The following is a 57,671-nucleotide window of genomic DNA, read 5'->3' as shown; positions in this document are numbered from 1 at the left end:
TTGACCGAGTACGAGATCTTGCGATTGGGGCGGTCGGGATACGTCGATCGGTCGTTCCCGGGACTCCAGGAGGCCGCGGCCCGGCCGAGGGCGTCGAAGTCCTGCTCGCTGATCCGGCCGTTCTCGTCCTTGATCTTGAGCGGTGAGCCGCGGCCCACGTCGAGGGTGCTGACGGTCTGCCAGCCCATCGGGTTGGTGTGGGTGATCTGCGTGGGCAGTTGCCCGGTGGCCGGGGAGTACTCGGTCCTGGTCTCGGCGCCGGTCGGGTGGGTGGCGTCGGTGCGGGTCGGGTCGACGGTGCTGACGACGCGGCCGTACGCGTCGAAGCTCGCGCGGGCGGTGGTCCGGTAGACCGGCTTGCCCGCGGTGTCGTAGCGCTCCAGGACCTCGGTGGAGGTCTGCTCGGACTTGGCGCCGGCCTGGCCGAGGGGCAGTCCGTCGAAGTACGCCCGGGTGTCGGCGACGGTGTTGTCCTGGGTCGCGGTCCGGCCGCAGGCGCCCTTGAGGACGAGGGTGCGCGAGGCCAGCTGCGTGGGCGCGCCGCCGGGGCCGGTGGCGTACTCGAAGGAGGTGCAGAGCAGTTGCTCGGGGTGGGTCGGGTCGCCGGTGTCGTAGACGGTCAGCGGACGGGCGAACGGTGTCGAGTCGTACGACGTGGAGCGTTCGCGGGTGCGCCAGCCGTCGGCCAGCTTGTCGTGGTTGGTCACCTTGAGGACGTTGACGGCCCGCGCGGTGATGGCCGGCATGCCGCCGGACTGGGCACGGGTGGCGGTGACCGGGCCGATCCACGGGTCGGAGACCACCGTGGAGAGGACCTCGCCGTTCTCTCCGTTGTAGGTGGCCGAGTCGCGGATGAAGCCGACCAGGGCGTTCTCGTCCTTGATCGTGCCGCCGTGGACGTCGGTCACGGACACCTGACGGGTGCTTCCGTTCCTGAGGACGTCACCGTCCATGCCGCGCAGGAACGTGGCGACCGACTTGGTGCGCGGCGACTCGACGTCGCTGCCGCTGCCGGTGAGGGTCGTGACCGTCGCGTACCCGCGGAACTGGTCCCAGGTGCGGGTCTTCGCGTCGGCCATCTCGGAGTCGTTGCGGTGCCAGGCCGCTCCGCCACCGTAGACGTAGTTCGTCACGACCGCGGGCTGGCCGCCGGCGACCGAGTCCTCCTGGGTGACGGACTGCACGACGATCTTGTTGAACCAGTCGTTCACCGGGTCCGGCGCGCTCTGCCCGGGCAGGTACCACTTGACCGGCATGCACGCCATCGTGTTGCCGTCCTCGGAGGCCGGCATCGTCCCGCCGGCCTCGCGCGAGCACTCCGCGGGCCGGTAGACCACGTCGATCAGACCACCGGTCTCGGTGGTGATCTTCTGGATGCGCGGGCGGTTGTACGGCTCGACCGAGGACGACGTGCCGTCCGGAGCGACGATCTGCCCCTTGACGCGGTTGGCGATCTGCAGCGGCTGGAAGGACACCGCCGGCAGGGTGATCGGCGTCCGGTTGTTGACGCCGGTGTGCTGGACCGAGTCCAGCCAGAGCGACGGGGAGGTGCCGTCGCCCGGGTCCTGGAAGGACTGGTTGAGGGCGAAGGAGTCGACCGGGCGGTACTTGGAGCCGTCCCAGACCTCGGTGTCGATCTTCGTGAGGCGCTTGGTGGTCCAGAAGGTGGGCGAGTAAACGGTGCAGTCACCGGTCGCGTCGCAGTTCTGGTCGACCGGGGTGTCCGGCCACCGCTTGGCGTTGTCCTTCGTCCGCTGGGACGGGTCGCAGCCGAAGTCCTTGTCCGGCAGGCAGCGCTCGGCGGTGCGGAACCACACCTGGGCGGCCGGGTTGGCCTTGCCCTTGGCGGCGATCTGGTCGGGCAGGCGCTGGCCGTAGCCCACCCAGGTCGGGTAGGAGGCCCGCTGGTACTGGGTGCGGGGGCCGTTGCCGTTGTTCTGGCCTCCGCCCTTGACGTAGTAGTTCTGCTCCTGCCCGTACCGGTAGGTGATCAGGTTCTGGTGCGGGTCGACGACGTAGTCCAGCGACCACTGCCAGCCCATCTGGTTCCAGGAGCCGGTGGCCGGCGAGCCGGTCTTCAGGCACGGGTCCTGACCGCCGGGCCAGTAGACCGGCAGGGTGGAGACCGAGTTGGCGGCCTGGTCGGTGCCGTCACCCCCGGGAAGGTGGTTGGCGCCGAAGTAGTACTGGGTGCCGTCGACGGTGGTGATCCGCCAGGCCTCGCCGTTCCAGGCCCCGTTGTTCTGCCCGGTCAGCCGCTCGACCTTGGTGCCGTCCTCGCCCTGCAGGTGCCAGTCGCAGGACTTGTCGTCCTTGACCAGCTGGCCCGCGTGGCCCGCGAGCGAGAGCTGGAGCAGGTCGCCGCCCCAGCACTGGTCGCCCGACTTGTCGATGCCGGCGTCCTTGCAGCCCTTGTAGCCGCGGACGATGGAGCCGGGCTGCCAGTCCCAACCCTCGCCGACCCAGGACGGCTGGGCGTTGGTGGAGGCGGTCCTGCCGTCCACGGCCGAGGAGTCGTAGCCGAGCGAGACGTCGGGGGCCGGTCCGGCCAGGGCGGAGGGCAGCTCGACGGTGTAGCCGTAGGTGAAGTTGCCCGCGTTGGAGCCGGCCTGCCAGGAGGCGGACGGGGTGATCGGGGACGCGGTGAAGTCACCGCTGCTGCCCTTGGCTTCCGCCTCGACGGCGAGTGCCACCGCGGGGGCAGCCGCCGCCGCACCCTCGAAGGCGCCCGAGGCGAAGGACTTGGCGGCCTCGGTGGACGCCTGCGGGACGTCGACCTCGGCCACCAGTCGGCCGGTGGCCTCGTCCCGATGGGTCGGCACCGGGGTGCGCGCCTTGCAACCCGCAGCACCCGGGGTCGTCAGCGCGCATCCGGGCAACTGGACGATCCTGGCCCGCGAGGCCCAGTTGGCACCGGCGTTCTTCGCCCAGGGCTGGACGTCGATCCCGACCTGGACCCGTCCCGCCCGCGCGCCGCCGCCGGTGTCGGTGAGGGCGACCAGCGCACCGGCCACGCCGGCCGCCTTGGCCCGGCCCTGATCGGCCAGGTCGACCTGGAGCGCCGGGGAGCCGTCCTCGGCCGGGGCGGCCGACGCGGTCCGGGCGGACTTCGCGCCGGGGGCCGGGGTGATCCAGACCGGCAGGGAGCCGGCCTGGACCGGCTTCGGGGCCGCGGCCGTCGGCGCCGCGTCGGATGCGGCCGGTGCCGACGACGCCTTGGCGCCGGAACCGTCGAGGACGGCGGTGGCCCTACCGGCCGGCGGACTGGAATCAGCCGGTGGCGCCCACTTCTTTCCCGGGTCGGGCTGGTGACCGGCGACCTTGCCGTTCGTGCCCTTCACGGGGTGGGTCTGCGGCACGGGCGTGTTCGGTGGCACCCAGACCTTGGGTGGATCGGGCGCGTGGGTGACCGCCTCGACCGAGGGGATCGTCACCACCGACATGCAGACGGCTAGGGCGGCCGCGACGGCCACTCTCAGGCTGCGCGGGCGCGTGAACACGCGGACGCGACGAGACAATTGATCCCCCCACAGATCACCGGAGCTCGAATCGGGCCGACCTCTCCGGCCCGGACCTCCGGCACCCTAGGGGCATACGACCTATCCGGAACAGGAAGAGTGCATGATCACGCAGTGTGAGGATCATCACCCGGAGAGCAATGCGTGACCCGCCGTGACAACTCGGACACCCTGTCGACAAAACGCTTTGACAGCGAAGCAAATGTGAAGGCAGCGTGCGGCTGACTTCTGCTCACCTCACCTTCGACGACGGGGTCTTCATGTCGAGGCCAAAACCTCCATCTCGTTCAACTCCCGCACGGAGCAAGAGAATTCGGACATTCGGCGCGGCTCTGCTGCCGCTCTCCTGCACAGCGGTCCTCGCCCTCGGTGCGGGTCTGCTCGCGGTGCCCGGTGTCGCCGCAGCGGCGCCCGCCGACCGCAACCACGGTCCTGCCGACACCTCCTGGCCCACACCTCCGCCGCCTCCGGCCAAGGGACAGTCCGACACCCGCGCGACGCAGACCGCAGCGATCCGCACCGCACAGGCGAAGGCGAAGAGCACCGGGAAGCCGGTCGTCGTCGACGCGTTGACCACGGGGAGCAGCCGGACCACGGCCAACCCCGACGGCACGCTGACCAGCGACTCCTCACCGGTGGCGGAACGGGTCAAGAACGCCGACGGCACCTGGCGCGCCGTGGACGCGACCCTCCGGGCCAACGCCGACGGCACGGTCACGCCGATCGCCGTCCCGTCCGCGCTCACCTTCTCCGGCGGGGGGAGCAGTGTGCTGGCCACCATGACGACCGCGGACGGCAGGAAGCTGTCGGTCAAGGCGCCGTTCGCCCTGCCGAAGCCCGAACTCAGCGGGAGCGACGCGCTCTACCGATCCGTCCTGCCGGACGTCGACCTGGAGCTGAGCGCCACCCCCGTGGGTGGATGGCGGCAGGTGCTGATCGTCCGCACCGCACAGGCTGCCGCCGACCCGAAGATCAAGAAGTTGCACCTCGACACCGTCTCCGAGGGGCTGACCGTCAAGGCGGACGGCAACGGCAACCTCACGGCCGAGGACACCGCCGGCAAGGTGCGTTTCACCGCTCCGGCGCCGGTGATGTGGGACTCCGGCACGGCGGGCACCCCCGTCTCCGCGGCTCAGCCCGGCGCCCCGGCCAAGTCCGCCGGGCAGGCCGGACCAGCGGCGGCACCGGCGGCGGACGGCGGCACGACCGCGGCCGGGTCCGACAGCAAGGCTCCCGGCCCCGGCGCCCGGACCGCACCGATCACCACGACCGTCAGCGGCAGCGGCATCGACCTGGTGCCGGACGCCTCGGTCCTCGGGCAGGGCACCGGTCCCTGGTACCTCGACCCGGGCTGGAACCCCAGCGCCGACAACGGCACCCAGGCCTGGGCGCAGGTGCAGTCGGCCTACCCCAAGACGCCGGAGTACAACGGCACCCAGTACGGCCAGGACAGGCCCGGGTCCGGCTACTGCGGGTACATCGACACCGCCCACCGCTGCGAGAAGGAGGGGAAGGAACGCGCCTACTTCCAGGTCGGCCTGAACCCCGTGTTCTGGGACTCGACCGTGCTGAGCGCCAAGCTCTACGCCACCGTCGCCGAGTCGTCCAGTCCCTCGACGTCCACGCCGATGGGCCTCTACTCGACCGGCTCGGGCAACAACAACCCGATCAACCAGTGGACGCGCTGGGAGGCACAGCCCTGCCCGGAGCCCTCCAGCTGCGCCAAGGTCGGCCTGAACTGGATCCAGGGGGCCGGCGGCAAGGAGTTCGACGTCCTCGCCCAGATGACCCAGGCGGCGCGCGAGCACTGGGGCGGGTGGACCTTCATGTTCACCCCCGACGACGAGACCAACAAGTACTACCACCAGCGGTTCTTGAACAGTCCGCACATCGTCGTCACCTACGACTTCGCGCCCGCCGTCGGCAGCCCCGCCACCAGCCCGACGCCCGGCTTCGCCCGTGACGGCGCCTACAGCCAGTGCCAGACCCCCGGTTCGGGCAACCCGTGGGACAACCCGGGCTGGGTCGGGATCAACACCGACATCAACCTGAGCGTCGACACCTGGTCTCCGACCGGCGAACAGCTCTGGACCACGTTCAAGATCTGGGACGACGACGACAACGGCTCCACCCAGCTCCGCGACACCAACTGGGCGGCGAGCTCCGGTCGCAAGAACGTGAGCGTCGGTTCGCTGACCGACGGGCACCAGTACGGCTGGTACGCCGTCACCGAGGACGGCACGCTCGCCAGCGGGAACTCCCCGATGTGCTTCCTGCGCATCGACCGCACCCCGCCGACCGCCCGGATCACCTCCACGGACTTCCCCGAGTCGGGCACCCTGGGTGGGCACCCCAAGCTCGTCGGCCAGGAAGGCGTCTTCACCCTCACCGGCACCGACCCGGCCCCGGCCGGCGGCGGCCGCTCCTCCGGCCTGGCCTGCGCCCGCTGGACCACGGACCCCGTCCAGGCCGCGGCCACCGGATGGAACTGCACCGACGGCGGCAACGTCGTCAAGATGGACGGCGACGGCAGCGTCCAGCTGAACTACACGCCCTGGCACTGGGGGACCAACTTCCTCTACCTGCAGACCCAGGACAACGCCGGCAACATGTCGCAGCCGGTCGCCTACACCTACTTCGTGCCGGGCAACCCCGCCGCCGGCGACCCGGTGATGGGCGACATCGACGGCGACCGCAAGGGTGACGTCCTGCTGCCGGACGGCACCGGCTCCCTGCGCCTGGTGGGAGCGAACACCGACCCGTACGCGGCCCCGAACACCAAGCCCGCCTCGGCCCCCGGCGCGGCGGGCAACCAGGACTGGAGCACCGTCCAGATCACCCACCGGGGTTCGTTCAGCGGTAGGAATGTCGACGACCTGATCGCACACGCCCCGGGATCCCCCAAGCTCTTCCTCTACACCAACGACGACAGGGCCGGGCACCTCGACGGTCAGGCCGCGAACGAGCTGGGCAAGAGCCGCGCGTGCGCGCTGCCCGATGCCACACCGATCGACTGTGCGACCTACGGCAACAGCGCCGACTGGTCCGCGGTCACCCAGATCGCGGCGTTCGGATCGCCCACGGGAGACACGCCCAGGAACCCCGGGACCGTCAGCGCGGGCCTGCCGCGCTCCTCGTTGCTCTTCGTCGAGCACGGTCGGCTGTGGCTCAACCAGCAGGACACGGTGAAGCACCTCGACGGGCCCGCCGTCCTCCTGTCGGACAGTCAGGACTGGGACCACTACGACCTGATCACCCCCGGCCCGTCCAAGGGCACGAACGTCCCCACGGTCTGGGGCCGGTCGAAGAACGACGGCACCGTCCACACCTACCAGTTGGCCAACGGAAGCGCGCCGGGGACCTTCGACGCTTCCGGCTTCGCCGACCCCACGAAGGGCTGGCTGACCAACGGCGTCGACGCCACGTTGTACCCGAAGGTCGGCTCCAACGGTGACGTCACCGGTGACGGTGTCCCGGACCTCTGGGCCGTCGACACCGACAACCAGCTGGTCGCCTGGGCCGGTGTCGGCGCCAAGGCCGCCGACGTCAACAGCGGTCCGACCGTGACCGGGCTGGAGACGAACCCGGTCGTGCTCGGCAACCTCGACCACCCGGTCGGCAACTGGCTGGCCGCACCCGACGGCGGGAACACCGTCAAGGACGGGCAGAAGCGCACGGACGGGACGGCCTCCGGCGTCGGCTGGGTCGGGGACACCGTGGACGGCCGGGCGGTCACCGTGGGCGCCTTCAGCCCCGGCGAGGGCTCGAACATCACCATGTCGGGCCCGGTGGTCGACACCCGCAAGAGCTTCACCGTCTCCACCTGGGCCAAGGCGGGCCCGGCCGGTGGGGTCGTCGCCAGTCAGGAGATGGTCCACGGCAGCAACTTCATGCTGTACACCGACGGCCCCGGGCAGAACTGGAGCTTCGCCCTGGCGTACGCGGACGACGACAACTGGTCGTACGACTTCACCCGCGTGGTGAACTCCAGTGCCCAGACCCGTCCCGGTGTCTGGACCCGGCTGACCGCTTCCTACGACGCGAACACCGGCATGATGGCGCTTTACGTCGACGGCGTGCTCGCCGGCACCGCCGTCCACAGGGCGAGCGCCGGCCCGCCGCCCTCGGGGCCGTTCACACTCGGCCGTTACCGGTACCAGTCGAAGCCGAGCCCGAGCTTCGACGGCAGCATCAGCAGCACCGCCGTCTACCCGTTCGCGGTGGCACCCACCGCGCCGGGCGTCACCGGCACCGTCCGCTCGGCCGTCAACGGCGGCATGTGCATCGACGACACCGGCGCCGGCACCGCCGACGGCACCGCGATCCAGCTCTACGGCTGCCACGGTGGCCCCTCGCAGCAGCTCTCGCTCGGCAACGACGGCACCCTGCGCGTCATGGGTGGGTGCATCGCCCCGCTGAACGCAGGAACCGGCAACGGCACGCCGCTGGAGTTCCACACCTGCGACGGTACGGCGGCGCAGAAGTGGGTGCCGCTGGCGAACAACGCGCTGTACCACCCGGCCTCGGGCCGTTGCCTCGACCTGCCGCAGTGGCTGGCGACCGACGGCGCCCGGCTCGACCTGTGGGACTGCAGCTACGAGGCGAACGAGCAGTGGAGCGTCCCGATGCTGCGGACGGCTGTGCTGCCCGCTCCGCCGCGTTCCTGACACCGTGTCCTGAGTGGCGAGGCAGGGCCCGCTCCGCCGATCGGCGGGGCGGGCCCCGGGGGGCTTCCGGGGCGGGCTTCGGACAGGATTGGAGGAGGGTTCGAGGAGAGTTCGGGGAGGGGCCCTGGAGGGCCCCGCGAGGGGATGAATCGGGGCAAGCTCGGCATAGCCGTCGACGGCGTTGACACCGGGTTGGGTACCTGGTGGGGTTGCTCGCGTTGTGGTCCTGGCCTGGCGAGGAGGCTCCTGTGCAAGCCCGAGTGTCCGTCGCAGCCGGGCGGCGTCTGAGGTCGCAGTTGGAGCAGAGTCCTGCGTTGCGCGAGGTGCTGCAGCACCCGGCGGCGCTGGCCGCGCGGCGGGCGACGGCGCGGACGTGCCGTCAGCTGGCGCCCAGGACGGCGGACCGGCTGATCGCCGACCTCAAGGGGACGGAGCCGCTGCTGGCCTCGGTGCGGGCGGAGCGCGCGGCCGGGCGTCCCGGGCGGCGGGCGATGCAGATCGCGGCCGGGGTGGCGACCGCCGCGGTGGTCGGCGGGCTGTTGGCCGGGCCGCTGCCGTCGGCGGCGTACGCGGCCACGCCGGGGCCGGACGTGGTGTCCACCGCGCCGCAGACGCCGCTGGGGAGCGTGACCGACCCTCAGGTGTTCCCGCGGCCGCAGGAGAAGACGGTGGCGGGCAAGGCGGTCGTGGTGCCGGGCGCCGTGACGCTGGTGGCCTCGCCGAAGGCGGACATCGGCGCGGTCCTGGCCGTCCGTGAGGTGCTGAACGTCGCCGGGGCGACCGAGGTGACGCCGCAGGCGGACGGCGGGACGCCGGCCGCCGGCTCGCTGGTGGTGTACGTCGGCGGGCCCTCGGAGGGCGCCGACGGCGAGGTGGACCGCGTGCTGCGGCAGCTGAGCGCCGCGGCCGGCGGCAAGGAGGGCACCGCGCCCTCGACCGCGAACCTGCCGGCCGGCGGGTACGTGCTGTCGGCCGGTCAGCTGCCCGCCCAGGGCGGCGGGACGTACGGCGCCGTGGTGCTGGCGGGCACGGACTCCACCGGGACCTTCTACGCCGCGCAGAGCCTGCGCCAGCTGCTCGCCGCCGTGCCGGCCGGGCAGGGGCAGGCGGCGGGCGCGAACGGGCTCGGCCTGCCCGGGATCACGCTGCGGGACTGGCCGAGCGGCGCGCCGGTGCGCGGCACCGCCGAGGCGTTCTACGGCACCCCGTGGACGGCGCAGCAGCGGCTGGACCAGGTCGACTTCCTCGGCCGCTCCAAGCAGAACTTCTACCTCTACGCCCCCGGTGACGACCCGTACCGGCTCTCCCGCTGGCGCAACGCCTACCCGGCCGCGCAGGCGGACGAGCTGCGCGAGCTGGCCGACCGGGCGCGGCGCAACCACGTCACGCTCGGCTACGCGATCGACCCGGGGCAGTCCCTCTGCTTCAGCTCCGGCAAGGACGTGGACGCGCTGGTGGCCAAGCTGGACGGGCTGCGCAAGCTCGGCTTCAGCGCCTTCCAGCTGCAGTTCCTGGACGTCAGCTACGACGAGTGGCACTGCGGCGACGACCGCGACGAGTACGGCACCGGGCCCGCCGCGGCCGCCAAGGCGCAGGCCGAGCTGGTGAAGAAGGTGCAGGACCGGCTGATCGCCCGGAACCCGGGGCTGGCGCCGCTGTCCGTCGTCCCGACCGAGTACCACCAGCAGGGGGCCACGCCGTACCGCAAGGCGCTGGCCGCGGCGCTGCCGGCGAACGTGCAGGTCGCCTGGAGCGGGGTCGGGGTGATCCCGGAGAAGATCACCACCGCTCAGGCCTCCGACACCGCGGACCTGTACGGGCACCCGCTGGTCACCATGGACAACTACCCGGTCAACGACGCCAGCCCGGACCGGCTCTTCCTCGGCGCCTACACCGGGCGCGACCCGGGGGTGGCCACCCGCTCGGCGGTGATGCTGACCGGTGCGATGCAGCAGCCGATCGCCTCGCGGATAGCCATCGCCACGGCCGGCGACTTCGCCTGGAACCCCGTCGGCTACAAGTCGGACGAGTCCTGGCAGGCGGCCGTGCGCACGCTGGCCGGGCCGACCGGCGCCGCCGCGACGCCCGCCGGGACGGCGCTGCCCGCCGTCACCGCGCTGGCCGGCAACAGCATCTCCTCCCCGCTGTCCAAGCAGGAGTCCGGCTACCTGACGCCGCTGCTCGACCGCTTCTGGGCGGCCGCCGAGCCCACCTCCGGCGCGGCACCCGACCTCGCCAGGCTGATAGAGGCCGCCGCCCCGCTGCGGGACGCCTTCGCCGCGATGGCCACCGCCCAGCAGACGCTGGCCGGCACCCCGGCCACCGCCCAGCTGGCCGGCGAGGCCGCGCCGTGGCTGGGCCCGCTGCGCGACTACGGGCTGGCCGGGCAGGCCGCCCTGAACATGCTGCTCGCCCAGCACGGCGGCGACGGCGCGGCCGCCTGGAAGGCCCGGGTGGAGCTCAACCGGCTGCGCGAGCAGCTGGACCGGTCCCCGGCCACCATCGGCGCCGGGGTGCTCGCCCCGTTCCTGGACCGCGCCGTCCGCGCCGCCGACAACTGGGCCGGCGTGGTCAGCGGTGGGGTCACCGCGACCACCACCCTGGGCACCGCCCAGGACCACCTGCCCGCGCTGATGGCCGACGGCGTGGCGGACACCTTCTACTGGAGCTCGGCTCCCCCGCAGCCCGGCGACGCGGTCGGCCTGGACCTCGGCGCGGGCCGCCCGGTGAGCGGCGTGACCGTGCTGATGGGCAGCTGGGGCAACGGCCCGGACGCCCGGACCGCCGTGGACGACTACATCCGCGACGGCGTGCTGGAGTACTCCACCGGCGAGGGCGGCTGGAAGCAGCTCGCCGTCGTCAAGAACCAGAAGACGGTCAGCGCCCAGCTCCCGCCGGGCACGATCGTCCGGGCGGTGCGGCTGCGGGCCACCGCCGCGCAGAAGACCGCCGTCGCGGTGCGCGAGTTCACCGTCACCGCCCCGGACGAGTCCCCGGCGAGCGTCACCGGCGGGCCCGACGCGCTGCCCGGCTCCTCCGCCGCCGCGGTGCTGGACGGCAACCCGGACACCGCGTACCGGGCCGCCAAGGCGCCGACCGCGCAGGACGAGCCGCTGACCGTGGAGCTCGGCGCCGCCCGCCCGCTGGACCGGCTCACCGTGCTGACCGACCCGGGCGTGCGCGCCACCGCCACCGTCGCGGTGCGCCGCGCCGACGGCACCTGGGCGGACATCGGCACCGTGGTGCCCGGCTACAACGAACTGCCGGCCGGCGGGCAGGTGGCCGACGCGTTCCGGCTGACCTGGCGGCCCGGCGGCGACCCGCCGGTCGTCAACCAGGTGATCCCCTGGTACGCGGACGCCCCGGCGGCCCGCCTCAGCCTGTCCGACCCCGCCATGGACGTGGTCACCGGCGCGGCCGCGCCGGTCAAGACCCAGGCCACCGTGGAGGCCGGCCGCCCCGAGGGCACCACCGGGGAGCTGCGGGCCGAGGTGCCGGTCGCCGCCAAGGGCCTGACCGTGACCCCGGCCGGCCCGGTGACCGTGCCGCGCGGCGGCCGGGTGGGCGTGCCGCTGCAGGTCGCCGCCGCGCCGGGCACGCCGTCCGGGACGTACCAGGTGCCGGTGCAGTTCGTGTCCGGGGCGACCAGCGTCAAGCAGGTGCTCCAGGTGCACGTGGTGCCGCCGACCGGCGGGCCGGACCTGGCCCTCGGCGCCAAGGCCACCTCCTCGGGCGACGAGACGTCGAACTTCCCGGCCTCGGCGGTCACCGACGGCGATCCGAAGAGCCGTTGGTCCTCGCCGGCCAAGGACGACGCCTGGGTGCGGTTGGAGCTGCCGCAGGCGACCCGGCTGGGCGCGGCGGTGCTGCACTGGCAGGCCGCGTACGCCGCGGCGTACAAGATCCAGGTCTCGGCGGACGGGACCTCCTGGACGGACGCGGCGACGGTGGACAACGGCAAGGGCGGCGACGAGACGGTGCGCTTCGACGCGCCCGGCGTCCGGTTCGTCCGGGTCCAGGGCGTGGCGCGGGCGACGAAGTACGGCTACTCGCTGTGGGGCGTCGAGCTGTACGCGGTGACCCCGCCGGCCCAGCCGCAGCCGCCGGCCGGCCAGCCGGGGCAGCCCGCTCAGCCGGGTCAGCCGGGTGGTGCGCCGGCCGCTCCCGCGACTCCTCCGGCGACGCCCGCGAAGCCGTAGCCGGCCGCGGGCCCCGAGAACGCGGCGGGCCGCCGTGCTCCCCGCTGCGGGGGGCGCGGCGGCCCATGAGGCGCGTACCGACGGTGTGACGGGCGGGCCCTTGTGTCGCTGGGGTCAGGCGGAGAGCGGTTCGGGCTGTTCGCCGCGGCGGACGGGGGCGGGGTGGGCGCCGTGCGCCCGGCCGATCGGTACCGAGTGGTTGGGCTCGGTATGGTCGTGGTGCTCGTACTCGCCCCACTGCGGGGCGCGCAGCTGGTCGCCGCCGCCGTAGGGTTCCAGGTAGGGGCGCCAGCGCGGGTCCTTGATGCCGGTGCCGATGATCCGCCAGGCGAGTCCGCTGGGCGGTGCGGGTGGGCGCTTCATCCGCCACCCGAGTTCGGTGAGGTGACGGTCGGCCTTGGTGTGGTTGCAGCGGCGGCAGGCTGCCACCACGTTGTCCCACCGGTGCTGGCCGCCCCGGCTGCGCGGGATCACGTGGTCGACGCTGGTGGCGGCGGCCCCGCAGTAGACGCAGCGGCCGTGGTCGCGGGCGAACAGCGCCCGGCGGGTGAGCGGGACGGGCCCGCAGAACGGGACCCGGACGAAGCGGGTCAGACGGACGACGGACGGCGCCGGAAGGGCGCTGGTGGCGCTGTGCAGAGTGACTCCCGTGTCCTCCAGGCTGACCGCCTTGTGGTTGAGGACCAGGATGAGTGCGCGGCGCATCGATACGACGCCGAGTGGCTCGTAGGACGCGTTGAGGACCAGGACATGCGGCACGGATGCCTCCTTGGACGCCTGCGGCGCGTGGCTCGCGCCGGGACGAGCGGTTGGATCGCACAACGAGTGCGCGATCTCCCCCAGTGTCGCCTTACGCCTTTGTACGGCGCCACCACTCCTGTGTAACGGACCTGCCGTGAACTTAGGGTGTGGTCTCTGTCATAACCGGTATGCCCGGGGAAGGTCGACTTGCACCCGGGTGCCGCCCGGGCCCGGCCGGTGGCCCTCCCGGGGGACGGATCGGCCGGTCGGAGCAGTGTCCGGCCGGGTCACGGCGGCTTTCGGGGCGGGGTGCGGGGGGAGCGCACCGGGGTGTTGACGGGGCGTCCGGGCCCTTCCGTACGCCCTCGGGAGGCTTCGCGCGAGGCGGCCGACGGCGTTCGGCGTGTTCGGCGGCGGATAGGCTAAGGCGACGGTCCGCGGGCCGCTTGCCGGCGGTGCGGGCCCGCCACGCACCCAGCAAGGAAGGTCCGCACGTGTTCAGCTCCGGCGCCACCGGTCTGTCCGACGCGTCCCCGACGCCCTCCGTCCCGACGCCGACCCCCAGCCCCACCGCGCAGCTGCCGAACCTGGACCTGCGGATCCCGACCAGCGCGCAGGAGGTGTCGGACACCACCAAGCAGGCCGCCGGCTGGTTCGACACGCACTGGCAGAGCTGGCTGGCCTCGGGCCTGCGGATCGTCTTCATCGTGGTGCTGGCGATGGTGCTGCGGGCCGTGGTGCGCAAGCTGATCACCCAGCTGATAGGGCGGATGGCGCGCAGCCCCGAGCACCAGGAGGAGAGCCGGCTGGGCGGGCTGCTGGCCAACACCGGGGTGGTGAACCCGGAGCGGCGCCAGCAGCGCTCGGAGGCGATCGGCTCGGTGCTGCGCAGCGTGGCCTCCTTCACGATCCTGGGCACGGCGGCCCTGATGGTGCTCTCCGCGCTGGGGGTGAACCTGGCGCCGCTGCTGGCGAGCGCCGGTGTGGCCGGTGTGGCGATCGGTTTCGGCGCCCGCAACCTGGTCACGGACTTCCTCTCCGGGGTCTTCATGATCATGGAGGACCAGTACGGCGTCGGCGACGAGATCGACACCGGGGTGGCCACCGGCACGGTGCTGGAGGTCGGCCTGCGGGTGACCAAGCTGCGCGGCGCGAACGGCGAGATCTGGTACATCCGCAACGGCGAGGTGAAGCGGATCGCCAACATGAGCCAGGGCTGGTCGACGGCCTCGGTGGACGTCCAGGTCGCGTACAAGGAGGACCTGCTGCGGGTCGAGGACCTGATCCGGCAGTCCGCCGAGGAGCTGGCCAAGGAGACGCCGTACGACGAGCTGGTCTGGGCGCCGGTGTCGATCCTGGGCGTGGAGTCGGTGGCGGCGGACTCCCTGATGCTGCGGGTCGAGGCCCGGACCGCACCCGGCAAGGCGGCGGTGGTCTCCCGGGCGCTGCGCCAGCGGCTCAAGACGGCCTTCGACGGGGCCGGGATCAAGGTCAAGGAGGAGGCCCCGACGGCCGCGGCCGCGGCGGCGGCCGCCGTGGCCGCCGCGGTGATCGCGCCGGCGCAGGCCCCCGCGATCGAGCAGGTGGCGCCGTCCGCGTTCGCCGACCCGAACTCGGCCGGGTTCAAGGCCGCCGAGCCGATCCCGGTGCCGAAGCCGGAGCCGGCCCCGTAGGCCCCGTAGGCCCTGTAGGCCCTGTAGCGGAGACGGCTCCCCGCAGAGGGGACGAGAGCCCCGCCCCGGCACCGTGGGGGCGGGGCTCCCTGCTGCCGGTAACGCTTCGGCATCCTCCGTTCCACCGACCATTGACACCCCGCTGACGCGGCCCTTACGGTCCTTCCCAAGCGACTGGAAAGTTTCCTAACAGTTCGCCCGAAGCTCGCACCCGTCCCCACGGACGCCGCCCGAGAGCCACCCCGACGTCCCCCGGCGGCAACCCCGACCAGCCGAAAGAGGAGGATTCCGGGCATGACCAAGAGCACCGCCAAGGCCCCCCTCGCCGGCACCCCGAGCCTCCTGCGGGCCATCAACGACCGCGCCGCCCTCGAACTCCTGCTGGAGAACGGCCCGCTCTCCCGCACCCGGATCGGCACGCTGACCGGGCTCTCCAAGCCCACCGCCTCCCAGCTGCTGGCCCGGCTGGAGGCGGCCGGGCTGGTCGTGCCGGTCGGCACCACGGCGGGCGGGCCGGGGCCCAACGCCCAGCTCTACCAGGTGAATCCGGCCGCCGGGTACGTCGCCGGCCTGGACGTCACCAACACCGGGATCCGGGTCGCGGTCGCCGACATCACCGGCACCACGCTGGCCGAGCACGCCGTCGGCACCAAGGGCGTGCCGGCCGCCGAGACCGTCGCCAGGGTCGCCTCCGCCGTCGCCGAGGCGGTCCGGGCCGCCGGGCTCGCCGAGGGCAGCCTGCGCACCGTCGCGATCGGCGTCGGCGGCGCCCCCGACCCGGTCACCGGCAAGCTGCGCTACGCCTCCCACCTGCCCGGGTGGCACTCGCCGCGGCTGGTCGAGGAACTGTCCGAGGCGATCGGCGCGCCGGTGTCGATCGAGAACGACGTGAACCTGGCCGCCGTCGCCGAGCAGGCCTCCGGTGCGGCGGCCGGCTTCGAGGACTTCGTCCTGCTCTGGGCCGAGGCGGGCGTCGGCGCCGCGATCGTGATCGCCGGGCGGCTGCACCGCGGCTTCACCGGCGGCGCCGGGGAGGTCGGCTACATGCCGGTGCCCGACTCCCCGGTCGAGTGGGACTCCCGCCGCCGCAAGTTCGGCGGGTTCCAGGCCCTGGTCGGCGCGCCCGCCGTCCGGGCCCTGGCCCGCGAGCACGGGCTCGGCGCGCCCACCGCCGAGGAGTCGGTGGCCAGGGCCCTGGCCACCCCGGGCGCCGGCGACGCCTTCCTCGCCGCGCTGGCCGGGCGGCTCGCCGTCGGACTGACCGTGATCGTCTCGGTCGTCGACCCTCAGCTGGTGGTCCTCTCCGGCGCGGTGCCGAGCGCCGGCGGCGAACGCCTGCGCGCGCTCGTCGAGGACGAACTGGCCAGACTCTCCATCGCCCGGCCGGAGGTGAGGAGCAGCGCCCTGCCCGGCTCCCCCGTCCTGCTCGGCGCCCTGCAACGTGCCCTGTCGGACGCCCGCGAGGCGGTCTTCTCCACCCACTGACGCTCCCGCCCACCGACGCTCCCCCGCACCCACCTCTCCCCGACCCCCGAACGCGGGACCCGAGGCGACGAAGCCCGCCCGCGCACTTCCAGGAGGACCTCCCAGTGCACGCCACCACCTCCCGCAGAGGCCGCCGCACGATCGCCGCCGTCGCCGGCAGCGCCGTCCTGGCCCTGCTCGCCACCGCCTGCACCGGTTCCAGCGACTCGGGCGGCAACGACGACTCGGCCAGCGGCAAGGACGTCACCATCACCTTCTGGCACGGCTGGAGCCAGGACAACGAGACCAAGGCGATCGACGACAACATCGCCGCCTTCGAGAAGGCCCACCCCAACATCCACGTCAAGGCCGTGGGCAACATCCCGGACGACAAGGTCAACCAGGCCCTGCGGGCCGGCGGCGACGACGCACCGGACGTGGTCTCCTCCTTCACCACCAACAACGTCGGCATGTTCTGCTCGACCAAGGCCTTCGTCGACCTCAAGCCGCTGCTCCAGAAGAGCGGCATCGACCCGGCCAAGACCTTCCCGGCCGCGATGCTCGACTACACCCAGTTCCAGGGCAACCAGTGCTCGCTGCCGTTGCTCGGCGACGCGTACGGCCTGTACTACAACAAGAAGGCCTTCGCCGAGGCGGGCATCGCCCACCCGCCCAAGACCTTCAGCGAGTTCGCCGCGGACGCCGCCCTGCTGACCAAGGCCGACGGCGACTCGTACAAGCAGCTCGGCTTCATGCCGCTGTACCACGGCTACGAGTCCACCACCGAGCACTACCTCGGCCAGTACGGCCCCACCTACTTCGGCCCCGACGGCAAGTCGAACCTCGCCACCGACCCGAAGGTCGCCGCGATGCTCAAGTGGCAGAAGGGCCTGGTCGACCAGCTCGGCGGCTACGACAAGCTGGAGAAGTTCCGCGCGACCTTCGGCGAGGAGTTCAGCGCCAAGAACCCCTTCCACACCGGCCAGGTCGCGATGGCCCTGGACGGCGAGTGGCGCACCGCCTCGCTCGCCGCGAACAAGCCCGACTTCGAGTGGGGCACCGCCGCCTTCCCGGTGCCGGACGACCAGGCCGACACCTACGGCCGCGGCTACCAGACCGGCACCATCGTCGGCATCGCCAGCACCAGCAAGAAGCAGGCTGCGGCCTGGGAGCTCGTCAAGTACCTGACCACCGACACCGACGCGGTCGTCGGCTTCGCCAACGCGATCCACAACGTGCCCAGCACCTTCGCGGCGCTCGACTCGCCGAAGCTGGTCAGCGACGACAACGTCAGGACCTTCCTGGACATCGCCAAGAACGCCCACTCCGGCACCACCCCGCCGGCCGTCAACGGCAGCGGCTACATCAGCTCGCTGCAGAACCTGGGCTACGACTACGAGTCCGGCAAGCAGACCGACCTGCAGGCCGGTCTGGCGGCCACCGCCAAGCAGATCGACACCGACATCGCCCAGGCCAAGTAAGCGCCCGCGAACGGCCCACGGAGCTCCCATGTCACTCGCGTTCGGCACCCGCAAGGAGAGCGGCGGCAACGCCGGCGCCGGACCGGCCGGCCCGGCGGCGCCCTCCACGCAGCACCTGCTGCGCCGGAAGCGCCGCCGGGAGGCGGCCCGCACCCTCGCCTTCCTCTCCCCCTGGCTGATCGGGTTCAGCGTCTTCTTCGTCTACCCGCTGGTCTCCACCGCCTACTTCTCCTTCACCCAGTACAACGGCTTCGGCCAGCCGACCTTCAACGGCCTCAAGAACTGGGACTACGTCCTCGGCCAGCTGCCGACCTTCTGGCAGGGCCTGCGCAACACCCTGTGGCTGGTCGTCGTCATGGTGAGCCTGCGGGTCGCCTTCGGCCTCGGCATCGGGATGCTCATCACCAGGGTCAAGACCGGCGCCGGCTTCTTCCGCACCGTCTTCTACCTGCCGTACCTGGCCCCGCCGGTGGCCGCGACCGTGGCCTTCGCCTTCCTGTTCAACCCCGGCACCGGCCCGGTCAACCACCTGCTCGGCGAGATCGGCCTGCCGCAGCCCGGCTGGTTCGCGTCCCCGGACTGGTCCAAGCCCGCGCTCACCCTGCTCGCCATGTGGGGCGTCGGCGACCTGATGGTCATCTTCATGGCCTCGCTGCTCGACGTCCCCAGGGAGCAGTACGAGGCGGCCGAGCTGGACGGCGCGAGCCCGTTCCAGCGGTTCCGGTACGTCACGCTGCCGAACATCTCGCCGATCATCATGTTCGCGGTGGTCACCGGGGTGATCCAGACCATGCAGTACTACACCCAGGCGATCGTCGCCGGGAAGGTCGCCAGCGGCATCGCGGGCAACTCCGGCCAGCAGTTCGAACCGGGCTACCCGGGCGGCTCCACCTGGACCCTGCCGCAGATGGTCTACAACCTGGGCTTCCAGCGCTTCAACTACGGCGCGGCCTGCGTCGTCGCCCTGGTGCTGTTCGCCATCTCGATGGCCGTCACCTCGATCCTGCTCCGCCGCCGGTCCGGCTTCCTGGCGAGCGACGACTAACGGGCCAGTGAGGACCTGATCATGACTCTCGGCAACACGCTCACCGAGGCGCCGGCCCCGGCCGGCCCCACCCGCCCCGGCCGGCCCGGCAGCCCCGCGGCCCGGGCCGCCCGGCGCCGCGCCCTGCTCCACTGGGTGGCCGTCCACTCGCTGGCCATCGCCGCCGCGCTGTTCTTCCTGCTGCCCTTCGTCTTCGTGCTGCTCACCTCGCTGATGGACGACCAGCAGGCGCTCACCACCGACTACTGGCCCACCCACTGGGAGTGGGGCAACTACGGCAAGGTGTGGAACACCCCCGGCTTCCTCACCTGGTGGCGCAACACCCTGCTCTACGCCGGCGCGGGCACGCTGCTGACCGTCGTCTCCAGCCTGCCGGTCGCCTACGCGCTCGCCAAGTTCCGCTTCCGGGGCCGCAACCTCGCACTGATGGCGGTCATCGCGATGATGATGCTGCCGCCGCAGGTCACCGTCATCCCGATGTACCTGTTCTGGGCCAAGCAGATGGGCATGAGCGGCTCGCTCTGGCCGCTGATCATCCCGATGGCCTTCGGCGACGCGTTCTCCATCTTCCTGCTGCGCCAGTTCCTGATGACCATCCCCCGGGAGTACATCGAGGCCGCCCGGATCGACGGCTGCGGCGACCTGCGCACCCTGCTGCGGGTGGTCCTGCCGATGGCCAAGCCGGCCATCGCCGCGGTCGCGCTGTTCCAGTTCTTCTACTGCTGGAACGACTACTTCGGCCCGCAGATCTACGCCAGCAACAACCGCGAGGCCTGGACCCTCTCGTACGGGCTGGAGTCCTTCAAGGCCGCCCACCACACCAACTGGAACCTCACCATGGCCGCCACCCTGCTGGTGATGGCACCGGTGATCGTCCTCTTCTTCTTCGCTCAGAAGGCCTTCATCGAAGGCGTGACACTGACAGGGGTCAAGGGCTGATGTCCGCACCGAAGACGTCCGGAACCACCGCGCTCAAACTCGCCGTCGTCGGCGGGGGTTCGACGTACACCCCGGAGCTGATCGACGGCTTCGCACGGCTGCGCGACACCCTGCCGATCGGCGAACTGGTGCTGATCGACCCGGCCGCCGAACGGCTGGAGCTGATCGGCGGCCTCGCCCGGCGGATCTTCGCCCGACAGGGGCACTCCGCAGCCGTCACGGTGACCACGGACCTGACGGCGGGCGTCGCGGACGCCGACGCCGTCCTGCTGCAACTGCGCGTCGGCGGGCAGGCGGCGCGCAACCAGGACGAGACCTGGCCGCTGGAGTGCGGCTGCGTCGGGCAGGAGACCACCGGCGCCGGCGGGCTCGCCAAGGCGCTGCGCACCGTCCCGGTGGTGCTGGACATCGCCGAGCAGGTGCGCCGGACCAACCCGGACGCCTGGATCGTCGACTTCACCAACCCGGTCGGCATCGTCACCCGGGCCCTGCAGACCGCCGGCCACAAGGCCGTCGGGCTCTGCAACGTCGCCATCGGCTTCCAGCGCAGGTTCGCCGCGCACCTCGGGGTGGACCCGGAGCTGGTGCGGCTCGACCACGTCGGGCTCAACCACCTGACCTGGGAGCGCGGGGTGACCCTGCTGGACGCCCCGGGCGCGGCCGGCGGGCGGGAGGTGCTGCCGGAGCTGCTCGGCGGCTTCGGCAAGGAGATCGCCGAGGACCTGCACCTGCCGCAGGCCGTCATCGAGCGGCTCGGGGTCGTACCGTCCTACTACCTGCGGTACTTCTACCAGCACGACGCGGTGGTCGCCGAGCTCAGGGAACAGGGCTCGCGGGCCGCGCAGGTCGCCGGGATCGAGCGGCAGCTGCTGGAGCTGTACGCCGACCCGACCCTGGACACCAAGCCCGAGCTGCTCGGCAAGCGCGGCGGCGCCTTCTACTCGGAAGCCGCCGTCCAGCTGATCGCCGCCCTGCTCGGGACCGGCGGCGGGACCTCCGTGCAGGTCGTCAACACCCGCAACGACGGCGTGCTGCCCTTCCTGCCGGACGACGCCGTCATCGAGGTGCCCGCCGAGGTCGACGCCCACGGCGTGCGCCCGCTGCCGCAGCGCCCGCTGGAGCCGCTGTACGCCGGCCTCGTCGCCGCCGTCACCGCGTACGAGCACCTCGCCCTGGACGCCGCGCTGCACGGCGGGCGCGACCGGGTCTTCGACGCGCTGCTCGCCCACCCGCTGGTCGGCCAGATCGAACTCGCCGACCGGCTCACGGACCGACTGCTCGCCCACAACCGCGAGCACCTCGCCTGGGCCTGACCCGGCCCGCGGTACCGGCCCGCGTCCCGCACGGAGAGCGCGGGCCGGCACTGCGAGGAGACCGCCCACACCCGGCCGCCCACACCCGGCCGGGCACCCCCGGCCGACGACTTCCCGGCCGGGCCACGTACGAGCCGCGGGGACCCGATGACCCACCAGCCCGAACCACTCCTGCCCGGCGTACTCGCCATCGACGCAGGGAACTCCAAGACCGACGTCGCCCTGATCGGCGTCGACGGCAGCGTCCTCGGCACCGCCCGCGGCGGCGGCTTCGCCCCCCAGCGGATCGGCGGCGCCGCGGCCGTCGCCGGCCTCGCCCCGCTCGTCCGGCAGGCCGCAGCCGAGGCCGGCCACCCGACCTGGAACGGCGTGCTCACCGGCCACGTCAGCGCCTGCCTCGCCAACGCCGACCTGCCGGTCGAGGAACAGGCCCTGCACGACGCCCTCGAAGCCCACCCCTGGGGCGTCACCAACACCGTCGTCAACGACACCTTCGGCCTGCTGCGCGCGGGCACCGACGGCCCGCGCGGCGTCGCGGTCGTCTGCGGCGCCGGGATCAACTGCGTCGGCCTGCTGCCGGACGGCCGCACCGCCCGCTTCCCCGCCCTCGGCGAGCTCACCGGCGACTGGGGCGGCGGCGGCGGCCTGGCCATCACCAGCATGTGGCACGCCGTACGGTCCGAGGACGGCCGCGGCGGGCCGACCGCCCTCGCCCGCGCGATCGCCGACCACTTCGGCCTGCCCAGCGCCGGCGCCGTCGCCGAGGCCGTCCACCTCGGGCAGCTGTCGAGCGACCGGCTGCACGAACTCGTCCGGGTGCTGTTCGCGGTCGCGGGCGACGGGGACGCCGTCGCCCTGGAACTGATCGACCGCCAGGCCGACGAGATCGTCCGGCTCGCCGTGGTCGCCCTGAGACGGCTCGACCTGCTGGACTCCCCCACCCCGGTCGTGCTCGGCGGCGGCGTGCTGGCCTCCGAACAGCCGCTGCTGCTCGACAACGTGAAGGGCCGCCTCGCGCAGGCCGCACCACTGGCCGAACCCCGGGTCGTCGTCGCGCCGCCGGTGCTGGGCGCGGCACTGCTCGGACTGGACCACCTGAAGGCGGGCGCGCAGGCGCAGGCCCGGCTGCGCGAGGCCTACGAGGGACCGCGGCCGGTCGCGGCCTGACCCGGCGTCAACGAACTTCCCTCCTCCGCCGGATCCGCACGTCCGGCGGAGGAGGGAACCCATGCTCCCGGTCGTCCTCGTACGGCCCGAGTACCGGCGGACGCCGCCGCCCGGGGAGACTGGTGCCATGGCCGTGCCCCGCAACCTCCTCGCCGCCGCCCTGCTGGCCTGCGGCACCGCAGCCGCGCTCACCGGCTGCACCCCCGCCGACTCCCGCCCGACGGTGGCCGCCGCCTCCGCCGCGGCGGTCGCCGGCGAGGCGGCGGACGACCTGCTGGACGAGGACGACGAACTCCTGGGCGAGGAGGAGGACGTCGAGGAGGCCTACTCCCCCGCGGCCGACCCGTCCGCGGCCGACCCCTCCACCGCCGACCCCTCTCTCCCGGCTCCGTCCGGCCCGGCCCCCGGCTGCACGGCACCCACGGAGCTCCCGGGCCACGAGGTCCTCGTCGTCGTGGCCGCCGGCCCCGCCGCACTCACCGCCCAGCCGGCCCGCTTCACCTGCGGCCCCGCCCGCTACGCCCCCACCGGCACCCCCGTCCACTACGGCTTCGCGGCGGCCGGCGTGGCGGCGACCCTGGTCGACCGCCCGCACGACGAGCCGGCCAGGGCGGTCCCGCTGACGGAACTGGTCGCCCACCTCGACGACTGCCTGGCGGAGCGGGACCCCGCGCCCCCGTACGGGTGCCACGGGAACGCGTACGACGTGGTGCTGGACTCCCACGGGCGGATCATGCGGATCGGCGAGGTCGGGCGGCCGTAGGGCGGGCGGTGGCGGCAGGGCGGGCGACCGGCGGGCAGGGCGGGCGGCAGCTCGGAAGGCGGCTCACGGCGGCATACGGTGTAGAACATCCCCGCAACTGTTGACATTCGGCTGAGCTACGCGCGTCAGCAGCTCGGCAGCTGGGGACTTTTGACGTTCCATACCTCCGCGTGGGCCGCCCTTGGGGCTGGTCTTACTCTCAGCCTCGTTGACCCGGTTTCGGCGGCTCTGCTTTGCTTCCGGCGGTCGACGGTGCGCCGGTCCCCCATCCCCTCTTCGCCGGCCGCCCCTGACGGGCGGTCCGCCGCTCCGGCCTGCCGTCGTCGCCCCGCTCGTCCCCCCACAGCGCCGCCGCGTCCCCACCCGGGTGCGGCCGGCGCGAGAGAGGAACCCTCACGATGGGCATCTCCCCCACCTCCCGCCGGATGCGTGTCCGGGCCTTGACCGGGCTCAGCGCGCTGGCCCTCGCCGTCACCGGCTTCGCCGCTCCGGTCGCCCAGGCCGACCAGCCGGGCGGCGAGTTCGCCGGGAACTCCCACCCGTACCGGCACGGCGCCCACCCGACCAAGGAGGCCGGCAACTCCGCCACCGCACGGACCAGCAACCTGAAGTACGGCGGCGCCGTGGACGGCATCGGCGTCACCACCGGCGCCCCCGCGGTCTACCTGGTCTTCTGGGGCACCCAGTGGGGCACCCAGGGCACCGACGCCAACGGCTACACCACCCTCACCGGCGACCCGAAGGGCATCGCCGTCCGCGCGCAGCAGCTGTTCAAGGGGCTGGGGACCGACAACGAGACCTGGTCCGGCGTCATGACGCAGTACTGCGAGGGCGTCGCCAAGGGCGCGACCAGCTGCCCGGCCACCGCCGCGCACGTCGGCTACCCGACCGGCGGCGCGCTGGCCGGCGTCTGGGTGGACTCCTCGGCCGCCGCCCCGGGCCAGGCCACCGGCAACCAGCTCGCCGCCGAGGCCGTCAAGGCCGCCGGGCACTTCGGCAACACCACGGCCGCGTCCAACCGCAACGTCCAGTACGTGGTGCTCTCGCCCACCGGCACGCACCCGGACGGCTTCAACACCCCGAACGGGGGCTTCTGCGCCTGGCACGACTGGAACGGCGACACCACGCTGACCGGCGGCGCCGCCCCGTCCCCGTACGGCGACGTGGCGTTCACCAACGACCCGTACGTGACGGACATGGGCGCCTCCTGCGGCCAGAACTACGTCAACAGCGGCAGTGCGGGCACGCTGGACGGCGTGACCATCGTGTACGGCCACGAGTACTCGGAGACCGTCACCGACCAGAACCCGGCCGGCGGCTGGACCGACTCGACCGGGTACGAGAACGCCGACAAGTGCGCCTGGAAGGGCACCGGCGGGACCGGCGGCGCGCAGAACGTGACCTTCGCGACCGGGTCGTTCGCCATGCAGGGCACCTGGTCGAACGCGGTCAGCGGCTGCCAGATCTCGCACGCGATCGTCCACTGACGCCAGCGGTGCGTTGAGGCGCCGGCATGTCGAGGTGCCGGGGCGGGCCGTGCGGGCCCGCCCCGGCGCTCGGCGTTATCGCGGGGGCCGCCGTCAGGGGCTGACCAGCCCGAACTCGTAGGCCTGGATGACCAGATGAACCCGGTCACGGGCGTCGAGCTTGGTGAAGAGCCGGGCGACGTGGGCCTTGGCGGTGGCCACGCTGATGGTGAGCTCCTCGGCGATCTCGGCGTTGGACAGACCGCGGCCGACCAGGGTGAGCACCTCGCGCTCGCGCTCGGTGACGCTCCCGGTGACGGCCCGCCGGGGCTGCCGGGCCGCCCCGCCGCTGCCCCCGCCGTTGTCCGGACGGGCGGCGAACTCGCCGATCAGACGGCGGGTGATGCCGGGGGCGATCAGCGCGTCCCCGGCGGCGACGACCCGGATGCCGTCCAGGATGGTCTCCAGGGCGAGGTCCTTGACCAGGAAGCCGCTCGCGCCGGCCCGCAGGGCGCCGTACACGTAGTCGTCGTCGTCGAAGGTGGTGAGCACGAGGACGTGGGTGGGCAGGTCCGGGTCGGCGGTGATCCGGCGGGTGGCCTCGATGCCGTCCGTCCCGGGCATCCGGATGTCCATCACCGCGACCTCGGGGCGCAGCCGGGCGACCAGGTCGACGGCCTCGGCGCCGTCGCCGGCCTCGCCGACCACCTCCAGGTCCGGGGCGTCGGCGATGAGCACGCGCAGGCCGGTGCGGATGAGCGGCTGGTCGTCCACCAGAACGACGCGGATCACGGTCCCACCTCCACGGGGATCGGCAGTCGGGCGGCGACAAGGAAGCCGCCTTCGGGGCGCGGGCCGGCGCTGAACTCGCCGTGCAGCAGGGCGACCCGCTCGCGCATGCCGGCGATGCCGTAGCCGGTGCCGGGGGTGGGCGTCGCCGGGGCGGCTCCCAGGTCGACGACGGTGACGGCCAGTTCGTCCGGCCGGTAGTCGACGGTGACGTGGCAGTCGCGGGTGCCGGAGTGCTTGACCACGTTGGTCACCGCTTCCTGGACGATCCGGAACGCGGCGAGGTCGACGTCGGCGGGCAGGGCTCGCGACTCGCCGCCGCGGGTCACCGCGACCCGGACGCCGGCGCCCGCGCTCTTCTCCACCAGCCGGTCCAACTCGGCGAGACCCGGCGCGACTTCGAGCGGTGCGGACTCCTGCTCGCCGGCCCGCAGCGCGCCGAGCATCCGGCGCAGGCCGGCCAGGGTCTCCCGGCTGGTGGTCTCGATGGCGGCCAGCGCGTTGCGGGCCTCGGCGGGCTGGGTGTCCATGACCCGGCTGCCCATGCCGGCCTGGATCGCGATGATGCCGATGCTGTGCGCGACCATGTCGTGCAACTCCCGGGCGATCCGCAGCCGTTCGGCGGTGATGGCCTGCTCGGAGGCCCGGCCGCGCAGCGCCTCGGTGTGGGCGCGGGTCTGGTGCACGGTGTTGCCGACCAGCCAGGCGATCAGCACGGTCGCGGCGTAGCCCGCGTAGGCGAGCGGGTTGACGGGGTAGTCGTGGACGGCACCCCAGAGCATCAGCCCGGCGAGCGTGGCGAGCGGCAGCGCCAGGGCGCTCAGCGAGACGCGCCGGGAACGGGTGGCCGCGCAGTAGCCGACGACCCCGTCGGCAATCAGGAACTGGAGCCCGGTCGTCTCCGGAACCTCCCACATCCCGAGCGCGAAGACGCTGCCCCCGAGCGCCACCGCGACGGCCGCCAGCGGCAGCCGGACCAGCAGGGTCGCGACCGACGTGGTGACCACCGCGGTGACCACCAGCGGCATGTCCTCCGGGTTGCCGTAGTACCTGAACAGGTGGCTCAGCTCGTCCTCACGCGTGAAGCAGCGGAACACCACCAGGGCCGTCCAGAGCGCCGCCACCCACACGCCCGGCGGTAGGCGCCTGAGCAGCGGCGGGCGGGCTTCGGTGATCATGACGCGATGGTAGCCGCGCCCCGTTCGGCGGCGCATTGGCCGGCGGGCGTAATCCCCGGGGCCAGTGCGCCGGCCCGCATTTGTGGCCCGCCGCCCGACGCCCGGGCGGGGCGGCGACCGGCAGCGTTGTCCCCGTGATCGAGATCGAGCGACTGACCAAGAGGTACGGCGCCACCACGGCCGTCGACCGACTGACCTTCACCGTCCGGCCCGGCGCCGTCACCGGCTTCCTCGGCCCCAACGGCGCCGGCAAGTCCACCACGCTGCGGATGATCCTGGGCCTCGACACCCCCACCGGGGGCAGCGTCACCGTGGCCGGCGTGCCCTTCGCGAGCCGGCCGCGCGGGCTGCGGCACGTCGGCGCGCTGCTGGACGCGGGCGACGTCCACGGCGGGCGCAGCGCGAGGGCGCACCTGCGGGCGCTGGCCCGCAGCAACCGGATCCCGGCCGGGCGGGTGGAGGAGGTGCTGGAGGAGGTCGGGCTGGGCCGGGCCGCCGGGCGGCGGATCGGCGGCTACTCGCTGGGCATGAGGCAGCGGCTCGGCATCGCGGGCGCGCTGCTCGGCGACCCGCCGGTGCTGCTCTTCGACGAGCCGCTGAACGGGCTGGACCCGGAGGGCGTGCTGTGGGTGCGCGGGCTGTTCCGCCGCCTGGCCGCCGAGGGGCGCACGGTGTTCGTCTCCAGCCACATGATGGCCGAGATGGAGCACACCGCCGACCGCCTGGTGGTCATCGGGCGCGGCCGGCTGATCGCCGACGAGGGCCTGGCGGAGTTCTCCGCCCGCACCGCGACGACCTCGGTGACCGTCCGCTCACCCGAACTCCCGCTGCTGGCCGAAGCATTGCGGACGGAAGGCGCCGACGTACAGCTCCACGAGCCGCAGTCGGCGATCGTCACCGGGCTGACCGCCGAACGGATCGGCGAACTCGCCCTGCGACACGGCGTGGTGCTCGGCGAACTGACCACCCGCACCTCGTCCCTGGAGACCGCGTTCATGTCCCTGACCGCCGACAGCGTCGAGTACCCGGCGACCGAACACCCGGCTGGAGAACCCCGATGAGCACCACGAGCACCACCCTCACCCCCCTCGCCCCGACCGCCCCACACACCGCCGAACCCGCACCCCGCTTCACCGACCTGCTCGCCGCCGAGTGGATCAAACTCCGATCACTGCGGTCGACGTACTGGGTGCTCGCGCTCGCCTCACTGGCGGCGATCGTGGTGAACCTGAACGCCGTCCACAGTGACCTCCCGTACCTCGACCACCCGGGCCCACCGCCGCCCGGCTTCCCCCCGTACCGGTACGACCCGCTGTTCCACGGCCTGAGCAGCATGTCGAGCGACCTGATGGCGATCGCGGCCGGCAGCCTCGGTGCGATCACCGTGTTCGGCGAGTACACCACCGGCCTGGTCCGCACCACCTTCGCCGCCGTGCCGGACCGGCGCGCGGTGGTCACGGCCAAGGTGGCGCTGATCGGCGGGATCACCGCGCTCGCCGGGCTGGTGGTGTCGTTCGGCTCCTTCCTCGCCACCAACGCGATGCTCGCCTCCCGGCACGTCGGGCTCTCCATCGCCGACGACGGCTGCCTGCGCGCCGTCCTCGGCTTCGCGGCGATCGTGCCGACCTGCGCGCTGATCGGCATGGCGCTCGGCGCGGTGCTGCGGCACGCCACCGCCTCGATCGTGTCGCTGGTGGGGCTGATGTTCATCCTGCCGCTGATGTTCGGCGGGGACCGCTACCGCTGGCTCAAGGAGATCGGCACCCACCTGCCGCTCAGCACCGTCACCCGGCTCACGATCAACCCCGACTCCTCGACGACGATGGGGAAGTACGCGCCGACCGTGCTGGACTCCTGGATCACGATGGGCGTGTGGGCCGCCGTCTCGGTGGCGGTCACGGTGGTCGTGGTGCGGCGACGGGACGTGTGAGGTGCCGCGCCCCTAGCCGAGGCCGAGGCGCTGCGCGGTCGCGGCGGGCAGCGGGTACGGGCGCTCGGGCGGCAGCAGCCGCTGTGCCTTCGCCCCCTGCCCGCCGCGGACCAGCGCGGCGATCCGCCGCACCTGCGGAGTGAGGTCGGTGAGCCCGGTGACCCACTTCTCGGCGAAGGTGCGGACCAGCGAACGGCCGACGCCCACCTGGATGCTGTAGTGGTTGAGCGCCGCCCCGCGCAGCGTGCGCTCCGGATCCCACTGGACGTGGACCTCGGCGCGGGCCAGCTCGTCGGGGTGCGCCGTGGTCGGCACGGCCCGGGCCAGCGCGTCCTCCCAGCCCTCACGGGTGATCCGCACCGCCAGCACCCGGGTCTGCCCCGGCTTCTGCGCCCAGTTGCTGCGGTGCATCAGCCAGCGGAACGAGGGCTTGATCCACGTCATCCGGTGGAAGCCGAACGGCGCCACGAAGCGCCCCGCCGCCAGCGCCGCGTCCGCGACGGCGGGCGGGTAGGCCTGGTAGACCACGATCGTCCGGTCGTCGTAGTCGGCGCGGATCTCCCGCAGCGCGGTCATCGCGGCGCACCCCCTGGTCTTCCTGCTCCCCGGCGCATCCCCGCCGGGCACGCTGCCAGGGCGGGCGGGGCGGCGCAACGGAATTGCCGCGCGGGCGGGGCGGCGGGGCCCCGGGGGGCGCCGGGTCAGCTCACGCCGGCGCCGGCCTTGGTGCGGAAGGCGGTGATCGTGGCGGCCGGGACGCCGCAGGCGGGGAGGAAGGAGGCGGCGCCGCCGTGGTGGGTGCGGACGCGGTCGAGGAAGACGGACATGGCCTCGGCCGGGGCCTCCAGCAGGGGCGCGGGGATGGTGAGGTGGCGGCCCTGGGAGTCGGTGACGCGGGAGGGGGAGTAATCGTTGAGCGCGGCGCGGTGGCGTTCGGCGAGGCCCGCGAAGATCTGCGGGAGGGCGTCGGCGGTGCGGGCGTAGTCGGCGACGATGCGGTCCGCGGAGGCGCCCAGGAGGTCGAGGAGCAGGGCGGTCAGCAGGCCGGTGCGGTCCTTGCCCGCCGCGCAGTGCAGCAGGACGGCGCCGGGGCGGACGGTGGCCTCGACGGCGGCGGCGACCGCCTCGGGGGCGGACTCGGCCAGCAGCACGTAGAAGTCGCCGAGGTCGGCGGCCGTGGCCATGGTGCTCATCCGCGCGGTGAGGGCGTCGGCGGCGGGGTTCACCGGGGCCGCGACGACGGCTATCCCGGCGGCCTCGGCGGCGGCCCAGTCGGCAGGGTCGGTCTCCCGCAGGTCGCGCAGGTCGACGATCGTACGGATGTCGCAGGCGCGCAGCTGGGCGACGGTGGCCTCGTCGGCGGCCGGGAACGGCTGGGCGGAGCGGTACAGCACGCCGGGGCGGACCCGACGGCCCTCGGGGTCGCCGAGGACGGCGGCGTCGCGGAAGTTGACCAGGGACATGCGTGAGGCCTTTCGGTGGAGCCGCGCTCGGGAGGGGTGGGGCATCCGGACGGACATCTAGACGTCTAGATGTCTAACCCCTCCGGGGGTCGCCGGGCAAGCGGCGGCCGACGGCGCTCCCTCCATCCCACCCCCGTCCGTGCGCCGGGGCGACCCGGAGGGGCGGCGGTTCCGGGCGGCGGGCTCGGGGCGGCGGTTCCGGGCGGCGGGCTCGGGGCGGCGGGCTTCGTAGGATCGACCGTGTGGCGACCAACCCTCCGAGCACCCCGAGCACCCCGCTGTACCGCCGCCTCGCGCGACGGCTCCAGGAGCGCATCGACGCCGGCACGTACCCGGCGGGCGCCCGGCTGCCGAGCGAGCCGGAGCTGAGCACCGAGTTCGGCGTGAACCGGCTGACCGTGCGGCAGGCGGTCGCCGAGCTGGAGCGGGCGGCCGTGGTGGAGATCCGCCGGGGCGTGGGCACCTTCGTCCGCCCGCCCGCCGTCCGCGTGTCGATCACCGTGGACCCGCGCAGCCAGCGCTTCGACCTCGGCAGCGTCCACGCCGCCCTGCCCGCCGGCAGCCACGGCCCCGGCCCGGGCGGCGACGAGGGCGGCGACCGGGACGGCGGCCCGGACGGCGCTCAGGACGACGGCGAGTTCGTCGTCGCCGCGCCGCCCGTCACCGGCGCGGCGGAGGACGCGGAGGCGGCCCGCCAGCTCGGGCGCGAGCCCCGCGAGCTGTCCCGGGTGGACTCGGTGATCCGGCTGGGCGGCCGGGCCCGGGCCGCCTGCAGCTACTGGGTCCCGTTCGGCCCGCTGCCCGCCGAGCTGGTCCGGCCCGGGCGCCCCGGGAACCTCGTGCTGGACCTGGCGCGCGCCGCCGGAGTGGAGCTGGAGTACGACTGGCGGGCCTTCGGCGCGGTCGGCGCGGACCTCGCCGACGCCGAACTGCTGGGCGTCCCGCCGGGCACCGCACTGCTGGTCCGCGAGGGCGTCAGCTGCACCCCGGACGGCACCCCGGCCCTGTACGTGCGGCGGCGGATCGACGGCAGCAGCGCCCGGTTCGTGCTGCACTTCCGCGACCGCTAGCGCGGGCTCCCGGGCGGGCGGTGCCGAGGGGCGCAGGCCGGCGGCGCAGGGGCCCGCACGTGCGGCGGCACCGGCCTCCGACGGTATCGATCCTGCTAGTGTTCAGCGCCGAATCACCAGGTCGTTCGGGGGATGGCAGGACAAGGTGACCGAGGGGATCGAGCACGACATACCCACCGAGCTGGCCGAGGCCTACCTCGTCCTGCTCGCCGACGTCTCCCGCACCGGCAGGCTGCTGCGCCGCGACGAGCTGGAGGGTCTGCGCAGGCTCGGCGAGCACTGCGCGGAGGCCGGGTACGGGCTGCGCGAGGTGGTGGCGCACTGCCTGGCGGCGGCCCGCCGGGCCTGGCAGACGCTGCCCGGGACGGCCTCGGCGACCAGCGTCAACGAACTGCGCCGGATGGGCGACGCCGTGCTCGCCGCCACCGACGCCGCACTCGCCGCACTCGGCGAGGGGCACGAGCGCGCGCAGCGACTGGCGGTCCGTCAGGAAGAGGCGGCCAGGCGGGAGTTCATCGACGACCTGCTCTTCGGCCGCAGCGACCTCGGCCTGCTCGCCGAGCGCGCGGAGCGGTTCGGGCTGCGGCTGGCGGGCGCGTACACGGTGGCTGTCGCGGTGGGCGACGAGCCCTTCGCGGACGTGCACCCGATGGTGCACCGGGTCGAGCGGGAACTGGCCGGGCGGTTCGGCGAGCGGGACGTGCTGCTGGCCGGCAAGGACGGCCGCTTGGTCTGCATAGCCCCGGACTCCGAGCGGGCCGTGCTGGAGGCCTTCGCCGATCTGACGCTGCGCCCGGGCTCCGGCTACCGCCCGGTGCAGCGGGTGGCCACCGGCCGTCGGCACTCGGGGCCGAGCGGGGTCCTGCGCAGCTACGAGGAGGCGCTGGACGCGCTGGACTACGCGCAGCGCCTGAAACTGCCGGCCCGGCAGCTGAAGGCCGAGGAACTGCTGGTCTTCCCGGTGCTGATGCGCGACCGGGCGGCCATGGCGGACCTGGTGCGCAGCGTGCTCGGCCCGCTGACCGAGGCGCGCGGCGGCGCCCGCCCCCTGCTGGACACCATCGCGGTGCAGGCGGAGGCCGCGTACGTGAACGCGGAGGCGGCACGGCGGCTGGGGCTGAGCGTGCGGACGCTGGGCTACCGGCTGGAGCGGATCAAGGCGCTCACGGGGTACGACCCGTCGGACGCGCTGCAGCGCTTCACGCTGGAGACCGCGGCGATGGGCGCGCGGCTGCTGAACTGGCCGGAGCAGCCGCTCTAGGCCCGACGTCCAGCCCGACGTCCGGCCCGTCATCGAACGCTCGCCGAACCCGCCCGCCGGACGCTCGCCGAGCCCGTTCGCCAAACCCGCGCGGGCCCGCTGCGACAGTCCGGCGGCCGTTCTGTTGCCCGGCTGTTGCAGTGTCACGTGGGTCGCGCGTACCAGGGTGTCAAAGAGCCGTAAAGATTGCCGGATCCTGGCAATGTGCGGCCGGCTCCTCCACTGCCATGATCTCCCCGGCGCCGAAGCGCGGTGCCGGGGGAAAGGCGGGGGAGCGTGGCCGGGACGGGGGAATTCTTCGCGGCCGCGCTGGCCTTTCCGGCCGCGCTGTTCAGCTTCGCGCTGGTGGTCGTCGTCGGGTACTGGCTGCTGATGCTGCTCGGCGGACTGGGGTTCGACGCCCTGCACGGGGGGCACGGCGTCGGGCACCACCTGGATGCCGGGCACGTCGGCCATGTCGGTCACGTCGGTCACGTCGGCCATGCGGGTCACGTCGGGCACGGTGCCGGGGGGCACGGTGCCGGGGGGCACGGTGCAGGGAGCCACGTGGCACACGGGGGCCACGGGGCACACGGCGGGCACGGCACCGACGGGCGCGGCTCCGGCGGGGGGAACGGGGGTGACGGCACCCGCGCGGGGGCCGGCCACCACGAGGGCGTGCTGGACGCGCTCGGGCTGGGCGGCGTGCCCGTGACGGTGGCGGTTTCGCTGCTGGTCGCGCTCGCCTGGTTCGTCAGCCTGGCCGGCACCGTGCTCACCTCGGGGGCGCCGGCGCGCGGCGGAGTGTTCGCCGTCGCGCTGGTCGCCTCCTGGGCGGGCACCCGGGTGCTCGTCAAGCCGCTGCGGCGGCTCTTCCCGCAGGACCGGCCGACCACCCGGGGGGACTTCGTCGGCCGGGTCTGCGTGATCCGGACCGGCCGGGTGACGGCCGACTTCGGGCAGGCCGAGGTCACCGCCGAGGACGGCTCCACCGCGACCGTCCAGGTCCGCACGACCACCCCGGAACCCGAGCTGACCGTCGGGCGGACCGCCCTGATCTTCGACTACGACGCCGAGGGCGAGCACTTCCTGGTGGCGCCCTTCGACCCGTCGCCGCCGGGCCTCACCTGACGGCCCGAGCCCGACAGCCGAACCCGACAGCCGAACCCGCCGGCCCGGACCCGCCGGCCCGGACCCGCCGGATCCCGTCCGGCGCCCTCCGTCGGTTCACTTCCCCAACTCTCCTGTTCGCACCGTCTCGCCATCGTCAAAGGACTCCGTGATGGACACCATCGCCGTGGGTTTCGGCGTACTCGTCGCCGTCGTGCTGCTCATCGTGCTCGCCATGCTGCTCTTCGTGGGCCGCCTGTTCCAGAAGGTCGAGCAGGGCAAGGCACTGATCGTCTCCCGGACGAAGAAGGTGGACGTCACCTTCACCGGCGCGATCGTCCTACCGGTCATCCACAAGGCCGAGCTGATGGACATCACCGCCAAGACGGTGGAGATCCACCGGGCAGGCCGGGACGGCCTGATCTGCCGCGACAACATCCGCGCGGACATCCGGATCTCCTTCTTCGTCCGGGTGAACAAGACCGTCGAGGACGTCGTCAAGGTCGCGCAGTCGATCGGCACCGCCCGGGCCAGCGATCCGCAGGCGATCCAGGACTTCTTCGCGGCGAAGTTCGCCGAGGCGCTCAAGACCGTCGGCAAGCAACTGGACTTCACCGACCTGTACACCCACCGGCACGAGTTCCGGGACCAGATCATCGCGGTCATCGGCACCGACCTCAACGGCTACACGCTGGAGGACGCGGCCATCGACCACCTCGAACAGACCCCGATGAGCCAGCTGGACGGCGACAACATCCTGGACGCCCAGGGCATCCGCAAGATCACCGAGCTGACCGCGATCGAGCACGTGCGCACCAACGAGTACCAGCGCACCGAGGAGAAGGAGATCACCCGGCAGAACGTCGACGCCCGGGAGACCGTCCTGGAGCTCGAACGGCGCCAGGCCGACGCCGAGATCCGCCAGCGCCGCGAGATCGAGACCCTGCGGGCCAAGGAGGACGCGGTGATCGCCCGGGTGCAGGAGGAGGAGCGGCTCAACGCGCAGACCGCGTTCCTGCGCACCGAGGAACTGCTCGGGGTGCAGCGGGAGAACCAGGCCCGCGAGGTCGCGGTGGCGCAGAAGAACCGCGAGCGGGTGATCGCGGTGGAGAACGAGCGGATCGAGAAGGACCGCCTGCTGGAGGTCGTCGGCCGCGAGCGGGAGACCCAACTCGCCTCGATCGCCAAGGAGAAGGAGGTCGAGTCCGCCAAGCGGGACGTCGCCGACGTGGTCCGCGAGCGGGTCGCGGTGGACCGGACCGTCGCCGAGCAGGAGGAGGCCGTCAAGACGCTGCGCGCCACCGAGGAGGCCGAGCGCGTGCGCAAGGCGGTCGTCATCCAGGCCGAGGCGGAGGCCCAGGAGAAGCTCGTCAAGGACATCAAGGCCGCCGAGGCCGCCGAGCAGGCCGCCACGCACAAGGCCCGCGAGGCGCTGGTGCTGGCCGAGGCCCGGCAGCAGGCCGCCGAGCTGGACGCGGCCGCCAAGATCCGGATGGCCGAGGGCGTCCGGGCGGAGGCCGCCGCCGAGGGTCTGGCCCGCGTCCAGGTGCGGGAGCAGGAGGCCGCGGCCGTGGAGAAGGTGGGCCTCGCCGAGGCCGTCGTCCAGGCCGAGAAGGCCAAGGCCGCCGCGCTGGAGGTCGGCGCCAAGCTGAAGGCCGAGGCCGAGGGCCTGACCGAGAAGGCCGCCGCGATGGCCAAGCTGGACCAGGCCTCGCGCGAGCACGAGGAGTACCGGCTGCGGCTGGCCGCCGAGAAGGACGTCCGGCTGGCCGGGCTGGACGCGCAGCGGCAGATCGCCGAGGCGCAGGCCGCGCTGGTCGCGACCGGACTGGAGAAGGCCAAGATCGACATCGTCGGCGGGGACTCGGTCTTCTTCGACCGGCTGGTGCAGTCGGTGACGGCCGGCAAGAGCGTGGACGCCTTCGTCGGCCACTCGCAGACCGCGCAGACCCTGGCCGGCCCCTGGCTGGACGGACGGGCCAGCTTCACCGAGGACCTCACCCGGGTGCTGTCCTCGGTCTCCACCGCGGACGTGCAGAACCTGACGGTCTCCGCGCTGCTGATGCAGCTGATCGGCTCGGGCGCCGGCGCGCAGTCCGGGCAGCTGCGCCAACTCCTGGAGTCGGCACGGAAGCTGGGCATCGCCGAGACCCCGATCGGGACGCTGGCCGGTGGCGGCGCCGCGCTGAACGGCTCCAAGTAGCCTACGGCTCCGGGCAACACCGGCTCCGGGCAACGGGCAACACCGCTCCGGGCAACACCGCTCCGAGCAACGATCCGCCGAGTACCTGAGGAACTGACCGTGGACGTCCTCGACGACCGGCTCGACGCCGGCACCTACGAGGTCCTGCGCGACCGGCTCGCCCGGGCCGCCACCGAACTCGCCGACCGCGCAAAGGCGTTGAACGCCCGCCGGGTCGAGGAGTTCGGCGGCGGGGAGCTGCGGCTGACCGGCACCGGGCGGCTCACCACCGCCCGGGCCTGCCTCCCGCAGGACCTCACCGCCGCCGGCGGGCTGCTCCTGCTCGGCACCCGACCCACCGAAGTCGCGGACGGAGCCGAGGACTTCACCGACGTCCTCGGCCTCCACGGCCCCGACCTCTCCCCCACCCCCGCCGAGGGCACCCTGCTGGACGACCCCCGGCTGCGCCAGGACCTCGCCGACCTGCGGCGCTACTTCCGCGACGCCCGCCTCGAACGCCTGCGGCCGGTGGACGGGCGGCTGCTCGCCGTCTTCCGCACCGGCCCGGCCGCCACCGACGTCCGGGTGCTGCGCTGGCGCCTCGACGACGACGCCGACGACGCCCGCCCCGCCTACCTGGACGGGCGCGGCGAGCGCGACCACACACCCGCCGACGGGCAGCAGCTCGCCTGGACCGCACTGACCCGCGACGACCAGCTGCCGGCCGGCCCCGGCCGCCCGCCCCGCGCCGACCTGGCCGGAGAGCTCCACCTCGGCGTCGACGGCGGCCGGTTGACCCTCACCACCCCGGACGGCCGCGAGCTGCACCACGAGCCGCTCGCCGACGCCCTGCAGACCCTCGCCGACGCGCAGATCGCCCACGCCCGCCTGGGCACCCTGCTGCTGGTCCGTGTGCGCCCGTACCAGGAGGAGGGCGTCCGGCACCTGGTGGTGCACCTGCCCACCGGCAAGGTCACCCGGATCGACGCGCTCGGCCGGGCCTGCCTGCGGCTGCCCGCCGACCAGGGCGTGGCCTTCCCTGGCGGCTGCCACCTGACGGACGGCACCGTACGCACCTTCGACCAGCCCGTGGACGGCCTGGTCCACGAGCGCACCGTCGTCTCGCCGAACGGCGAGGACGTGCTGTACGAGTTCCGCTCCCCCGCCGACGGCCGCGCCCTGCTGCAGCCGTACAACAGCGTCCGCCAGGAGGCCGCCGCCCCGCTGTCCTGCCAGGGGTACGCACTGCTCGCCGACGGCACCCTGATCGCGCTGCGCCCGGCCGAGGACGGGCCCACCCGGCTGCACCCCGTCCAGCTCTGGCAGACCCCGTTCACCAGCGAGCGCTTCGCCGCCCGACAGCCGCCCGGCACCGGGCCGCTGGCCCGCATCGGCAACGCCGACCTGGTACGCGGCCTGGCCGACTGCCTCGCGCTCGCCCGGCTGGCCGCGGCCGGCGCCGACACCCCGGCCGGCCACCGGGCCGTCCTCGCCGCCTGCACCCGCACCGCCGACCGCCACCACTGGCTCGGCCAGAGCGGCCTCGGCGACCTCGCCGCACCGCTCGCCGAGATCCGCGACACCGCCCGGCAGGTCATCGCCGAGTACGAGGCGATCGCCCAGCTCACCGCGCACGCCGCCCGGCAGACCGACGAGGCGGCCGAACACGTCGAGGGCCTGCTGCGCACCGCCCGCGGCGAGACCCTGGCCGACGCCGCCGAGTGGGTCGACCGGCTCGCCGCGCTGCGCCGCGCCCAGGGCCGGGTCGAGGCGCTGCGCGACCTGCCGCGGGCCGACGCCGAGCGGATCGACGCGCTCGCCGCGCACCTCACCGAGGGCCTGGCCGAGGCCGCCGAACGCGCCGTCGGCCGGCTGGCCGAACCCACCGCCTTCGAACCGCACCGCCGGCGGGCCGCCGAACTGGCCGAGCAGTGCGCCGTGATCGCGACCGCCGCCGAGGCCGAGCCGCTGGGCCTCGAACTGAACGCCCAGAGCGAGGCGCTGCAGACCGTCTCGGAGCTGGTCGGCACCCTCGACCTGGCCGACGCCACCACCCGCACCGCGATCCTGGACCGCCTCGCCGACGTCCTCGGGCTGCTCAACCGGGCCCGGACCGCGCTCACCGTGCGCCGCCGGGAGCTGCGCACCCGCGAGGCCGCCGCCGAGTTCGCCGCCGAGACGGCCCTGCTCGCCCAGGCCACCACCGCCGCACTCGCCGCCGCCGACACCCCGGAGGCCTGCGACGACCAGCTCGGCCGGCTCCTGCTGCGGATCGAGCAGCTGGAGACCCGCTTCGCCGACGCCGACCCGGCCCTCGGCGACCAGCTCGCCGAGCGGCGCACCGCCGTCCACGACGCGCTCACCGCCCGCCGCCAGCACCTGCTGGAGGAACGGGCCCGCCGCGCCGACCGGCTCGCCGCCTCCGCCGAGCGGATCCTCGACACCCTGCACCGGCGCCTGACCGCGCTGGACACCGCCGCCGAGATCGACGCCGCGCTCGCCGCCGACCCGACCGCCGTCAAACTCCGCGACCTCGCCGGACAGTTGACCGTGCTCGGCGACCGGGTCCGGGCCGAGGAGCTGACCGGACGGCTGCGCGCCGCCCGCGGCCGCGCCCACCGTGCCCTGCGCGACCGCGCCGAACTCGCCGGGGACGGCCCCGGCACCCTGCGGCTGGGCCGGCACCTGTTCGCCGTCACCACCCAGCGGCCCGAACTCGCCCTCGTGCCCTGGCGCGGGCGCCCCGCCTTCACCCTCACCGGCACCGACTACCGCTCCCCCGTCACCGACCCGGCCTTCGCCGCCACCGAGCGCTACTGGGAACGCCCGCTGCCCTCGGAGACCCCGCAGCTCTACCGCGCCGAGTACCTCGCCGCTAGTCTGCTGCTGGCCGCCGAGCCGGGCTCGCTCTCCGCCGACGCGGACCTGCTGGACCACGTCCGGCGGGCCGCCGAGCAGCGGCCGGACGAGGGCTACCAGCGCGGCGTGCACGACCACGACGCGGCGCTGCTGCTCCGCGCCCTGATCGAACTCGGCTCCGACGCCGGCCTGTTGCGGCACCCGGCGGCCGCCCGGGCGGCCGCGCAGCTGTACTGGGCGCACGGCGCCGACGAGCGGCAGCGGCTGCTCTGGCACACCCGGGCCCGATCGCTCGGGCTCGCCCGGCAGGCCTTCGGCGGTGTGCCGGCACTGGACGGGCTGGCCGCCGAACTCTCGCGGGCCGTCGCGGAGTTCGACCCGGAGTCCGCCGGCCCCGGGGCGGCCGACGCCGGACCGTACCTGGTGGCCGAACTCACCGCCGAATCACCCGCGTTCGCCTACTCGGCGGGCGCGGCCGCGCTGCTCGACAAGTTCCGCGCCGCCCCCGAGTCGGCCGGTCTCACCGAGGCGCTGGCCGCCCTGCCCGACGAGCCCGCGCTGCTGCCCGTACGGCGCCAGCTCGCCACCGCCTGGCTGACGGCGGGAGCCGCCGACGCCGATCCGGCCGACCTCGCCGAGGCCGCCGCCGTGCTGCTCTGCCCGTCCCTGCCGCGCCGGCCGGTGGACGCCGCCGTGGCCACCCGGCTCACCGGACTGCTCGGCGACCATCCGCGCCTGGCGGGCGGCGCGCTCGACCTCCGACTGGACGAACTGCTCGCCCGGGTCAAGGAGTTCGAGGAGGTCGAGGTGCCGGGACACCGGGCCTACCGGAAGCTGCGCGGCGAGCTCCTGGCCGCCGAGCACGCCCGGCTGCGCCTCGACCAGTACCGGCCCGCCCCGCTCAACGGCTTCGTCCGCAACCGGCTGATCGACCAGGTGTACCTGCCGCTGATCGGCGACAACCTCGCCAAGCAGCTCGGCACGGCGGAGTCCGGCGGACCGGTCGACCGCAGCGGCCTGCTGCTCCTGGTCTCCCCGCCCGGCTACGGCAAGACCACCCTCGTCGAGTACCTCGCCGAGCGGCTCGGCCTGCTGCTGGTCTCCGTCAGCGGCCCGGCGCTCGGCCACCGCGTCACCTCGCTCGACCCCGCCGAGGCGCCCGACGCCACCTCCCGGCGCGAGGTCGAGAAGCTCAACTTCGCCCTTCATGCCGGCGACAACGTGCTGCTCTACCTGGACGACGTCCAGCACACCTCGCCCGAGTTCCTGCAGCGGTTCATCCCGCTGTGCGACGCGCAGCGCCGGATCGACGGCGTCCGGGACGGCGAGGCCCGCGAGTGGGACCTGCGCGGCAAGCGCTTCGCCGTGGTGATGGCCGCCAACCCCTACACCGAGTCCGGCCGGCTCTTCCGGCTGCCCGACATGCTCGCCAACCGCGCCGACGTCTGGAACCTCGGCGACGCCGTCGCCGGGCGGGACGACCTCTTCGCGCTCAGCTTCATCGAGAACGCCCTGCCCGCCAACCCCCACCTGGCCCCGCTCGCCGCCGCCGAGCGCGCCGACCTGGACACCCTGCTCGCCCGTGCCGCGGGCGTCCCGGGCGGCACCCTGACCGGCGCCTGGCCGGCCGCCGAGGTCGAGCGGATGACGGCCGTCCTGGCCGGCCTGCTCCACCTGCGCACCACCGTCCTGGCCGTCAACCGCGCCTACCTGGACTCCGCGGCCCAGGACGACCGCACCCGCACCGAGCCGCCGTTCCTGCTCCAGGGCTCGTACCGCAACATGGCCAAGCTCGCCCAGCGCCTCGACCCGGCCCTCACCCGGCCCGAGCTGGACGCCCTCCTCACCGACCACTACCGCGCCGAGGCCCAGCCGCTGGGCGCCGAGGCGGAGGCACAGCTGCTGAAGCTGGCCGAGCTGCGCGGCGCCCTGACGCCGGAGCAGGCGCAGCGCTGGGAGGAGCTGAAGCGCGCCCGGCGGGGGCAGGGCCCGGGTCTCTGACGACCGGGGCTCCCGGCCTCGCCGGAACTCAGCGGGCCTCGCCACCTGTGTCGGGGCCCGCCGGGGCCTCACTGTGCCGCCGCGCGCACCGGTCCGCTGATCAGCCGGTCGGACGACCACACAACACGCCCCACCGGGGCAACCCTCCGTGGCGCCGCCGGGTCGCGCCCGAGGCCCGCGGCTAGCGTGTCCGCATGGGCGCTCAGCAACTCGATCTGACCGGGCTGCGCCGGGTGTACGGGCGGGCCGGGAGCCGGTGGTTCTACACCCGGGTGGCGCGCAACGCCCGGCACTGGGGGTGGACGGAGCCGGGGCAGTCGAAGTGGCGGCTGTGGCGGGCGCAACAGCAGCTGGAGGACGTGCTGGGGCGCAAACTGGCGCTGCCGGTCGGGGCCCGGGTGCTGGACGCCGGGTGCGGGGCGGGAGTGGTGGCGCGGGCGATGGCCGCGCGGTTCGGACTGGAGGTGACCGGGGTCGACGTGCTGGACTTCCACCTCGCCGAGGCCCGTCGGCTCAGCGTCCGGGCCGCACTGGACGACCGGACCGCCTTCTCCTGGGGCGACTACCACCGGCTCCCGTTCGGGGACGACGAGTTCGACGGCGCCTACTCGATGGAGACGCTCGTCCACTCCTACGACCCGCCGCGCGCCCTGGCCGAGTTCCACCGGGTGCTGCGCCCGGGCGGGCGACTGGTGCTGCTCGGTCCGATGAGCACCGTCCCGCTGGACGAACTGAAGCCTGGCGCACGGGCGTTGCTCGAACCGTACCTGGACGCGATGACGATGACGGGCGCCAAGCTCTACCACGCCCGCAACCTGCCGCGGCTGCTCGCCGACGCCGGGTTCGAGGTCGAGGAGGCGCTGGACGCGACGCCGTACTACACGCCCACGTCGGAGGCGGTGTACGCGTACTTCCGGCTGCCGTGGGAGGTCCTGCGGCGCTTCGGCGACCCGGCGAAGTGGCTCAACCTCCGCTCCACGGTGGAGATGTACGCCGTCCGCGAGTACATCGCCTGGTACGTCCACACCGCCGTCAAGCCGGCGCGGTGACCTCCGCCGTGGACGGGCGCCCGGCGCCGCTGCCGTACCCGAGCGGCTGGTTCTGCGTCGGCCGGGCCCGGGACCTGCCGCCCGGGCGGGTGCGGACGGCCCGGCTGATGGGCGAGGACGTGGTGCTGTACCGGACCCGCCGGGGCGCGGTGCGCGCGGTCGGGCCGCACTGCCCCCACCTGGGCGCGCACTTCGGCGCCGGCGGGACGGTCCGGGGCGAGGAGCTGGTCTGCCCGTTCCACGGCTTCGCCTTCGGTCCGGACGGTTCGTGCACCGGGGCGCCGGACGGCACCCGGCTCCGCGCGTCGCTGACGACGCACCACCTCCGCGAACGGGACGGCGCGCTGTTCGTCTGGCGGGGCCCGGACGGGCAGCCGCCCGGGTGGGAGCTGCCGCCGGCGGTCGGGGTGCGTCCGCTCGCCTGGTGGAGCGGGGAGGTGCGCTCGCACCCGCAGGAGGTGATGGAGAACAGCGTCGACTTCCGGCACGTGAGCGTGCTGCACGGCCTGGACACCCGGGAGACCGCGCCGCCGGAGGTGGACGGCCCGCTGTTCACCGTCCACCAGCGCACCACGACCCGCTTTCCGGGCCTGGGCGCGGTCAGCCTGGAGCAGCCGGTGACGCTGGCGGGGCTGGGGATGATGCGACTGACGGCCGAACTGCCGCAACTGGGCAGCACGTTGCGGGTCTGGGTGCTGGCGACACCGGTCGCGCCGTGGCGGACCAGGGTGTGGTTCGCGGCGACCGTTACGGTGCCGGTGTCGGTGCCGACATGGGCGCCGGTGTCGGCGCTGGTGCCGGCGCTGGTGCCGGGAAGCGGGTCGGCGAAGGCGCTCGACCGGGCGGCGTCCTGGCTGGCGCTGCAGGCCTCGGTGCGGATCATCAAGCAGGACCGGCCGGTGCTGGCCCACAAGCGGTACCTGGAGCAGCCGCGGCTCGTTCCCGGGGAGCGCTCGATCGGACTGTTCCGCCGCTGGGCCCGGCAGTTCTACCCGGAGGCGAATCCCGCGGACTGACCCCGGCCCCGGGGCGCGGCCAGGGACTCCCACACCGGGTCGGGCAGCCCGGGGACGGACCGTCCCTCCGCCTGCCACCGCCGGGCCAGCTCGGCATAGATGGGAGCCTCCGGATCGGGTTCTCCGGGCGGCTCCAGCCCATGCAGGATCGTTTCTTCGGCCGGCCACCGCCGCGGGACCGGCATCACCCCAAATCCACTCACACCCGCCCAACGCGCCCCGGGCGCGCCGGGACACGGTTCCGTCAACCGGACGGCCCGCACATCAACCCCTCGCGCGCTCCGGTCGGGGCAACGGAGAGAGGGCGCGAGGGGATGCGAGGGGGCGTGAGGGGATGCGAGGGGCGCTGCTGCGGGCAGGGGTTCGCGCGCAGGAAGTCAGTCGGGCCGGCTTCCTGCGCGGCCGTGTGCATGCACGACGCCCGACGCACGACGCGTACGGCGCCCTGCCGCCTACCGTCGGCGGCCCGCCGCCAGCAGCTCGGACACGGTGGCGAGCTTCACCCGGGGCCGCCCCTCCGCCTCGCCCCGCTCGCGCTCGGCCCGGTCCACCGCCCGCAGCTCCTTCAGCCCGACCGCGTCCGGCCGACGGCGCCGCACCAACCGGTCGAAGTCCTTGCGGCCCGCCTCCGGTACCGGCAGCACGCGGGCGGCCGCGTCGTCCAGGAGTGCGTCCACGGTCTCGCGTGCGCAGGCCCGGTTGGCACCGATCCCGCCGGACGGGCCGCGCTTGGCCCAGCCCACCACGTACGTCCCCGGCAGCGGCTGCCCGGTCTCCGGGTCGACGACCCGGCCGCCCCGGTGCGCGACCGTCCCCGCCCGCTCGTCGAACGGCAGCCCCGGCAACGGCACCCCGCGGTGCCCGGTGGAGCGCACCACCAGCCCGGCCCGCAGCACCTCCCGCTCCCCGGTCGGCTCGACCCGGCCCCCGTCCACCGGCCTGGTCCGCTCGACGGTCAGCGCCTCGACCCGCCCGTCCCCGGACAGCTCCACCGGCGCCGACAGGAACCGCAGCACGATCCGCCGCCCCGCGCCGGGCTCGGCGGCCCCGTCGTACGGGACCAGCGGGAGGCCGGCGAGCAACGCCGCCCGCGAGCCCGCGGGCGGCGACGCGGCGCCCGGGCCCGCTTCCTCGGCCGACGCCGACGCCGACGCCGACGCTTCCTCCGCCTCCGCTGACGCCGCCCCCGCCGCCGACACCGCTGCGTCGATGGCGGCCCGGACCTGCGGGTGGTCCTCGACCACCACCTCGACGCCCGGCAGCTGCCGCAGCGCCAGGAACTCCGCCGCGGTCCACGCCGCCTGCTCCGGACCGCGTCGGGCGAGCAGCACGACCTCCCGCACCCGGCTGCCGCGCAGCGCGGCGAGGGCGTGGTCGGCGATGTCGGTGGCGGCGAGCCGGTCGGGGTCGGTGAGCAGGATGCGGGCGATGTCCACGGCCACGTTGCCGTTGCCGACCACGACCACCCGCTCCGCCGACAACTCGACGGCGTCGGCCGGCACGGTCGGATCGGCGTTGTACCAGCCGACGAAGGCGGTCGCGGGCAGGCTGCCGGGAAGGTCCTCACCGGGGACGCCGAGCCGGCGGTCGGCGGCCGCACCGACGGCGTACACCACCGCGTGGTGGTGCGCGGCGAGTTCCCGGTGGGTGACGTCCGCACCGACCTCCACGTTCAGGTGCATCCGCAGCCGGGGGTCGCGGAAGACGCTCGCGAAGCTCTCCGCGATCCGCTTGGTCGACTGGTGGTCGGGCGCGACGCCGTACCGCAGCAGACCGCCGGTGACCGGCAGCCGGTCGATCATGGTGATCTCGGCGCTGGTGCTGCGCAGCAGTTCCTGCGCGGTGTACCCGGCCGACGGCCCGGTGCCGACGACGGCGATCCGCAGCGCGCCGAGCTCCCCCGGCAGGCTGCGCGGAAAACTGGGCCGGCCCCAGGCGTGGTCGTTGGGGTGGTCACGGAACCAGTCGCGGTTGAGGTCCCCGAACACGGTGTCCGGACCGCGCAGCCGGTCGACCGGGAACACCGCGTCCACCGGGCAGGCGTCCGCACAGGCGCCGCAGTCGATGCACGCCTTCGGGTCGATGTACAGCATGTCGGTGGTGCCGAACTCCGGCTCGTCCGGGGTCGGGTGGATGCAGTTGACCGGGCAGACGGACACGCACGAGGCGTCGTTGCAGCAGGTCTGGGTGATCGCGTAGGCCATGGCCGGAGTGGGTCCTCGCTGCGCGTCGGGGGGGTGGCGTCGGGGGTGGCGTCGGGTGCGGTGGCAGGGGGCTTCGGTGGGCACGGGGGTGCGGCGGTCCGGCGGTCCGGCGGGCAGGGGCGGGCGGCGCGGGTGCGCTTCCGACCGCAGGTCAGAGCATGTGCACGCGGCGGTAGACGGCCGCCGAGCGGCCGGTGAGCAGCCCGGTCTCGGCGAGGAAGGCCATCAGGTGCCGGGAGCTGGTGCGCATCATCGCCTTGCGGTGCTCGTTGGCCTGCACCTCGGCGAGCGCCCGCTGCACGTCGAGCCCGGCGGCCCGGTACACGCCCGGGTGGACCATGCTGGTGACGATGACGTACGCGCCCACGGCGATGCCGGTCGCCGAGGCGCGTCGGCGCGCCGGGCTCGCGTGCCGCATCCGCTCGCGGATCTCCTGCCGGGCGAACTTCATGTGCCGCGACTCCTCGACCACGTGGATCCGGGACGTCCCGCGGACGATCTCCAGCACGTTCTCGCCGCGCATCCAGTCGCGCTGCATGACGTCGAGCACCTCTTCGGCCACCAGGATGCCGCCGTAGGCGAGTTCGCCCTTGGCGAGCGCCTTGAACACGCGTCCGGCCTGGGCGATCAGCTTGTTCGGCCGGTAGGCGGGGACGCCCATCTTCTCGCAGGCCCGGGCGAACATGATCGAGTGGCGGCACTCGTCGGCGATCTCGGTGAGGGCGAACCGGAACTCGGCGCTGGCGGGGTCCTTGAGGTACTGGTCGCGCAGCACCATCTGCTGGAGGATCATTTCGAACCAGATGCCGGTGTTCATGATCGAGCAGACCTCGTGCCGGGTCAGGGTCACCCGCTGCCGCTCGGTCATCTCGTCCCACAGCCGCGTGCCGTAGAGCGTGCTCCACTCCGGGTTGAGGCCGTAGTGCTCCTCGGGGAGGGGGGCGTCCCAGTCGATCTCGGTCGAAGGGTCGAAGGAGAGGGCGGCGGCCGACTCCAGCAGCCGCTTCGAGACGTCGTCGTCGGCGGTGGTGTGACGGTCACTCCGGCGGTCGTCCTGACGGTGGTCCCGCCTCCGCGCCCTCGGGTCGGTGAGAGCCATGGCTGCCTCCAGGTGCCTGCTGCCGCGGGTTCCCGCTCACCCGCTTATTAGACGGACAGTACAATAAGACCCTGTCGCCGAAAACCCCCCGCGCAGCAGCGAACCGGCGCGCGGGCGGGCACGACGAAGGGCGGGACCATCGAGGCCCCGCCCTTCGCTGTGCTCGTCGCTCTTCTCGCCGTTTCGCTCGCCGCTTTGCTCGCTGGCCTCCGCTACGCCGAGGCCAGCGCCTGGCGCAGCGCCTCGGCGGCCTCCGCGGTCGCCTCCCGGAAGCGCCGGCCGATGCCGATGTAGTTGGCGTACCCGTGGATGAGGTCCGGCTGGCGGCTCAGCTGCACCGCCACCCCGGCCTCCTCCAGCGCCCGCGCGTACGCCTCGCCCTCGTCGCGCAGCGGGTCGAAGCCCGCGGTGCCGATGTACGCCGCCGGCAGACCGGCCAGGTCCCCGGCGAGCAGCGGCGACAGCCGCGGGTCGACGCGGTCGGCGGGCTCGGGCGCGTACCGCTCCAGGAACCAGTCCATGTCGGCGCTGGTCAGGAAGAACCCGTCGGCGAACAGCTCCCGCGAGGGGCGCCGGGTCGACGCGTCGGTCGCCGGGTACAGCAGCAGCTGGAACACCGGCGCGGGACCGCCCCGCCGCACGGCCTGCTGCGCCGCGACGGCGGCCAGGTTGCCGCCCGCGCTGTCCCCGCCGATCGCGATCCGCTCCGGGTCCGCACCCAGGTCGGCCGCCTTGGCGTGCGCGTAGTCGAACGCGGCCAGCGCGTCCTCGGCCGCAGCCGGGAACGCGTGCTCGGGCGCCAGCCGGTACTCCACCGACAGCACCCGCACGTGCGCCCGCTGCGCCAGGAACCGGGCGACGTGGTCGTGACTGGCCCGGCTGCCGACCACCCAGCCCCCGCCGTGCAGGTACACCAGCAGGCCGGAACCCTCCGCCAGGCCCTCCGGCGTGTACAGGGTCGCCGCCGACTCGCCCTGCTCCTGGGGGATCCCGACGGCCCGCGCGGCCACCGTGTGGAGCGTCGGCCCGCCCACCAGGTACCGGGCGTACTCCATCGCGGCCCGCGACGGCTCGACCCCACCCGGCATCACCAGGGCCGCCTTCGACTGCCGCTGCAGCTTGAGTATCAACTGCGCGTCCAACGCGAGCGTCTGCCCGTCCCGCACCACCGGCTTGCCCGCGATCGCCCGCCGCAGGCCCTCCGGCAGGGCGTACATGCCCCGGACGACGGCGGCCTGGATCCGGACGGGGAGTGGGATCGTCATCTCTTCTGCCTCCTGGGGACGGAACTGGGGACTCGGCTGGGAACCGCGCTCGGGACCGCGCTCGGGACCGGCCGGGGACGGTGTTGCCCGAACGGGAGCCCATGATGGGGCCGTCCCAGCAGAGTTGGAAGCCTCCTGGACGCCCTCTGAACCCACCCTCGACCCGACATACCCCCACGCTGGTCCGACACCCGGGGAAGTTATGTAGACCGGTCTACATTCTTGCCGCTGCCCGGCGCCACTGCACACGAGAAGTCGGCCAGGCCGACTTCCTGCGCAACGAGCACTTCTTCGGGGGTCGAATCAGTAGACCGACCGACATAATCCGGCACCCGCACCGCCCGCACCGTCACCACCCAGCCGCACAGGAAGTCGACCCGGTCGACTTCTCACACACACTGCGCCACCAGCCCCCACCCCGGCCCCCACCCGCGCGCGAATCAGTAGACCGACCTACATATTCGCCCCGCCCGCACCCTCAAGCCCCAAGGCCCGGTCTGCCAGGTGGCGGCGTTCGGGGGCGCTGGAGGTACGGGCGGCGGCTTCGCGGTAGGCGCGGGCGGCGGCAGCCGGGTCGGCGCCGAGCCGGTCGAGGAGGTGGGCGCGCACGGCGAGCAGGCGGTGGTGGCGGGCGAGGCGCCGGTCGGCGGCCAGCGCATCGAGGAGGGCGAGCCCGGCCGCCGGCCCGTGGACCATCGCCACCGCGACGGCCCGGTTGAGGGCGACCACCGGGTTGGCGTCGAAGCGCAGCAGCAGGTCGTACAGCGCCAGGATCTGCGGCCAGTCGGTGGCCTCGGCGGTCGCCGCCTCATTGTGCACCGCTGCGATCGCCGCCTGTACCCGGTACGGCCCGGGCTGCCCGCCCGGTAGCGCGGCGGCGATCAACTCCAGCCCTTCATCGAGCAGTTCGCGGTCCCAGCGGTCACGGTCCTGCTCCTCCAGCGGCACCAGCTCACCATACGGTCCGGTGCGGGCGGGTCGGCGGGCGTCGGTGAGGAGCATCAGGGCGAGCAGTCCCGCCGTCTCGGCGTCGCCCGGGGTGAGGCGCCGCAGCAGCCGGGTGAGCCGGATCGCCTCGACGGCGAGCCGCGGCACGGTCAACTCATCGCCGCCACTGGCCGTGTAGCCCTCGTTGAAGATCAGGTACAGCACGTGTCGGACCTCGCCGAGCCGCGCCGCTCCGCCGCCCCTTTCCCCCTTCCCCTTCCCCTTCCCCTTCCCCTTCCCCTGCCCCGCCCCCTCCCCGTCCCCCGCCCCGTCCCCCTCCGACGGCGCCAGTCGTCCGCCCGCCGCCCTCAGCGTCTGCTTGGCCCGGCTGATCCGCTGTGCCATGGTCGCCTCGGGCACCAGGAACGCGGCGGCGATCTGCGCGGTGGTCAGGCCGCCGACGGCGCGCAGGGTCAGCGCGATCCGGCTCGGTACCGACAGTGCCGGGTGGCAGCAGAGGAACAGCAGCGCGAGCGAGTCGTCCGCCGCCGGGTCGGGCTCGTCGGCGGCGGGGGCGAGCAGCGCCGCCTGCGGTGTGGCCAGCGCCAGCGTCTCCTCCCGGCGGCGCCGGGCCGACTCGCTGCGCACCTGGTCCACCAGTCGGCGGTCGGCGACGGTCACCAGCCAGCCGCGCGGGTTGGCCGGCACCCCGCCCGCCGTCCACTGCAGTGCGGCGGCCAGCAGGGCTTCCTGCACCGCGTCCTCACACGCGTCGAAGGCCCCGCCGTGCCTGCGTACCAGCGCGCCGAGGACCTGCGGCGCCAGTTCGCGCAGCAGGCCCTCGACGCCGTTCGGCTCGGTCACCCGTTCGCCGCGAGGTCGTTCGTCGGCGACTCGTGCAGGATCGGCCACAGCTCCACCGGCTCGACGTCCGCGAACGGCATGTCCGCCGCGATCTGCTGGGCGCGCTCCGGGCTCTCGCAGTCCAGCAGGTAGAAGCTGGCCAGGTACTCCTTGGTCTCCAGGTACGGCCCGTCGGTGATCACCGGCACGCCCTCCGCCCGCCGCACCAGCTGCGCGGCGGCCGCGTCCGCCAGCCCGTACGCGCCGATCAGCTCGCCGCTCTCGCGGTACTTGGTGTTGAACGCCTCCTGCTTGGCGATCGCCTCCGGCCAGGCCTCGGCCGGGAAGGAGTCCCACTTGGCCTGGTTGCCGTAGATCATCGCGACGTACTTCATGCCGGGTGTCCCCACTTCCGTCCCGCACGCCCCTCCGGCGCGCTGTCACCTCCCAGTCGGAGCCGCGGCAGGGGCCCTCGACATCGACGACGGGGTTTCTTCGACATATTTCCGTCGTCGGGCACTCGCCGTCGGAGATGCACCCTCGGAGATTCGGCGTCGGAGGATCCTTCTCAGGCGCCGCGCCGGTCCACGGCGTCGAAGGCCGCCAGCGCCCGAGCGCCCGGTTCCAGTGCCCGACGCAGCGCCGCCAGGCCGGGAGCGTCCAGGCCGCCCAGCGCGTCGGCGAGTTCCTCCGTCACGTCCTGTGCGATCTCCTCGGCCACCGCCTCCGTGGCCGTGCGCGGCCCCAGCTTGCTGACCGCGGCGGCCGCGCGGGCGGGCGTGAGCAGGGTCGACGCCTGAACCAGCAGCCACGCCGGCACCCCGGCCGCGCCCTCCGGCGGGGGCAGGTAGGGGCGGGCGCCTCCGTAGCGCTCGTCCTCGGCGAAGGCCTGCTGCTTCACCTTCACCAGCGGCCGGGCCACCGCCCCCGCCTCGCCCGACTCCCGCCACTGCCCGGTCGGTTTGAGGACGTACCCCTCCGCGAGGTTGTCCGCCAGCTCGGGCAGCCCGAACAGTGCGGGCACCCGGCTCGGGAACAGCACCGGGAGGTCCTGCAGCGCGTTCAGCGGGCCGTGGCCGAGGAGCGGCACGCAGGTGAGCCCGGCGGTGCCCGCGGCGGTGCGCAGGGCGCGGTCGGCGATCCACCAACGGCCTTCGGGTGTCCGTACGGTGGCGTCGAACGGCAGCCAGCGCAGGCCGGGGTCGTACCAGACGCCGGTCTGCACCGGTTCGACCCCGTCGGCGGCGGGCACGTCGGGGTGCGGGTAGCGTCCGCCGGCCAGCTCGCCGTAGACGGTCACCACCGCCGACGGGCCCCACGGCCCGCGCACCGCGCCGGCGAGCCGGGCCGCGGCGACGGCGAGCCGGGGCCAGATGCGGCTCACGCCGAAGAAGCCGTCCAGCCCTTCGTCGTCGAGCAGTTGACGTCGTTTCGCGGGGCGCACCGAATCGCCCTCGCAGACCACCGCGAAGTGCGCGCCGTGCACCTTCTCCGCCGCGACCCACTCGCGGCTGCCGGGCCCGCCGGAGCGGCCGCGCGCGGGGATCTTGGGATAGGACTGCAGCTCGGCCGCGTCGAACACCGTCGTCGTCTCGGACACGAACAGGATCCTCGCCGCCGGATCCGCCCGCCGGCAACCGGGATTCCCGGCCCCGCCGATCCCACGGGGTGCGTGCTCGGACCGGACACGCCCGGACCCGACGCGCTCGGACCGGACACGCTCGGAGCCGTACGCCGCGGCAGACCCGGACACGCTCACCCTGGTGCGCGGTCAGACCGCCCACTGCGAGCGCAGCCGGGCGAACGCCTCGTGGAACCCGGGGAAGGTCTTCCGCACGCACCCCGGGTCGTCGAAGGTGATCCCCGGCGTGCGCAGCGAGGTGACGGCGAAGGACATCACGATCCGGTGGTCGGAGTGCGTGGTGACCTCGACCGGGCGCGGCGCACCGGGGTGGATCTCGATCCAGTCGTCGCCGGTCGCGACCGTGATGCCCATGGCGCGCAGGTTGGCGGCGCAGGCCTCCAGCCGGTCGCACTCCTTGACCCGGGTGTTGTGGACGTCCTCGATCCGCACCGGCCCGGACGCGAAGGGCGCGATCGCCGCGAGGGTGGGCATGGTGTCGGAGATGTCCCGCATGTTGACGGTGAGGCCGTTCAGCGTGCCGTCGCCCGCCACCGTCGTACGGTCGCTCCCGACGTCCACCCGGACGCCCATCCGCCGCAGCACCTCCACGAAGCGCAGGTCGCCCTGAAGGGCGTCCCGGCCGAGGCCGGGTACGGTGACCTCCCGTCCGGCGACGGCCGCGGCGGCGAAGAAGTAGCTCGCGGTGGAGGCGTCCGGCTCGACGGCGTACGGGACGGCCCGGTAGCCCCCGGACGGCACCTCGAACACCTCGCCGCCGGGCATCCGCTCGCGCTTCACCTCGACCCCGAACTCCCGCATCATCGCCAGGGTGATGCCGATGTACGGGGCGGACACCAGCCGGGTGACGGTGATCCGCAGCCCGTCCCGGGTGAGCGGGCCGAGCAGCAGCAGCGCGGTCAGGTACTGCGAGGACTCCCCGGCGTCGAGGGTGAGTCCGCCGCCGCGGACGCCGTCGGCGACGACCGTGAGCGGGTGGTGCCCCTCGGCCTCCTCGTGCCGCAGGTCGACGCCCAGCTCGCGCAGCGCCCGGGTCAGCGGGGCGACGGGACGGCGGCGCATCTGCGCGGAGGCGTCGAAGCGGTAGGTGCCGCGGCCGGCGGCGGCGAGGGCGGGCAGGAAGCGCGCGATGGTGGCGCCGTCCCGGCAGTACACCTCGGCCGTCTCCACGCCGGGCCCGGCCGGCCGTCCCGTCACCCGCCACCGGTCCGCCGCCCGCTCGACGTCGTACCCGAGGGCGACCAGCCCCTGCGCGAAGCCCTCGGTGTCGTCCGAGGCCAGCGGCCGGTGCAGGGTGGTCACGCCGTCGGCGGCGGCGGCCAGGAACAGCGCCCGGGCGGTGATGGACTTGGACCCCGGGATCTCGACGGCAGTCACGGCAGGCTCTCCCTACACAGGTGTGTCCAGCGATGTCGGCCCGATCCTGCCGTACCTGCGCCCTGCCGTTCCCGGCCTTCCACGGACCGGACGGCGACGGCCCGACGACCCCCACCCCCGGTCCGGACTCCGCCCCGCGCGGACCCCGCCGGCTCAGCGGCGCCCCCAGAGCCCGACCAGGTGGGCGTGCAGGACCTCCTCCGCCTCCTCCGCCGTCCGGTGTCCGACCAGCACGTGCGCGGTGAGCCCGTCCGCCAGGGCCAGCAACGTCCGGGCCTCGGTCCGATCCGCCGGACGACCCTCTGCCGACTCCCCGAGCCCAGCCCCGCCTCTGTCCCCGTCCCCGTCCCCGTCCCCGGAAGCCTCCGCGAGCAGCCGCACCACCAACTCCTCCAGGGCCGCGTAGCTGCTCCGCAGGGTCGCCGCCAGCGCCGGGTTCACCGCGGCCCCGGCGACGAAGGCGAGCCAGATCCTGGCCTCGGCCCGGTGTTCCTCGCGCAGCAGCGCCACTTCCCGGGCCACCAGCCCGAGTTCGCTGGCGGCCGACTGCGCCGGGCCGGCGGCCAGCCGCCTCCGGACCCTCTCGGTGACGCGCTCGCCGATGCGCACGAGGGCGAACCGCAGCATCTCCTCCTTGGTGCGGAAGCAGCGCTGGACGGCCCCCATCGACACCTCGGCGCGGGTGGCGACGTCCCGGAGGGTGACGCCCTCCAGTCCGTGTTCGTCCATCAGCAGGCAGACGGCGTCGGCGATCTGCCGGCGTCGGCCCTCGTGGTCCACCTGCTTCGGCATGTCCGGCCTCCTCGTCCCGGCCTCCGGGGTCCGGGGCCGTCAATTATTCGATGCAAGCGTATCGGTTCTCGGACTATGGTTCCGATGCAACCGCATCGGAACCAATCCGAGGAGACCCGCACCCATGCCCCTGTGGAACAGGACCGCCACCGAACTCGCCGCCGCCGTCCGGGCCGGCGAGGTCTCCGCCCTCGACGTGGTCGACAGCCACCTGGACCGCATCGCCGAGGTCAACCCCCACCTGAACGCCGTCACCCAGCTCCTCGCCGACCGCGCCCGCGAGGCCGCCCGGCACACCGACCGGCGCCGGGCCGCGGGCGAGGACCCGGGCCCGCTCGCCGGCGTGCCGTTCACCGTGAAGGAGTGCACCCCCATCGCGGAGGTGGCCACCACCTTCGGCACCCCGCGCTTCCGCAACCACGTCGCGCCCGTCGACGCCGTCCCGGTGGCCCGTCTGCGCGCCGCCGGGGCGATCCCGATCGGCCACAGCAACATGCCGACGCTGATCCTGGCCGGGATGCACACGCGCAGCGAGCTCTACGGCGACACCCGCAACCCGTGGGACCCGAGCCGCACCCCCGGCGGCAGCAGCGGCGGCGACGGCGTCGCGGTCGCCGCGGGCATGGCCCCGCTCGGGCTCGGCAACGACTCCGGCGGCTCGCTGCGGATCCCGGCGGCCTTCTGCGGCGTCGCCGCACTCAAGCCGACCACCGGCCGCTTCCCCGCCGACCAGCGCCTCCTCGGTCCGGACGACCCCGGCCCGGCCTCCCAGGTCCTGGTCACCGACGGCCCGGTGGCCCGGACGGTCGCCGACCTCCGGCTCGCGTACGAGACACTGGCCGGCACCGACCCCCGCGACCCGCGCGCCGTCCCCGTCCCGCTGTACGGCGAACCCCTCGGTCGCCCGCCACGGGTCGCCGTCGTCGCCGACCCGGGCGGCCACGGCGTCCACCCCACCGTCCGCCGGGCCGTCGAGACCGCGGCCGACGCGCTGCGCGACGCGGGGTACGACGTCCGGGAAGTCCCCGACGTGCCGAGGCTGCAGGAGGCCTACGACGCCTACCACCGGCTCACCGTCACCGAGTTCGCCCCGAGCTGGCCCGTCGTACGGCAGCTGCTGGGCGAAGGCGGCGACCGCTTCATCGACCTGACGATGCGCAGCACTCCGCCCGCCGACGCCCCCGGGCTCATCCGGCTCATGAGCGCCTGGATGAACATCCGCCGCTCCTGGACGGAGTTCCTGCACGAGTACCCGCTGCTGCTGGGCCCGGTCTTCACCGAGCCGCCGGTCGAACCGGGCCTGGAGTCGCGGGACCAGGCGGGCCGGGACCGCGTCGCCTCGGGCATGCGGCTCTGCTCGGTGACCAGCTTCGTCGGTGTCCCGGCCGTCGCCGTCCCGACCGGGCTCGCCGACGACGGTCTACCCACCGGCGTGCAACTCGTCGGGCGGGCGTTCCGGGAGGACCTGTGCCTAACCGCCGCCCAGGCCGTCGAGGACCGGCTCGGCGTGCTCACCCCGGTCGACCCGCGGCCGTAGCGGCCGTAGCCGCCGTAGCGGTCCGCGGGGTCCGCGGGGTCCGCGGAGTCGGCGGAGTCGGCGGAGTCCGCGGAGTCCGCGGAGTCGGCGGAGTCGGCGGGGTCCGCGGAGTCGGCGGGGTCCGCGGAGTCGGCGGGGTCGGCGGGGTCGGGGGCCGGGGGCGGCGGGGTCGGCGGGCCGGGGGCCGGGGGCCGGGGGCGGCGGAATGCCGCGGCTACGCGCCCTGCAGGCCCGGCACGACCAGTCCCGACTCGTACGCGATCACCACCGCATGCGTCCGGTTCTGCGCGCCGAGCTTGGTCAGCACGTTCCCGACGTGCGTCTTCACCGTCTCCGGACTCACCGCCAGCGACTGCGCGATCTCCGGGTTCGACGACCCGGTCGCCATCAGCCGCAGCACCTCCTCCTCCCGCCCGGTCAGCGCCGCCCGGGGCAGCGCCCGAGCGGAGTCCAACGGGCGGGCGGCCACCATCCGGCGCAGCGCGGCGGGGAAGAGGATCGCCTCCCCCGCCGCCGCCACCCGCACCGCTTCGGCGATCTGCGGGACCGGCCGCCGCTTCAGCACGAAGCCGCTGGCCCCGGCGCTGAGGGCGGCGGTGACGTAGTCGTCGTTCTCGAAGGTGGTGATCACGACGACCTTCGGCGGGTCGGCGTCCCCGGCCAGCAGTTCGCGGGTCGCCTCGATCCCGTTGCGGCGCGGCATCCGCACGTCCATCAGCACCACGTCCGGGCGCAGCCGCCGCACCTGCTCGACGACCTCGACCCCGTCGGCCGCCTGCCCGACCACCGCGATGCCCGGCTGGGCACCCAGCAGGGTGCCCAGACCGCTGCGGGTCACCGGGTCGTCGTCGGCGATCAGGACGGTGACGGGGCGTTCCGGGCTGCTCACGCCGACAACCGTATCGGCAGCCGGACCGCCAGCCGCCAGTACTGTTCCCCGCGCGCACCCTGCAGCCCGGCCTCGAACTCGCCGTGCAGCAGGCGGACCCGCTCGGCGAGGCCGGGCAGGCCGTGGCCGGAGGTGGGGAAGCCGCTCGGGCCGGCCTTGACCCCGTTGACCACACCCAGTTCCAGTCCGTCCGCCGCGACCACCACCCGCAGCTCGATCGGCCCGCCCGCGCCGTGCCGCAGCGCGTTGGTCAGGCCCTCCTGCAGGATCCGGTACGCGGCGCGGGAGAGCGTGCCGTGGACCTGCTCCGGATCACCGAGGACCACCGTCTCCACGACGGCACCCGCGTGGCGCAGCCGGTCCAGCAGTTCGGGCAGGTCGGCGAGGGTCCGGGTCGGCGCGACGCCCGCCTCCTCCTCCCTCAGCACGCCCAGCACGTAGTCCAGGTCCTCCAGCGCCGCCCGGGCCGACTCCTCGATGCTGCGCATGGCGGCCCGGGCGGCCGCCGGATCGGCGGCGAGCACCTCACCGGCGACGGCGGCCTGGATGGTGGCGGCGGTCAGGGTGTGACCGATCGAGTCGTGCAACTCGTGCGCCAGCCGGTTGCGTTCGGCCAGTGCCCGCTCCCGCTCGGCCGCCATCGCCAGCCGCTCCGCCTGCGACGGCCCGAGCAGCCGCGGCGCCAGCCACCGCAACGCACCCGACACCGCCACGAACAGCACCACCAGCAGCACCAGGCAGACCACCGACACCAGTCGGCCCCAGCCTCCCGTCAGCTCCTTGGACCACCCGAACAGGCTGAACCGCGCGTCCCCCTTCGCGTATCCGGTGGACAGGAACAGTCCCATCGTCAGCAGCACACCGCCGCCGAACAGCACCGCCCACCCCGACATGACGTGCAGCACCAGGAACGCCGGTGTCCGCCACCGTTCCCCCGCCGCACCCTTCACCGGATCCGGCAGCGCCACCCCGAGCAGCCGCCGCGCCGCCCGGACCAGCGCCCGCCGCGTCACCCCGGCCAGGCCCACCACCCCGATCAACACCACCCAGAGCGCGAGCGACAGCACCTCCGGCAGCGCGTACGGATCCGCCTGCATCCCCGCTGCGGGCACCGCCGCGACCAGCGCCAACGGCAACCCCGCCACCGCCCCGAGAACGGCGAACAACACACCTGAATACGTGGAGCCGCGCAACAACGGCCGAAGGACCTTGATCATGGTCGCCAGTATTGCCACGCCCCCCGCACCCGGCCTCCCCCGATCGAGGGAGCATCCCGTCCCCGCATCCGACCGGACGGTCCCGACACCGTGCCTGGGCCGGTCAGCAGGGTCGGTTCGTCGGGGTGGCCGTGCCCGTCCGGGTGCGGTCGTAGGCGGGGTCGACGGTGCCGAACAGGCGGTCCCAGACGGTGGTGTAGAAGCCCAGGTTGACGGACGGGTCGACGTGGTGGCCGACGTGGAACGCCGGCAGCGTCACCCAGAGCAGGTTGGCCGTCGGCGCCCCGCCCACCACCTGAACCGGACCGAGTCCGGAGAACAAAACGGCCGGTCGATCCGAAGATCGACCGGCCGTTCGCTGTGCGCGAGGGGGGAGTTGAACCCCCACGCCCTTTCGGGCACTGGAACCTGAATCCAGCGCGTCTGCCTATTCCGCCACCCGCGCATCTGGGTGATGGGTTAAGCATAGACCATCTGGAGGGGTGCTTCCGACCACGTCCGGGCGACGCCCACGGTCACCCTCTCCGGCCGGGCTCCAGCCCGGCTCCGTCGGGCATCCGGCTCCGTTCCAGGTGGCGCCGGCCGGGGCAGGCGGCTCGGCGCCCGAGCCGGCGGGGATGAAGCACGAGGACCCCGACCCAGGCCCAGACCCAACCCCGGCCCCTCCGACAATCCACCCCGGCGAGGAGGACCGAGGAGGAAACTCCCGGATCGGACACGAAGGATGGGGCTAGTCTGGGGCCATGGTTGTGAATGGCACAGACCAAGTAGCCACGGACGAACAGGAGTTCATCAGCGCTCCGGCTCTGATCCTCCGTTCCCTCGCCGCCCGCCCCGACCGGCGGGCCATCACCACGGCCGACGGCACGGTGATCACGGCCGGCGACTTCGCCGCCGCCACGTACCGGCTCGCCCACGAGCTGGTCGCCCGGGGCGCGGCCCGCGGCACCACCGTGACCCTGCTGACGGGCAACACCGCCGAGGCGCTGAGCGCGCGCTACGCCGCCGGGCTGGCGGGCGCACGGGTGGTGAACCTGTACGACGGCATGAGCGCGGCGACCCTGGCCGAGATCACGACGAGCGTCGACACCGCCGTCCTGCTGGTGGACGCCGAACGGTACGCGACGGCCGCCGAGTTGCTGCCGCTCGTCGACGTGCCGACCGTCCTCACGCTGGGCCCGGGCCCCGAGACGACCGGCTCCACAGCGACCGGCTCCACAGCGATCGGCTCCACAGCGATCGGCGAGGACGTCGTCGCCGCTTCCGCGCACCGGCCCGCCGAGCCGCCGGCCGTCCGGATCGGCCCGGACGACGACCTGGGCATCCGCCACACCGGCGGCACCACCGGCATCCCGAAGGGCATCCGCAGCCTGCACGGCCCGTACCGGAGCGCCTTCGACGCCCAGTACGGCGGCCCCGACCCGGATGCCGCCCCGCCCCGCTTCCTCGCCGCCACCTCCCTCGCCCACCTGGCCGGGGTGCTGTCCGACCTGACGTTCCACAGCGGCGGCTCGGTGGTCATCCAGCGCTCCTTCGACCCCGGTGAGGTCCTGGCG

39 protein-coding genes and 1 tRNA gene (2 of these 40 cut by a window edge) are annotated in these 57,671 nt (G+C 74.0%); 22 read left to right on the top strand and 18 right to left on the bottom strand.

From position 1 onward, the window contains the following. A protein-coding gene (locus ACIGG8_RS28005; protein WP_396551581.1) for an RHS repeat-associated core domain-containing protein crosses the window boundary here: on the bottom strand, positions 1–3,434 show its 5' end (the start). Its footprint begins 3,814 nt before the window's first position; 3,434 of the gene's 7,248 nt are visible here — the first part of the coding sequence; its start codon is at positions 3,432–3,434; its stop codon lies beyond the left edge, outside the window. 470 nt (positions 3,435–3,904) lie between these two features. On the opposite strand from ACIGG8_RS28005, the gene ACIGG8_RS28000 reads away from it, so the two are divergent. Continuing rightward, positions 3,905–8,185, top strand: a complete 4,281-nt coding sequence (locus ACIGG8_RS28000; protein ID WP_396551580.1) for a ricin-type beta-trefoil lectin domain protein — start codon at positions 3,905–3,907, stop codon at positions 8,183–8,185. Positions 8,186–8,481: 296 nt separating this feature from the next. After that, positions 8,482–12,384 (top strand): beta-N-acetylglucosaminidase domain-containing protein, encoded by a 3,903-nt coding sequence (locus tag ACIGG8_RS27995; protein ID WP_396551579.1) that lies wholly within the window; start codon positions 8,482–8,484, stop codon positions 12,382–12,384. Between the two features lie 114 nt (positions 12,385–12,498). Here ACIGG8_RS27995 and ACIGG8_RS27990 read toward each other — a convergent pair whose 3' ends face one another. Then, complete coding sequence (locus ACIGG8_RS27990) at positions 12,499–13,143, bottom strand: HNH endonuclease (protein WP_396551578.1); 645 nt, start codon at positions 13,141–13,143, stop codon at positions 12,499–12,501. A 476-nt stretch (positions 13,144–13,619) separates the two neighbouring features. Between ACIGG8_RS27990 and ACIGG8_RS27985 the strand changes: the two genes are divergently transcribed. The 9 genes from ACIGG8_RS27985 to ACIGG8_RS27945 all read left to right on the top strand — a co-directional run bounded on the left by ACIGG8_RS27985 (position 13,620) and on the right by ACIGG8_RS27945 (position 24,457). Further along, positions 13,620–14,798, top strand: a complete 1,179-nt coding sequence (locus ACIGG8_RS27985) for a mechanosensitive ion channel family protein (protein WP_396551577.1) — start codon at positions 13,620–13,622, stop codon at positions 14,796–14,798. 294 nt (positions 14,799–15,092) lie between these two features. Beyond that, entirely contained in the window at positions 15,093–16,283 is a 1,191-nt protein-coding gene (locus ACIGG8_RS27980) for an ROK family protein (RefSeq protein WP_396551576.1), read from the top strand. A 104-nt stretch (positions 16,284–16,387) separates the two neighbouring features. Continuing rightward, entirely contained in the window at positions 16,388–17,743 is a 1,356-nt protein-coding gene (locus ACIGG8_RS27975) for an ABC transporter substrate-binding protein (RefSeq protein ID WP_396551575.1), read from the top strand. A 28-nt stretch (positions 17,744–17,771) separates the two neighbouring features. Next, positions 17,772–18,788: a carbohydrate ABC transporter permease gene (locus ACIGG8_RS27970; protein WP_396551574.1), complete on the top strand. Its 1,017-nt coding sequence runs from the start codon at positions 17,772–17,774 to the stop codon at positions 18,786–18,788. Between the two features lie 21 nt (positions 18,789–18,809). Beyond that, complete coding sequence (locus tag ACIGG8_RS27965) at positions 18,810–19,727, top strand: carbohydrate ABC transporter permease (protein ID WP_350521438.1); 918 nt, start codon at positions 18,810–18,812, stop codon at positions 19,725–19,727. Further along, complete coding sequence (locus ACIGG8_RS27960) at positions 19,727–21,040, top strand: 6-phospho-beta-glucosidase (RefSeq protein ID WP_396551573.1); 1,314 nt, start codon at positions 19,727–19,729, stop codon at positions 21,038–21,040. Before ACIGG8_RS27965 ends, ACIGG8_RS27960 begins: the two co-directional genes overlap by 1 nt. 147 nt (positions 21,041–21,187) lie before the next feature. Then, positions 21,188–22,207 (top strand): N-acetylglucosamine kinase, encoded by a 1,020-nt coding sequence (locus ACIGG8_RS27955; RefSeq protein WP_396551572.1) that lies wholly within the window; start codon positions 21,188–21,190, stop codon positions 22,205–22,207. A 61-nt stretch (positions 22,208–22,268) separates the two neighbouring features. Next, complete coding sequence (locus tag ACIGG8_RS27950) at positions 22,269–22,970, top strand: hypothetical protein (protein WP_396551571.1); 702 nt, start codon at positions 22,269–22,271, stop codon at positions 22,968–22,970. 398 nt (positions 22,971–23,368) lie between these two features. After that, positions 23,369–24,457: a hypothetical protein gene (locus tag ACIGG8_RS27945; RefSeq protein ID WP_396551570.1), complete on the top strand. Its 1,089-nt coding sequence runs from the start codon at positions 23,369–23,371 to the stop codon at positions 24,455–24,457. Between the two features lie 93 nt (positions 24,458–24,550). Here the strand turns inward: ACIGG8_RS27945 and ACIGG8_RS27940 are convergent, their stop codons facing one another. After that, complete coding sequence (locus tag ACIGG8_RS27940) at positions 24,551–25,228, bottom strand: response regulator (protein WP_396551569.1); 678 nt, start codon at positions 25,226–25,228, stop codon at positions 24,551–24,553. Beyond that, positions 25,225–26,403: a sensor histidine kinase gene (locus ACIGG8_RS27935; protein ID WP_396551568.1), complete on the bottom strand. Its 1,179-nt coding sequence runs from the start codon at positions 26,401–26,403 to the stop codon at positions 25,225–25,227. Before ACIGG8_RS27935 ends, ACIGG8_RS27940 begins: the two co-directional genes overlap by 4 nt. Positions 26,404–26,537: 134 nt before the next feature. On the opposite strand from ACIGG8_RS27935, the gene ACIGG8_RS27930 reads away from it, so the two are divergent. Both ACIGG8_RS27930 and ACIGG8_RS27925 read left to right on the top strand, forming a co-directional pair. After that, positions 26,538–27,464: an ABC transporter ATP-binding protein gene (locus ACIGG8_RS27930; RefSeq protein ID WP_396551567.1), complete on the top strand. Its 927-nt coding sequence runs from the start codon at positions 26,538–26,540 to the stop codon at positions 27,462–27,464. Further along, positions 27,461–28,333 (top strand): ABC transporter permease, encoded by an 873-nt coding sequence (locus tag ACIGG8_RS27925; RefSeq protein WP_396551566.1) that lies wholly within the window; start codon positions 27,461–27,463, stop codon positions 28,331–28,333. Before ACIGG8_RS27930 ends, ACIGG8_RS27925 begins: the two co-directional genes overlap by 4 nt. Before the next feature lie 12 nt (positions 28,334–28,345). On the opposite strand, the gene ACIGG8_RS27920 is transcribed toward ACIGG8_RS27925, so the two are convergent. Then, positions 28,346–28,909: a DUF4291 domain-containing protein gene (locus tag ACIGG8_RS27920; protein ID WP_396551565.1), complete on the bottom strand. Its 564-nt coding sequence runs from the start codon at positions 28,907–28,909 to the stop codon at positions 28,346–28,348. 125 nt (positions 28,910–29,034) lie between these two features. Beyond that, entirely contained in the window at positions 29,035–29,796 is a 762-nt protein-coding gene (locus tag ACIGG8_RS27915; protein WP_350521448.1) for a tyrosine-protein phosphatase, read from the bottom strand. A gap of 242 nt (positions 29,797–30,038) precedes the next feature. Here ACIGG8_RS27915 and ACIGG8_RS27910 point away from each other — a divergent pair, with 242 nt between their 5' ends. The 7 genes from ACIGG8_RS27910 (at position 30,039) to ACIGG8_RS27880 (ending at position 42,323) form a co-directional block, all read left to right on the top strand. Continuing rightward, complete coding sequence (locus ACIGG8_RS27910) at positions 30,039–30,866, top strand: GntR family transcriptional regulator (protein WP_396551564.1); 828 nt, start codon at positions 30,039–30,041, stop codon at positions 30,864–30,866. 145 nt (positions 30,867–31,011) lie between these two features. Then, the gene (locus ACIGG8_RS27905; RefSeq protein ID WP_396551563.1) at positions 31,012–32,127 is read left to right on the top strand and encodes a PucR family transcriptional regulator; all 1,116 of its coding nucleotides are present in this window, start codon (positions 31,012–31,014) and stop codon (positions 32,125–32,127) included. A 276-nt stretch (positions 32,128–32,403) separates the two neighbouring features. Then, positions 32,404–33,237: a hypothetical protein gene (locus ACIGG8_RS27900; RefSeq protein ID WP_396551562.1), complete on the top strand. Its 834-nt coding sequence runs from the start codon at positions 32,404–32,406 to the stop codon at positions 33,235–33,237. 151 nt (positions 33,238–33,388) lie between these two features. Further along, entirely contained in the window at positions 33,389–35,419 is a 2,031-nt protein-coding gene (locus tag ACIGG8_RS27895; RefSeq protein ID WP_396551561.1) for a flotillin family protein, read from the top strand. A gap of 99 nt (positions 35,420–35,518) precedes the next feature. Further along, complete coding sequence (locus ACIGG8_RS27890; RefSeq protein ID WP_396551560.1) at positions 35,519–40,258, top strand: DNA repair ATPase; 4,740 nt, start codon at positions 35,519–35,521, stop codon at positions 40,256–40,258. A 194-nt stretch (positions 40,259–40,452) separates the two neighbouring features. Next, positions 40,453–41,307 carry a methyltransferase domain-containing protein gene (locus tag ACIGG8_RS27885; RefSeq protein WP_396551559.1) on the top strand — a complete coding sequence of 285 codons (855 nt, stop codon included), beginning with the start codon at positions 40,453–40,455 and terminating at the stop codon, positions 41,305–41,307. After that, positions 41,304–42,323, top strand: a complete 1,020-nt coding sequence (locus ACIGG8_RS27880) for an aromatic ring-hydroxylating dioxygenase subunit alpha (protein WP_396551558.1) — start codon at positions 41,304–41,306, stop codon at positions 42,321–42,323. Before ACIGG8_RS27885 ends, ACIGG8_RS27880 begins: the two co-directional genes overlap by 4 nt. 452 nt (positions 42,324–42,775) lie before the next feature. Here ACIGG8_RS27880 and ACIGG8_RS27875 read toward each other — a convergent pair whose 3' ends face one another. The 8 genes from ACIGG8_RS27875 to ACIGG8_RS27840 form a co-directional block, all read right to left on the bottom strand. Then, positions 42,776–44,527 (bottom strand): FAD-dependent oxidoreductase, encoded by a 1,752-nt coding sequence (locus ACIGG8_RS27875; RefSeq protein WP_396551557.1) that lies wholly within the window; start codon positions 44,525–44,527, stop codon positions 42,776–42,778. Between the two features lie 151 nt (positions 44,528–44,678). Continuing rightward, positions 44,679–45,626: a diiron oxygenase gene (locus ACIGG8_RS27870; protein ID WP_396551556.1), complete on the bottom strand. Its 948-nt coding sequence runs from the start codon at positions 45,624–45,626 to the stop codon at positions 44,679–44,681. Positions 45,627–45,838: 212 nt separating this feature from the next. Beyond that, complete coding sequence (locus ACIGG8_RS27865; RefSeq protein ID WP_396551555.1) at positions 45,839–46,891, bottom strand: alpha/beta hydrolase; 1,053 nt, start codon at positions 46,889–46,891, stop codon at positions 45,839–45,841. A gap of 453 nt (positions 46,892–47,344) precedes the next feature. Then, positions 47,345–48,682 carry an RNA polymerase sigma factor gene (locus ACIGG8_RS27860; protein ID WP_396551554.1) on the bottom strand — a complete coding sequence of 446 codons (1,338 nt, stop codon included), beginning with the start codon at positions 48,680–48,682 and terminating at the stop codon, positions 47,345–47,347. Beyond that, the gene (locus ACIGG8_RS27855) at positions 48,679–49,056 is read right to left on the bottom strand and encodes a YciI family protein (protein WP_350521460.1); all 378 of its coding nucleotides are present in this window, start codon (positions 49,054–49,056) and stop codon (positions 48,679–48,681) included. Before ACIGG8_RS27855 ends, ACIGG8_RS27860 begins: the two co-directional genes overlap by 4 nt. Before the next feature lie 173 nt (positions 49,057–49,229). Beyond that, positions 49,230–50,261, bottom strand: a complete 1,032-nt coding sequence (locus ACIGG8_RS27850) for an RNA ligase family protein (protein ID WP_396551553.1) — start codon at positions 50,259–50,261, stop codon at positions 49,230–49,232. 171 nt (positions 50,262–50,432) lie between these two features. Beyond that, the gene (gene aroA, locus ACIGG8_RS27845) at positions 50,433–51,680 is read right to left on the bottom strand and encodes a 3-phosphoshikimate 1-carboxyvinyltransferase (RefSeq protein ID WP_396551552.1); all 1,248 of its coding nucleotides are present in this window, start codon (positions 51,678–51,680) and stop codon (positions 50,433–50,435) included. Positions 51,681–51,833: 153 nt separating this feature from the next. Then, a complete protein-coding gene (locus ACIGG8_RS27840; RefSeq protein WP_396551551.1) occupies positions 51,834–52,472 on the bottom strand; it encodes a TetR/AcrR family transcriptional regulator in 639 nt (212 codons plus the stop codon). Positions 52,473–52,596: 124 nt separating this feature from the next. Here ACIGG8_RS27840 and ACIGG8_RS27835 point away from each other — a divergent pair, with 124 nt between their 5' ends. Next, positions 52,597–54,009, top strand: coding sequence for an amidase (locus ACIGG8_RS27835; RefSeq protein WP_396551550.1), 1,413 nt, complete (start codon positions 52,597–52,599; stop codon positions 54,007–54,009). A gap of 214 nt (positions 54,010–54,223) precedes the next feature. On the opposite strand, the gene ACIGG8_RS27830 is transcribed toward ACIGG8_RS27835, so the two are convergent. The 4 genes from ACIGG8_RS27830 to ACIGG8_RS27815 form a co-directional block, all read right to left on the bottom strand. Then, positions 54,224–54,898, bottom strand: coding sequence for a response regulator (locus tag ACIGG8_RS27830; protein ID WP_396551549.1), 675 nt, complete (start codon positions 54,896–54,898; stop codon positions 54,224–54,226). Continuing rightward, positions 54,895–56,115, bottom strand: a complete 1,221-nt coding sequence (locus ACIGG8_RS27825; protein ID WP_396551548.1) for a sensor histidine kinase — start codon at positions 56,113–56,115, stop codon at positions 54,895–54,897. The genes ACIGG8_RS27830 and ACIGG8_RS27825 overlap by 4 nt, the downstream gene beginning before the upstream one ends. Before the next feature lie 103 nt (positions 56,116–56,218). Further along, complete coding sequence (locus ACIGG8_RS27820; protein ID WP_396551547.1) at positions 56,219–56,407, bottom strand: hypothetical protein; 189 nt, start codon at positions 56,405–56,407, stop codon at positions 56,219–56,221. Positions 56,408–56,476: 69 nt separating this feature from the next. Beyond that, positions 56,477–56,560: transfer RNA gene (locus tag ACIGG8_RS27815), tRNA-Leu, on the bottom strand. 298 nt (positions 56,561–56,858) lie between these two features. Between ACIGG8_RS27815 and ACIGG8_RS27810 the strand changes: the two genes are divergently transcribed. After that, positions 56,859–57,671 carry the 5' portion of an AMP-binding protein gene (locus ACIGG8_RS27810; protein WP_396551546.1) on the top strand. Its footprint extends 804 nt past the window's final position, so only the first 813 of its 1,617 coding nucleotides appear in the window; its start codon is at positions 56,859–56,861; the stop codon falls past the right edge of the window.

Origin of the sequence: Kitasatospora sp. NPDC085464, assembly GCF_044541955.1 — a bacterium.
In the GTDB taxonomy this organism is placed as follows: Bacteria; Actinomycetota; Actinomycetes; order Streptomycetales; family Streptomycetaceae; genus Kitasatospora.
This window is presented reverse-complemented; position numbering and strand designations above follow the sequence as displayed.

What these genes read in the sequence shown, in the direction of transcription:
- ACIGG8_RS27825 (WP_396551548.1), bottom strand. Translation starts at nt 56,115, where the DNA reads ATGATCAAGGTCCTTCGGCCGTTGTTGCGCGGCTCCACGTATTCAGGT.
- ACIGG8_RS27865 (WP_396551555.1), bottom strand. Translation starts at nt 46,891, where the DNA reads ATGACGATCCCACTCCCCGTCCGGATCCAGGCCGCCGTCGTCCGGGGC.
- ACIGG8_RS27885 (WP_396551559.1), top strand. Translation starts at nt 40,453, where the DNA reads ATGGGCGCTCAGCAACTCGATCTGACCGGGCTGCGCCGGGTGTACGGG.
- ACIGG8_RS27925 (WP_396551566.1), top strand. Translation starts at nt 27,461, where the DNA reads ATGAGCACCACGAGCACCACCCTCACCCCCCTCGCCCCGACCGCCCCA.
- ACIGG8_RS27875 (WP_396551557.1), bottom strand. Translation starts at nt 44,527, where the DNA reads ATGGCCTACGCGATCACCCAGACCTGCTGCAACGACGCCTCGTGCGTG.
- ACIGG8_RS27960 (WP_396551573.1), top strand. Translation starts at nt 19,727, where the DNA reads ATGTCCGCACCGAAGACGTCCGGAACCACCGCGCTCAAACTCGCCGTC.
- ACIGG8_RS27970 (WP_396551574.1), top strand. Translation starts at nt 17,772, where the DNA reads ATGTCACTCGCGTTCGGCACCCGCAAGGAGAGCGGCGGCAACGCCGGC.
- ACIGG8_RS27840 (WP_396551551.1), bottom strand. Translation starts at nt 52,472, where the DNA reads ATGCCGAAGCAGGTGGACCACGAGGGCCGACGCCGGCAGATCGCCGAC.
- ACIGG8_RS27965 (WP_350521438.1), top strand. Translation starts at nt 18,810, where the DNA reads ATGACTCTCGGCAACACGCTCACCGAGGCGCCGGCCCCGGCCGGCCCC.
- ACIGG8_RS27835 (WP_396551550.1), top strand. Translation starts at nt 52,597, where the DNA reads ATGCCCCTGTGGAACAGGACCGCCACCGAACTCGCCGCCGCCGTCCGG.
- ACIGG8_RS27920 (WP_396551565.1), bottom strand. Translation starts at nt 28,909, where the DNA reads ATGACCGCGCTGCGGGAGATCCGCGCCGACTACGACGACCGGACGATC.
- ACIGG8_RS27895 (WP_396551561.1), top strand. Translation starts at nt 33,389, where the DNA reads ATGGACACCATCGCCGTGGGTTTCGGCGTACTCGTCGCCGTCGTGCTG.
- ACIGG8_RS27980 (WP_396551576.1), top strand. Translation starts at nt 15,093, where the DNA reads ATGACCAAGAGCACCGCCAAGGCCCCCCTCGCCGGCACCCCGAGCCTC.
- ACIGG8_RS27915 (WP_350521448.1), bottom strand. Translation starts at nt 29,796, where the DNA reads ATGTCCCTGGTCAACTTCCGCGACGCCGCCGTCCTCGGCGACCCCGAG.
- ACIGG8_RS27945 (WP_396551570.1), top strand. Translation starts at nt 23,369, where the DNA reads ATGGGCATCTCCCCCACCTCCCGCCGGATGCGTGTCCGGGCCTTGACC.
- ACIGG8_RS27950 (WP_396551571.1), top strand. Translation starts at nt 22,269, where the DNA reads ATGCTCCCGGTCGTCCTCGTACGGCCCGAGTACCGGCGGACGCCGCCG.
- ACIGG8_RS27935 (WP_396551568.1), bottom strand. Translation starts at nt 26,403, where the DNA reads ATGATCACCGAAGCCCGCCCGCCGCTGCTCAGGCGCCTACCGCCGGGC.
- ACIGG8_RS27955 (WP_396551572.1), top strand. Translation starts at nt 21,188, where the DNA reads ATGACCCACCAGCCCGAACCACTCCTGCCCGGCGTACTCGCCATCGAC.
- ACIGG8_RS27855 (WP_350521460.1), bottom strand. Translation starts at nt 49,056, where the DNA reads ATGAAGTACGTCGCGATGATCTACGGCAACCAGGCCAAGTGGGACTCC.
- ACIGG8_RS27870 (WP_396551556.1), bottom strand. Translation starts at nt 45,626, where the DNA reads ATGGCTCTCACCGACCCGAGGGCGCGGAGGCGGGACCACCGTCAGGAC.